Below are 56,748 nucleotides of genomic sequence, written 5' to 3' on the forward strand. Positions count from 1 at the left end.
CAGTCGTCAACAATCACCACCTCAACATCACCAAACGTCTGCCCCAACACCGACTGCACCGCAGCAGGCAACCGCTCGGCATCGTTATAGACGATGACAACTACGGATATCTCAGTCACAGAACACCATCTTCGAAGTAAAGGTCCGTCCATTCACGTCGAACGCACCGCGTATCGCAGGTCCGAGGCGGCAGGACGCGTTTCGCGGCGAGTCGGGGCCCGGCAGGATGCCGAAAGGGCGCTGCGCACGGACGTGTCAGGTCCGTGCGCAGGTCGACCGTCGCGCCGGACGCACTCGGCCAAAGGGTCAGAACAGCGGGTTGGAGATGGTCCAGCCTCCTCCGACCGGCACCGGAGCGCCGGGCGGGACCGTGCCCTGGGCGCGCCCGCCCTCGTACTGCCACCGCACGCCGTCGTGGTCCGCCGGGCGCTCCGGGGCAGCCGGCGCGGGACGCCCGTGACGGCGTGTGCGAGGCGTTCGCATCCCGGTCCCTCCCGTGAGAGCGCCGTCCGTCCCTCATGTCCGGAAGACGGACGGCATCAGCCTTTTTCCGGGACGATACCGCCAGTTGACCGATTGCTGCATACCGGATGAACGCTTGTGACGGAACGATCAGATAACGGGACCGTCTGTCACCGCTTGACGACGGAGTGCGTGCACGCACGCGGGTGACCGATACCAGCCGGAAGATCACAGGTCACCCGGCCACCCGCCGGAAGATCGGCTTTCGGCCGCTTCCGGTCTCGACGGGTGGTTACGGAATGCCGGTGTCCGCACTTACACTATTCCCTCTTGCACCTCGCCTGACCTGCGAAAACAATGCAAACGACCCGGGTGCGCCGGTTCCGGAGCGTGAGGGGGAAGCCCTGTGTTCTACCAGGTCCTCAAGTACGTGATTCTCGGGCCGCTGCTGAGGCTGCTTTTCCGGCCGCATGTGGAAGGGCTGGACAACGTACCGCCGGAAGGGGCGGCGATCATCGCGGGAAACCACCTTTCCTTCTCGGACCATTTCGTGATGCCGGTGATCGTGCCGAGGCGGGTCACCTTTCTGGCGAAGGCCGAATACTTCACCGGTCCCGGGGTGCGCGGCCGGCTGACCGCGGCGTTCTTCCGGGGGATCGGGCAGATTCCGGTGGACCGGTCCGGTGGCAAGGCCGCACAGGCCGCCCTGAAGTCCGGGCTGGCGGTATTGCGCAAAGGGCGGGTGCTGGGGATCTATCCGGAGGGGACGCGGTCGCACGACGGCCGGCTGTACAAGGGCCGTACGGGGGTGGCGGCGATGGCGATCAGGGCGCAGGTGCCGGTGGTGCCGTGCGCGATGATCGGCACGTTCGAGGCGCAGCCCACCGGGCGGCGGCTGCCGCGCGCCAAGCGGATCACGATCCGGTTCGGCAAGCCGCTGGAGTTCGGGCGGTTCGCCGGGCTGGACGGCGAGCACGCCGCACTGCGCGCCGTCACCGACGAGATCATGTACGAGATCCTGCGGCTCTCCGGGCAGGAGTACGTGGACATGTACGCGAACGAGGCGAAGGCGCAGCAGCAGGCGCCACGCGGTCTGGCCCGGCGTTTCCGCCCGGAGCGCGGTGTCAGGTCTTCGGATTGAGCTTCAGGCCGAAGTGGTCGAGGATGTCCGTCGCCTCGGTCCAGTAAAGGTAATTGCCTGCGTTGCCCTGATAAGGGCCCGACAGTGCCGAAACGATTCCGCGCGCCTGGCGTACGGAACCCTTCGGGGTGAACACCATGGAGCCGCTGTCACCGTGCGCGGCGGCCCACGGATTTCCGGGCAGCCGGGTTCCTTCGACGCCCCGGACCTTCCACCCGGTGTCCAGGGTGTAGGTGATGTCGTCGTGGGTGACCTTGATGCCGCAGACGGTTTCCCGCTTCATGAAGAAGGACGCGGCGCCGTTGTGGCAGACGAAGTCGCCATTGTGCGAGTAGGCGACGCTGGTGACGGGCCGGTAGCTGGTCGTCTCGCTCGTGTCGGCGTTGTTGTCGGCTCCGATGAGCTGTTCGGCGTCCCAGCCGGTCGCCATACCGTTCACCGTACCTGCGTAATTGCCTGTCAAGCCGTTGAGGCCGTCGTAGAACCTGCCGAACGCGGGCGTGGCCCCGGAACCGGTGTATATCTTGGCGCCGTTGCTGAAACAGTGCGCTGCCGTCACCATCACGGGTTTGTTGTCCTTCTTGCGTACGGCGGGCAATCCCGCCGAGCAGTACTGCCCGCCGTCGGTCAGTACGTCACCGGCGATGAACGGCGTACTGTCCTTCCATTTCACGTCGGCCCAGGTTCTGGCGGCGGAGGATATGCGCCGGCCCTGCTTGAAGACGAGGGGCACGTCGTGTGCCGGTGCGGCACTTCGTGCGCCCGGGGCCTCCCGTCGTGCCGTAGCGTCCGCCTCGGCTGCCACAGCGGGCTTGTCCACCGCTATTTCCAGGGAAGAGGCATCGGCCGCGACGGCCACGGTATGGATTTTGTACGGCAGTTCGCCCGCCTTCTCCTGCGCGAACAGCCGGTCGCGCGCCTCGTGCAGCGCCCGACGCGTATGTCCGGCCTTCACCGGGACGAGCTTTCCGGTGTCGACGTGGCGGTCCGCCGCCGATACGGCGGCGATGAATCTCGCGGCCCGGGAAAGGTCGGTCAGCTGGACTTCCACGGTGCCGTGGGGTGCGTCGATACGTACCCCGGCGTAGATGTCCGCCGCCCGGTCACCCGATCCGACGCGTTCGGCGGCGTCCGCCAAGGCGCGGAGCGGTGCGAGCAGTTTCTCCTGCTTCTCCGGAGCCATTGCCGCTATCTGGGCCTCGGTGTACTGCGGACGCGGCGTGGCCGTTCGCGCGTGGGCGCCGGGCGCCATCGTGGTGAGCAGCGCAAGTCCGGCCGCGCCCAGCCCTGCGGCGGTTTTTACGGGTCTTTTCACTGGCCCCCCAGTTCGTCGACATGACCGGCACACCGCACGGCCCGGCGTCAAGTGGTGTCAGGCCGGGCCGAAGCGGTCGCGTATGGCAGCGGGAGCATATAGCAGCGAAGAGAACGGACGTTCGGCTCATGGAGGCGAAAGCGAAACAGCCGCCCGGGCGGGGGCGGCTGTTCGACGTGCCGATTCCGGCGTCAGGCGCGGCGGATGACGATGTCGCCCATGCCGGTGCGGGCCCGTACCTCTACGGTCTCCTCGCCGGCTGCGGGGCCTTCCGCCGACCCGAGGTCGTTGTGCAGGTGGCCGAGTTGGGTGTGCGCTTCGAGCCAGACGGCGGTGGAGGGGCGGATGCCGACCTCCAGGTCGCCGGCCGCGGCCTGCAGGACGGTCCGGCCGCGGGCCACTTCGCCGATCCGGATGCCGCCGTTCGCCGACTTGGCGTCGACCCCGGCGTGCGCGACGCCGACGGAGACGCGGCCGTTGGCGGCGCTGACCCGCAGGTCGCCCACGACCTCGCCGACCGTGGTCGCGCCGTTGCCGTTCTTGATCGTGGCACCGCCGGTGATCTCACCGACGACGATCCGGCCCGCCGCGACGATGTCGGCGTCCCCGGCCACGTGGTCGACACTGACGTCCCCGTGGTCCGTACGCAGGTCCACCGTGGCCGCCGTGGCGATCTGAAGGTGACCGGCCGAGGTCTTGAGGCGACACTCGCCGAGTGGCCCTTCGCAGCGGAAGTTCCCCACCGGTGAGTTGCCCCGGATGTCCGAACCGGCCGGCAGTTCCACGCTCACGTCGACCGTGCCGCTCCTGCTGAACAGGGAGCGCTTACGCGGCCCCTTGACCAGCAGCCTGCCGCCCGAGCAGGTGACATCGGTCTGCCGCGCGGCCCGTACGTCCGCCTCGTCGGCATCGTCGGCCGGCCGCACCTCGACGAGCGTGTCCGTGCGCCGGCTCGCGCTGATCCGTACCGACGCGGCGTCGAAGTCGAGGGTGGCGACGATCGGTTCCGGCGTGTCGAAGTTCGGCATGGCTGTCCCGTCCTCATGGCGTGGAGTACATTCCCGCTGGTCAGGCGGGTCAAGGTGCAACAGGGGCCGGCTCGGCGGCCGGGGTGCCGGAGCCGGTCAGCGGACCCAGCCCGTATAGCCCTGCTGGCCTCCGTGCCGCCGGTGGCCGGACGGGCGGCCGCGCTCACCGGGTTCCAGCGCCGCGGCGACGGCCCGTACGAGCCAGGCGTTGACCGACAGTCCCTCCTGGCCCGCCGCATCCTCGACCCGGGCCTTGAGGTGGGCGGGCAGCCGGAAGTTGATACGGGCCGTGCTGCCGTCACCGCTGTCCGCGGGGACGGCGGGCGCGGGTGTCCATGCGCCGCCCGGTGCGCTGTCGCGCTCCTCCTGCTCGTACGGCTGGGGGGCCGGGGGCGGTGTCACCACGAACTCGGGGTCGAGTCCGCGCAGCCGTACGTCGACGGATCCCGGCGCGAGGTCGCGGGTGACGTCCCCCATGGCGGCGGACAGCGCGTTCAGCAGGGTGAGGCGGGCGGCCGATTCCAGTGGCGCGGTGAGCCGCTCGGCGAGGGCACGGGCTTCCTCTCCCCCCGCGTCCGCGGCCACCGCGAGTTCGTGCCGGAGGTTGTCGACGTAGGGCGTGAGATCCATGACGCCATCATGGCACACCGATGGCGCCATGGCGAGCCATGACGGGCGGTACACCGGCGCCACGAACTTCCACGACGGAACCTCCACACTCCGCCCCGCACCCCGCTGAGCTGCGAGGACGAAGCGCCGCTCCGAGTCGGGCCCGCACCGGAGAAATCCTACGCCTGGCCATCCGGCGATCGGCGAGGCCGACGAGACGTCGCACGTGACACACCAGGGGCGCCATTCCCGGCGCCACACCGAACGCCAGAAGAGGCCGCATTGGCGCCATCGTGGCGCCACATCGACACCCTCACCGCTCCCCAACCGTCCACGCACTGACACACCGCAAAAGACTACGGAGTCAACACAATCCGCCCGAAAACCTCGCCCGCGTCCATCTTCCGGTGCGCCGACACCGCCTGGCCGAGCGGCAGCCGTTCATGCACCACCGTCGCGAGCTCACCGCGGCTCGCCGCGGCGAACTGCTCGCGCCGTACGGCACGCTGCTCGTCTTCGGTGACGGTGTCGGCGCTGAACGTCGCGAAGGAGAGCGACTTGCGGAACGCCGCGATCAGCCTCGTACCGAAGTCCGCCGGCGGCGGCCCCGCGACGATGCCCACGGCCACCATGCGGCCGTTCGGAGCGAGCCGGTCGAGGAACGACGGCATGTCCGCGCCGGACACGACGTCGATGATGACGTCATAGCCCGTGGGAGCGTCCTCCCCTCCTGCGCCGGAGCGGTCCAGCACGTGGGTCGCGCCGAGCCGGCGCAGCCGTTCGCCGCGCTCGGCCGACGATGTCGTGACCGCCACCGCGGCAGCACCGCCCCGCGCCGCGAGCTGCACCGCCATGATGCCGATACTCCCTGCCGCGCCGCGCACCAGCACCGTCTCCCCGGGAGCGAACCGGGCCCGGGTCAGCGCGAAGTGGGCCACCACTCCGGACGTGCCGAGGGTCACCGCGTCGGCGGCGGACAGGCCCTCGGGCAGGGGAAGGATCGCGGTGGCCGACGCGAGGGCCTGTTCGACGTAGCCTCCGCCCGTGCCGGTGAACCCCCACACCCGCCGGCCGATCCAGGACGCGTCGACCCCGTCGCCGACCGCGGTCACGGTGCCCGCCACCTCGCTGCCCGGGACGTGGCCTTCCGTGAAGCCGTGGTCAGCCGGCGCTCCGCTGCGGATCACGATGTCGACGCCGCCGACGCCCGCCGCTTCGGTGGCGATCAGCACCTGTCCGGCGGCGGGTTCGGGGGCGGGGAGATCGACGACCGCCAGGCCTTCGGGGCCTCCGTACGTGCGGATCGAGACTGCCTTCATCGTGGTCTCCGTCCTCTCGGGCGCGCACCGGAGCCGGCGGGCCCGACGCCGCGGCCGCGCCCCGCAGAGCTGCGCATTCTTCTGCGTCCGGACGCTAACGGACGCCCCCGTCCACTTCGGTAAAGTGAGAGCGGTGACCGACTGTTTGCCTCACTCCCTGCGCGCGGACGCCAGGGACAACCGCGAGCGCATTCTCGGCGCGGCCCGCGCGCTGTTCTCCACCGAGGGCCTGAACGTGCCGATGCGGGAGATCGCGCGGCGCGCCGGGGTGGGGCCCGCCACCTTGTACCGCCGGTTCCCGACCAAGCAGGTGCTGATCGGCGAAGTCTTCGCGGCGCAGGCGCGCGCGTGCCGCGACCTCGTCGACGAGGGGTGCGCCGATCCTGATCCGTGGCGCGGCTTCTGTCTGGTGATCGAGCGGATCTGCGAACTGCACGCACGGGACCGGGGCTTCACCGAGGCCTTCATGTCAGCCTGGTGGAGCGCGTCGGACGTCGCCACGACCCGTGCCTACACGGTGCGGGCGGTTGCCGGGCTGGCCCGCCGCGCGCAGGAGGCCGGGGACCTGCGACCCGACTTCGTCCTGGACGACCTGATGCTCATGCTCATGGCGAACAAGGGGATCCATGCCGCCTCGGAGGCGGTCAGGGTCGCGGCCGCGCGGCGGTTCGCCGGTTACGTCATCGAGGCGTTCCGGTCCTCCGGCGAGCGCTCACCACTGCCGCCCGCCGCGCGGCCGGCGGCCTCGGGGCCCGAGGGCTCCTGACGGCGCGCCGCGAACGCACCGGGCCCCGCGCCCCGCGGGCTTCTCAGCCGCGGGTGCACGGGGCCCGGTGTGCCGGTGGTGGCTTACGCCTTGCTCGGCTCCGGGGTGGCGTGCGGCGCGCACGTCACGTCCTTGGCGTCGGTCTTCCCGGTCAGGAAGTAGGTGTCGACCCGGTTGTTGATGCAGGGGTTGACCAGGCCGGTCACACCGTGCGAGCCGGCGCCCTTCTCGATGATCAGGCGCGAGCCCTTGAGGCGCTTGTGCAGCTCGACGGCGCCGTCGAACGGAGTCGCCGCGTCGCGGGTGCTCTGCACGATCAGGACGCTGGGCAGGCCCTTGCCGGTCTGCACCTCGACGGGGGTCCGCTGCTTCTCCGGCCAGGTGGCGCAGGGCAGGTTCATCCAGGCGTTGGCCCAGGTCATGAACGGGGCCTTCTGGTGGATGCGGGTGTTGTCCCGGTCCCACTTGCGCCAGCTGGTGGGCCACTTGGCGTCGTTGCACTCGACGGCCGTGTAGACCGCGTTGCTGTTCTCGGAGGCGGCGTTGCCCTTGGTGTCGCTCAGGTCGGGGCCCGCGTTCTGGATCAGCGGCTTGGCGTCACCCGACAGGTACGCGCTCCATACCTGGGCGGTCGAGGCCCACGCGGAGTCGTAGTAGGGCGCGTTCTGGAAGAAGCTGGTCAGCTCGGCCGGGCCGACGACGCCACCGATCGGGTTCTTCTTGGCGGTGGCGCGCAGCTGTTCCCACTTCGCCTGGACCCTGGCCTCGGTGTTGCCGATGTGATAGACGGCGTCGTGCCGGGCGACCCACTTCTTCCAGTCGCTCCAGCGCGTCTCGAAGGCGAGGTCCTGGTCGAGGTTGGCCTGGTACCAGACCTTCTCGCGCGAGGGGTTGACGACGGAGTCGACGAGCATCCGGCGGACGTGGTCCGGGAAGAGCGTGGCGTACACGGCGCCGAGGTAGGTGCCGTAGGAGACGCCGAGGTAGTTGAGCTTCTTCTCGCCGAGGGCGGCGCGGATCACGTCCAGGTCACGGGCGGTGTTCGGCGTCGTCATGTGCGGCAGCAGGGCGCCGCTGCGCTCCTTGCAGCCGAGCGCGTACTCCTTGGCCAGCTTGCGCTGGGCGCGCTTGTCGGCCTCACTGTCCGGCACCGGGTCGGCCTTGGGGGCCTTGACGAACTCCTGCGGGTCGGCGCAGGAGATCGGGGCGGAGTGGCCGACGCCGCGCGGGTCGAAGCCGACGAAGTCGTACGCCTTCGCGGTCTTCGCCCACACCGCGTTCTTGCCGGTGACGCGGGTCGGGAACTTCATGCCCGAGCCGCCGGGGCCGCCGGGGTTGTAGATGAGGGAGCCCTGGCGCTCCTTCTTGCCGCCGGTGTTGCCGATACGGTCCACGGCGATCTTGATGGTGCGGCCGTCGGGCCTGGCGTAGTCGACCGGGACGGTCACATAGCCGCACTGGATGGGGGCCTTCAGGCCCCAGTCGGCAGGGCAGGCCTGCCAGTCGATGCCCTTCTTGGCCGCGCGGGCGGCGGCGACCTGCACGCCGCGGTCCTCGGCCGAGCCGCGGTGGTGCTGCTGGCCCGCGCTGGCGGGCGTGGCGGCTATCGCTCCGGCTATGAGCGTGCCGGTCACCAGGGTGCCGGCGGCGCCGAGCGCTGCTGTTCTTCTCACGTGGGGGTCCCCCTGCATAAAGCGCCGCGCGTGGCGGCGGTGATCACAGAGCTGCACGGGGGATCCTGTCTCCTGTCACCCCCCTCTGAACAGGGCTCCCTGCCTTTTCTTTACCAAACCGCAGGATTCGTTCAGCGATCTGCGGTACCGGCGGGCACACCATGGCGTACGACTCGGCGTTCGGTCCGGTATGCGGCTCGGCGTACGGATCATCCGGGTCGGGCGGTGTGTTCGGTTGGTGCGGGACGGGCGGGTTGCGCGGCTTGTCCCGGGTCCGTGGGCGAAGGGACGATGTGGTGCACGTCTGGTACGTGTCGTACGGCTCCAACATGCACGGCGCGCGGCTGCGCCACTACTTGGCGGGCGGGCGTCCGCCGGGCGGCATGCGGACGTGTCCGGGGTGCCGCGATCCCCGGCCGCCGGTCCGTTCCGCGCCGGTGGTGCTGCCCGGGAGCATGTACTTCGCGCTGGAGTCGCTGAACTGGACGGGCGGCGTGGCGTTCTACGACCCGGACGGGCCCGGCGAGGTGTGGGCCCGCGCCCATCTGGTGACCCGGGGCCAGTTCTCCGACATCGCGGCCCAGGAGATGCACCGGGTCCCGGCGGCGGACCTGGACCTGGCCGACGTGCTGGACCGGGGCCGGGCGCAGCTCGGGCCCGGCCGCTACGAGACGCTGGTGCATCCCGGCACGCTGGACGGGCTGCCGCTGCTGACGTTCACCGCGCCGTGGAGCGCGGGCGAGGTTCCGCGTACACAGCCGACCGACGCCTACCTTGCGCATCTGTCGTCGGGGCTGCGGGAGGCGGGCGGGTGGGACGACGAGGAGATCACGGAGTACCTGGAGCGGTGCCGGCGGGGCCTGACCGTACGTCCGGGGACGGGCAGGCGGCGGCGCGGGCTTCGGGACGCGGCGACGGCGCCGCGTGCCCTGGAGGTGGACCGCCCGGTGCCGGAGCCGGAGCCCAGGGACCCGCGATCACATTGGGTTCACGGCTCATAACACACCTCGCTCCGCGCGTCAGCAATCCTTACGGATTCTGAACACACCGAGCCGCGCTAACCGGACATTCGCTCGACGACCGAAAATATGGTCGCTCGGTGAACGTTTGGTGGGGATGTGGCAGGTCACCTCAGGGCAGGGTGGACCGGAGAGAACGGACGGTTTACGACAAAACCTTCGTACGGCGTCCGGAATGCGGATCAAGCTGTCCGGAAACCCTACGGTCGTTTTGACCCGCCCCCTCTTCATCACCAAATGTCAGCCATGTGACCACCTCACGAGCCTCCGGCAGCCGCGCCGGTGACGGGCTCCTCCGCCATCGCGACTTCCGGCTGCTGCTCGCCGGAGCCGCGGCCAGCCAGGCAGGCACCCAAGTGGCCCTCGTGGCCCTGCCCCTGGTTGCCGTGGTGGGGCTGGACGCCTCGGCCTTCGAAGTGGGCCTGCTCACCGCGGCCGAGACCGCCGCGTTCCTGCTCATCGGCCTGCCGGCGGGCGCCTGGGTGGACCGGGTCCGGCGGCTGCCGCTGCTGATCCGTACGGACGTGGTGCGCGCGGCGGCCATGGGCAGTGTGCCGCTCGCCGCGGCGTGCCACGCCCTGACGATGGCCCAGCTGTACGTGGTGGCTTTCGTCACCGGTGTCGCCACCGTGTTCTTCGACGTGGCCCACCAGAGCTACCTGCCGAGGGTATTGCCCGGGCCGCAGCTGGTGGCGGGCAACGGGGCGCTGGAGACGGCCCGTTCGGCCGCGCAGGTGGCCGGCCCCGGACTCGGCGGCGGTATCGTCCAGTTGCTCGGGCCGCCGGTGGCCGTGCTGGCCAACGCGGCCGGATACCTCGCCTCCGCCCTGTTCCTGCGCGGCATCCGCGTACGGGAGCCGGAGCCCGAGGTCACACCGGGTGTGTCGCTGTCGGCGCAGGTCAAGGAGGGCCTGGCCTTCGTGCTGCGGCATCCCGTCCTGCGCATGATCGCCGTGTCGACCGGAGTGGCGAACTTCTTCTCCGCGATGCTCGTCGCCGTACAGACCGTGTTCCTGACCCGGGAGCTGGGGCTGCCGCCCGGCGTGCTCGGGCTGATGCTGTCCGCCTCCGCCGTCGGCGGACTGGCCGGTGCGCTGTGCGCCGGGCCGGTCGCACGGCGGCTGGGGCAGGCCCGCATCATCTGGCTGGCACCCGTGGTCACCGGACCGTTCGCCCTGCTGTGGCCGCTGTCGGGCCACGGAGCCGCCGCCGGCTGGTTCGCGCTCGGTTCCGGCGCCGTGTTCTTCGGCGCCGTCGTCTACAACGTGGCCCAGGTGAGCTTCCGGCAACTGCTCTGCCCCGACGCCCTGTTGGGCCGGATGAACGCCACACTGCGGTTCATGGTCTGGGGGACCATGCCGCTCGGCGCGCTGGTCGGCGGCTCCGTCGCCGGGGCGGCCGGCCCGCGGGCCGCCGTATGGGTGTGCGCGGCCGGCTTCCTGCTCGTACCGCTTCCGCTGCTGCTGTCCCCCCTGCGGAAACTGCGGGATCTGCCGGCTCCCGGAGCGGAGCACGGAGCAGCGGCGCGCGGAGCCGGCTCCGGGGCGGCTTCCGAGGCAGTTGATGCGCCCGGAGCCGCCGGCTGACCCGCGCACCGTCGCGGACCCACGGCCGCTGAGCCGGAGCCCGTACCCGGACCGGCCGTGATCCACCGTGCGCGGCCACGTCCGCACGCCCTCGTACCGCTCATCCGTCTCATGCACCGCGTACGTCACATACGTCTCGCTCGCACGTCTTACACGTCTCGAAGGCAACGCCCCGTCCGCGGCGGCGCAAAGGAGGTCAATGTGGACCCCAGCACGACGGCCGGCATCAGTACCGGCACACCGGCCAAAACCGGCATCCGCCCCCACTTCGCCACCGGCAACGGCGCGCGGCCAGTCACCGCCGACATCACCGAGCAGTACCTCGCCCGCTATGAGAAGGCCGCCGCCGGTGTGGGTGACCCGGACGCGCTGCTGCCCGTCACCGGTGCGCAGCGGCGGTTCCTGCTCGCCCGGCGGCTGGCGCCCGGCGGACGGCCCGATGTCGTACCGCTGTTCTTCGCCTTCCCTCGCGGCACGATCGACCTGGAGCGACTGCGCGCCGCCGCCGGTCACCTGGCCGCCGCACACCCCGCGCTCCGTACACGGCCCGACGTCCTGCGCGGCGCGCCCGTACAGCGGCTCCGTGCACCCGAGGCGCAGGTGGACCGGGTGGCCCCGCGCCCCGGCGAGAGCGCGGCGGCGGCCCTGCGCCGGACGCTGCTGGCCTGGTCGCCCGAAGGCCCGCCGCTGCGGCTGTTCCTGGCGGACGCCCACGGCGTCGCCGGTGCCGAGGCCGGTGCCGGCATCCAGGCATCGGCCGACGGCGGCTCGGGCGCCGTGGAGATCCTCGCCCTGGCCCTGGACCACGCCGTGTGCGACGAGCAGTCGCTCGGCCGGATCTCCGCGGACCTCGAGGCCGCGTACGGGCAGCGCCTGGGCCCCGGCGACGTACCACGGGACCGCGCCGCCGCGGACGTGGCCGGGTACCGCGAGGCCGTACGCCTCCAACTGGACGCGGAGAAGCGGGCGTCGGGGCCGGCCGCGCTCGCGTACTGGGCGCGGAGGATCGCCCCGGCGCTCGCGGGGGGCGCGAGCGCCGCTCCCGGGCGGCGCGCGGCGCAGCAGGCGTCCGCACCGGCAGCACCGCGCCCCACCGGCGCGCTCCAGGCGCGCCTGCCGATCCGTACCGGCGACGGGCGGGCCACGGCCTTCCCCGTCCTGCTCGGGGCGTGCGGCAGTGTCGCGCGCGCCCTGGGCGCAGCACACACGCCCGGCCGCACGCCGCTGCTGGGTTACCCCTGGGGCGGCCGTCCCGCGGCGGCGCCGCCGGTCCTCGGCTGCTTCCTCAACACCGTCGTCCACCCGGCCGCCGCCTGCGGCCCGGACGACCTGACCACCACCTGGTGGGACGACCTCGACCATGCCGACACCCCGTTCGACGAAGTGGTCCGCGCGGCCCGGACGGCCGCCGACCCCTGGACGGGGCAACTGGACGGCCTGCTGACCTTCGAGGACCTGCACCGCCGGCCGCCGCTGCGGCTGGGCGGCGTCGCGGGCCGCGAGGTGCACGTCGACGGGCGGCCGCTCCAGGCGCCGTTCGCGGTCTCCGTCTCGTACGGAACCGACCTGCTCGTACGGATGGCCTGGGACCGGGACGCCTTCCCGGACGGCCTGGTCCACGACGCCTTCGCCGCCCTGACCGACGAGCTGTCCGGCGAACCGGCCGGAGGCGCGGCGGATCACCCGGCTGACAGCACAGCGCACCATTCGGCCGGAAGCACAGCCGGCCATCCGGCCGGAAGCACCACTCCCGGCGAAGGGCGCACGAGTACCGGCACCGCCACCCCGGTGGCCTGACCCGGACGCCGGCGGCCCGGCCCTCACCCAGGGCGACCACCGGCACCGCTCCCCGTACCGGCACCACCCCGGCCCCGCGTCCGACCGACAGCGGGCACCGGGCCGAGTTCACCCCTCATCCACCACCCGAAGGATGGACCATGTTCGGACTTTCACCGTCCCAGGACGTCGTCTGGCTGCACGAGCAGATGCTGCCGGGCAGCCGCGCCTACAACTTCACGGCCTCGATCGACCTCTGGGGCCGGCTCGACGAGGCGGCGCTGCGCGCCGCGCTCGGCGCCGCCCTCGAACGGCATGCCGGCCTGCGCCTCGAACTCGTCGAGCAGCCGGGCCAGGTGCCCGAACAGCGGGTGCGCGAGCGATGTGAGCCACGGGTGCGCACGGTGGATCTCTCCCGGGAGGCCGACCCGGAGGCAGCCTTCCAGGAGCTGCTGCGGGCCGAGGCCGTCACGCCGCTCGACACCTCCGAGGCGCCGCTGCTGCGCTGGTGCCTGGCCCGGCTGGGCGAACGGCACCACCGTGTCGTGCACGTCGAGCACCACCTCATCCACGACGGCCACTCCTTCGCGATCCTGCTGCGCGACGTGTTCACCGCGTACCGCGGGCAGGTGCTCGGCGAGCCGGTGGAGCTGCCCGCGGCACGCTCGTACGAGGACCACGCGCGCGCCGCGGCGGGCGCCGACCGGCAGGCGAGCCTGGCGCACTGGACGGCGGAGCTGTCGGACGCCACCTTCGACCTGCCGCTGCCCGGCCTCGCCCGGCCCGGTGCGCAGCGCCGCCACGCGGGCGGGCAGCTGCGCCAGGCCATCGGCGCCGACCTGGCCGAGCGGCTGCGGGAGAGCAGCCGCGCCCAGGGGCACACGCCGTTCTCCACGCTGCTGAGCCTCTTCGCGGAGCTGCTGCGACGGCACAGCGGCCGGACCGACATCGTTGTCGGCACCGCGGTGGGCAACCGTCCGGTGGGCTTCGAGGAGACCGTCGGCATGTTCGTCAACACCATCCCGCTGCGCCTGCGGCTGGACGGGGCCGCCGGAGCGCTGGAGACGGTGGACGAGGTCACCGACACCCTGATCCGGGCGCTGCCGCACCAGGAGGTGCCGGTGCAGGAGCTGACGCGGGCGCTCGGCCGGCACACCAGCGGCGCGGACAACCCGCTGTTCAGCGTGATGTTCAGCGCGCACGACGCGGCGCTGCCGGAGATCGAGGTGCCGGAGCTGGAGGTGGCGCTGTACGAGGGGTTCAACACCGGCACCACGCGCTTCGACCTGGATCTGGTGCTGATGCCGGACGACCGGCGGACGGTCGGCCCGCGGCAGGGCGCGGCGGGGATGACGCTGGTGTGGGACTACGACCGCGACCTGTTCGGCGAGGACGTGGTCCGGCTCCTGTCGGAACGTTTCCTCGACGTGCTGCGCGCCTACCTGGAGACGCCGGACGCACCGCTGGCCGCGCTGGGCGCCGAAGAGGCGACCGCACCGGCCGACGGCGAGGCACAGGCCGTGGACGCCCTCTCTGCCGTCCCCACCGACGAGGTGCTCGACCCGGTAGCCCGCCAGGACCCCGCCCGCCCCGCGCTCGTGGGCGGCGCGCAGAGCCTGTCGTACGGTCAGCTCGGTACCCGCGTCGACGACCTGGCGCGCCGGCTGCGCGCGGCCGGGGTGACGGAGGGCCGGCCGGTGGCCGCCGTCCTGCCGCGCGGCACGGACTCCGTCGTCGCGCTGCTCGCCTGTCTGCGCACCGGCACGGTGTACTGCCCCCTCTCCCCCAACGACCCGGCCGAGCGCCTGCGGACGCTGCTGGAGCGGCTGGACCCCGCGCTGGTGCTGGCCACCCGGGAGAGCGCGCTGTCCCTGCCTGCCGAAGGGCTGCCGGTGGCGCTGCTGGACGGCCCCGCTTTCCCCGAGGCGGCCCCGGGCCAGGACGCGGGACCGGACGCCTTCAAGGACGCCGCGTACGTGATCCACACCTCCGGCTCCACCGGCCTGCCCAAGCCGGTCGTGGTGAGCCGGCCGGCGCTGGCGCAGCACGCCCGCGCCACGGCCGTCCGGTACGGCCTGACGGAACAGGACCGGGTACTGCTGTTCGCCCAGCCGTCCTTCGACGTGGCGCTGGAGGAGGTGCTGCCGTCGCTGCTGGCCGGTGCCTGCCTGGTGCTGCCGCAGCGCGAGGTGCCCACCCCGGACGAGCTGACCGCGGTCCTGGCGGCCCGTCGCGTCACCGTCGCCAACCTGCCGACCAGCTACTTCCTCGCCGTACGGCAGGAGTTGGGCGAAGCGCTGCGGGACGGCCGCTGGGCGCCGCGCATGCTCGTCCTGGGCGGTGAGCGGCTGCCGGCCGGCGCGCTGCGCGAGCTGTCCGACGCCGTGGACGCCGCCGGGCCGTCGTCGGTCGCCGTGCTCAACGCGTACGGCGTGACCGAGGCGGCGATCACCAGCACCGTCCACGAGGTGACCCGGGAGGACCTGCGGGACGGCGCCGAGGTGCCGCTCGGCGCCGAGCTGCCGGGCACCCGGGTGCACGTGCTGGACGCCGGGCTGCGGCCGCTGCCCGCGGGCGCGGTCGGTGAACTGGCCGTCGCGGGCGCCGGGCTGGCCGACGGCTACCTCGGCAACCCGCAGGCCACCGCCGAGCGCTTCGTGACACCGGACGCCCTGGGCGGCGAGCGGGTGTACCGCACCGGCGACCTCGGATACCGGGACCTGACCGGCCGGCTGTACTTCCTGGGCCGCCGCGACAACCAGGTCAAGCTGCGCGGCTACCGCATCGAGCTGGAGGAGGTGGAGGCCGCGGCCTCCACCGAGCTGGGCGGCCGGTCGACCGCCGTCGTGCTCGACCCGGACGGTCCCGCCGGGCCGCGGCTGATCGGATTCCTGGAGACCCGCGCCGGGGACGGCGACGGCCCGGACGAGCAGGAACTGCACGCCGCGCTGTCCCGCCGGCTGCCCACCGCCCTCGTACCGGCCCGCTGGATACGGCTGGACGCCATGCCGACGCTGCCGGGCGGCAAGCCCGACCGGGCGGCCCTGGCCCGCCGGGTGACCGAGCTGCCGGAGGAGGCGGACGCGCGCGCCGCGTCCGAAGGCCCGGCCGAACCCGTTGACCCGCAGGTGGCGCTGCTCGCCGAGGGCTGGCGCGAGGTGCTGGGCCACGACGACTTCACCCCGGCGTCGCACTTCTTCCAGATCGGCGGCCACTCCCTGATGGCGGCGCAGCTCGCCGCCTGGCTGGAGCCCCGGCTCGGCAGCCGGCCGCCGCTGCGGCTGTTCTTCCAGAACCCGGTGCTGGCCGACCAGGCCCGTGCGGTGCGGGAGGTCGCGGCGTGAGCACCCACCCCTCGTCGGTCCTGGAGGCCGACCACCGGGAGCTGACCGCCTCCTTCGAGGCGTTCATCCGCAAGGAGCTGGTGCCGCTGGCGGCGGACCTGCCCGAGGACGCCGACCTGCCGCCGGCCGAGCTGCGCGACTACGTACGCCGCCGCTCAGCGGCCCTCGGTTTCTACGCGGGTGACTATCCGGAGGAACTGGGCGGCTCCGGTATGCCGTTCACCGCCGTGGTGCTGCTGCACCACGCGGCGGGCCGCAGCGGCTGCTCCCTCGCGCCGTACGCCCTCGCCGGCTCCGACGGCCCTAGCCCGCTGCTGCGGCACGGCACGCAGGAGCAGATCGAGCGCTATCTCAAGCCGCTGGTGCGCGGCGAGGCGGTGCGCTGCCTGGCGCTGACCGAACCGCACGCGGGCTCGGACGCCTTCCATCTGACCACCACCGCCGTACGCGACGAGGCGACCGGCGAGTGGGTCCTCAAGGGCCGCAAGACCTTCGTGAGCAACGCCGACCGGGCCGACTTCACCCTGGTCGTCGCGTCGGCCGAGGGTGAGCCGACCGCCTTCGTGGTGGAGGCGGGCAACCCGGGGCTGCGGATCGGGCAGCGCTACGACGGCATGTCGGGCGAACCGCTGTACGAGCTGCTCCTGGAGGACGCCCGGGTGCCGGGCGACGCCGTGATCGGCGGCCCGGACGGGGTCGGCTCGGCGCTCGGCAACGGCATGGACAGCCTGTCCCGGGGCCGGCTGGTGGTCGCCGCGATGTGCGACGGCATCGCCGAGTACGCGCTGGAGCAGGGCATCGCCTACGCCCGTGAGCGGCGGGCCTTCGGGGAGCGCATCGGCGCGTACCAGCACGTGCAGGAGCACCTGGTGACCAGCCGCGCGGAGATCGAGGCGGCCAAGCTGCTGACGCTGGCCTGCGCACGGCTGGTGGACAGTGGCACGGAGGCGCCGGAGAACGCCGCGCTGGCCAAGCTGACCTCGTCGGAGACGGCGGTACGGGTGGTGGACCGGGCCCTTCAGGTGCACGGCGCCACCGGGTGGGTGCGCGGGCATCCGCTGGAGTTCCTGTACCGCTATGTCCGGTCGATGACGATCATCGAGGGCACCTCGGAGATCCAGAAGGTGATCATCGCCCGGTCCATGGGTCTCGGCTGAGCCGTCCGCCCTCCGGGGCCCGGGGGCCGGACCACCGCCCCCCGGCCCTGCCCCATACGAATGCGTGAACTTGCGAACCGCAGAGGAATCATGAGTACTTCAGCGCACGAGCGTCCCGGCAGCAGTCCGCAGGACGACCGGCTCAGCATCGCGTACGGCACCACGGCGGACGGTCCTGACCGGTCCGACATCATCGCCCGGTACGAGCACTGGGTGCACAGCACCCCCGACGCGCCCGCCGTCGAGGACGGCGAACTGGCGTGGAGCTACGCCGAGGTGGACGCCCTGGCGCGCGTCGTGACCGAGTCGCTGCGCGGCCGGGTGTCGCCCGGTGACCTGGTCGGTGTGTGCCTCGACCGCTCTGCCGCGCTGGTCGCGGTGGCGGTCGGGCTGGCCCGGCTCGGCGCCGTCTACCTGCCGCTGGGTCCGCGGCCCGGCGAGAACCGGCTGGCGACGGTGACCGAGCGGCTGGGCGTGCCCTGCCTCGTCGGCGACCCCGCGCTGCTGCCCGCCGCGTACCGTACAGGGCGGGCCGTGGCCCTGCCGCTGCCCGCCGAGGGCGCCAACGCGGCCGGCAGCGTCGTGGCCGCGTTCCGCGCCGAGCCCGCCGCCACCGCGCCGGCCACGCCGCCGGGCACCTTCTACGCCGTCCTGACCTCGGGTTCGACGGGCACGCCCAAGGCCGTCGCGGTGGGCGGTGCGTCGCTCGGCTCGCTGCTGGACTGGTACCACGCGTACACCGGAGCCCGGCCCGGCGACCGGCACAGCCTGCTGATCGGCGTCTCCTTCGACCCGCACGTCAAGGAACTGTGGGCGGCGCTCACCTCCGGTGGCACGCTGAGCGTGCCGCCCGAGGAGGTGCGCTGGGACCCGGACGCCCTCACCGGCTGGTGGCGCCGCGCCGAGGTGTCCGTCGCCGTCCTGCCCACACCGCTCGCCGAGACCGTCCTCGAACGGCCCTGGCCCGAACTCCCCGCCCTGCGCCACCTGGTGGTGGGCGGCGACCGGCTGCGCCGCAGGCCCGCGCCGCAGGTCACGGCCCAGGTGCACAACGCGTACGGCCCCGCCGAGGCCACCGTCGTCACCACGGCGCACCACGTCGAGGCCGATGACTGCGACGCCACTCCCCCGCCGATCGGCACGCCCGTCGACGGCGCGGTCGTCTGCGTCACCGACGGGGCGGGCCGCGTGGTCCCGCGCGGCGAGGCCGGTGAACTGCGCGTCGGCGGCGCCGTACTGTCACTCGGGTACCTGGACGCGGACCTGACGGCGGCCCGCTTCGTGGCCCCGCCGGCCGGCGTCACCGGAACCGACCGCGTCTACCGCACCGGCGACCGGGTACGGATGCGGCCCGACGGGGTGCTGGACTTCCTCGGGCGGCTGGACGACCAGGTCAAGGTCAGTGGCGTACGCATCGAACTCGCCGAGGTGGAGGCCGCGTTCGAACACCACCCGGGCGTACGGCGGGCCGCGGTCGCCGTACGGTCCGCCGCCGGCGGGGCCACCCGGCTCGTCGCCTTCGTCCTGCCCGTCCCCGGCGCGCCGGCACCGGCCGCGGACGAGCTGATCCGCGAGGCCCGCGGCTGGCTGCCCGAACAGGCCGTACCGGCCGTCGTACGGTTCCTCGACAGCTTCCCGCTCGACGCCAACGGCAAGGTCGACCGGGCCGCGCTCCTGGCGGCCGAAGCGGCGCAGACCGACCAGGCCGCGGCCCCGGAGGGCGACGGCGCACCGCAGTCGCCGACCGAGGAACTGGTCCTGCGCCTCTGCCGCGACCTGCTCGGCAGCCAGACCCTCGGCACCGGCGACAGCTTCGCCGCGGCCGGCGGCAACTCCCTGGCCACCGCCCGGCTGCTCACCGGCATCGAGGAGCACTGCGGCGTACGCCTGCGGGCGCCCGAGGTGCTGCGGCAGCCCGACCTGCGGGCGCTGGCGGCCCTGGTGGACGCCCGGCGCGTCGCCGCCGATCCGGCGGGGGTGTGAGATGACCAGCCTCACGGCCGGCCTGCCCGGTCTCGTCGCGCAGCATGCCAGCACCACCCCCGACGCCCTCGCCGTGACCGACGGCGAAACCTTCTTGACGTACGCGGAACTCGCGGCCGCGGCCCGGGACTTCGCACGGGTACTGCGGGACCGCGGGGTGCGTCCCGGCGACGCCGTCGGCGTCCTGCTGCCGCACTCGGTGCCCACCGTGGTCACCCAGCTCGCCGTCTGGTGGGCGGGCGCCCACTACGTACCGCTGGACGCCGACTATCCGGCGCCGCGCATCGCGACCATGCTGGAGACGGCCGGAGCGGTGCTGACGGTCGGTGACAAGGACCTGACGGAGGCGGCGGGCATCCCCGGGGACCGGGCCCTGCCGCCACCGCCCGCCCGCGGGCCGGAGGGCGCCGGAGGCGGCGTGCCCGCTCCCGGCGAGGACGCCCACGCCCCGGACGCCGTCGCCTACGTCATGTTCACCTCCGGCTCGACCGGCCGGCCCAAGGGCGTGGCCGTCACCCACCAGGGCATCGCACGCCTGGCGCACCGGCCGGAGTACATGACGATCACGCCGCGCGACCGGGTGCTGTTCCACTCCCCCGTCACGTTCGACGCCTCCGCCTTCGAGGTGTGGGCCGCGCTGGCGAACGGCGCCGCGGTCGCGGTGTCCACCGCCGACCGGCTCTCCCCGACGGGCCTGGCGCGGGACGCGGAACGTCTCGGCGCCACCGTCACCGTGCTGACCACCGCGCTCTTCCACCACCTGGCCGCCCGGCGCTCGCCGCTCTTCGGCCTGCTGCGCGGCGTACTGGCCGGCGGCGAGGCGCTGTCCGCGCAGCACGCGCGCTCCGTGCTGCGCGCCCACCCCTGGCTGGAGCTGATCAACGGCTACGGGCCGACCGAGGCGACCACCTTCGCCACCGCGCACCGCGTGACGGACGCCGACTGCGACGGCCCGCCGCCCATCGGCCGCCCGATCGCCGGGACGACCGCGTACGTCATGGACGAACACGGCGAGCCGGTGGCGCCGGGCGTCCGCGGCGAACTGTGGCTCGGCGGCCCGCGGCTGGCGCTCGGCTACGTCGGGCAGCCGGACCGCACGGCGGAACGCTTCGTCGAACACCCGGCCGCCGGCCGGCTCTACCGCACCGGCGACGTGGTCTCGGCGCGCCCCGACGGCACGCTGGACTTCCACGGCCGGACCGACGACCAGGTCAAGGTCCGGGGCTTCCGGATCGAGCCGGGCGAGATCGAGCACGCGCTGCGCGAGCACGCCGGGGTCGCCGACGCGGCCGTGGTCGTCCAGCGGCCGGCGCCGGACGACGCGCGGCTGGTGGCCTTCGTCGTGCGGGAGGCCGGTGCGGCCGCGGACGCCGGAGCGCTGCGCACGCACCTGGAGGGCCGCCTGCCGGCCCACCTGGTGCCCAACGCCTGGGCGTTCGTGGACGCGCTCCCGATGACCGGTGTCGGCAAGGTGGACCGGCGGGCGCTGGTCGAGCGGCCGGTGGAGGGGGTCGGGTCCGGTCCCGTGAGGGAGCCCGGGACCGGTCCGGTGGATGGGTCCCCTGCCGCCGCCGGGCACCTCTCGCCCCTCCAGCAGGTCGTCGCCGACCTGTGGAGCCAGGCCCTCGGCATCCCCGTGGACGACCCCGAGGCGGACTTCATCGCGCTCGGCGGGCACTCGCTGCTGGCGCTGTGCGTCGTGGAGGATTTGCGCGAGGACCTCGGGGTGGAGCTCTCGCTCGCCGACTTCTTCGCCGCTCCCACGGTCGCCGCGCAGGCGGCCCATGTCGAGCAGGCTCTGCTGCACCTGCACGAGGACCCGGGCGCGCCCGGTGACGAGCCGGCCGCCCAGACCGCTTTGGAGGACCGACGATGACCACCGCTCCGGACACCGCCCGCGAGGCGGCGCTGCTGCGGATCGCCCGGCAGCGGCAGGCCGCCAAACGCGGGAACCCGGCCCGTACGGACGCCACCGGCGCAACCGGCCCCGCACCGCTCTCCGCGGCACAGCGCCGCATGTGGCTGATGGACCGTCTCGGCGGCAGCGGCGCCGCGTACCACGTACCGTTCGCCGCCCGGGTGCGCGGGCCGTTCGACGCGCGGGCCCTCGGCCGGGCGCTGACCGCTCTCGTACGCCGTCACGAGGTACTGCGTACGCGCTACGGGCAGCGCGACGGCGAGCCGTACCAGGAGGTGGCGGACGCGGCGACGGTGCCGGTCGAGGTGGTGCCTGCGGACGGTGACGTGGCGGAGCAGCTGCGGGCGGCCGCGGCGCGCCCCTTCGACCTGGCGAGCGGCCCGGTGCTGCGCGCGCTGGTCGTACGGCATGCCGCCGAGGACCACACCGTGCTGCTGACGCTGCACCACATCGCCATCGACGGCGGCTCACTGGCGGTCGTCGCGCGTGAGCTGGGCGCGCTGTACGGGGCTGCCCTGGACGGCGATGACGCACTGACCGGCGAGCTGCCCGGGACGCTCGCGAGCCCGGCGCCGCAGTACGCGGACTTCGCGCGCCGCGAGCACGCCGCCGCCGACGCCCTGGAGCACGGACTGGAGTACTGGCTCGGCCGCCTCGCGGGAGCCCGGCCCGTACCGCTGCCCGCCCCGGCCGCGGACTCCGGGGCCCCGGACCGGCGTGGACAGGCCGCGCTGCTCGCCGAACCGCTGCCGCCCGCCGTCCTCGAAGGGCTGCGCGCGGTGGGCCGGGAGCACCGGAGCACCCTGTTCACCGTCGTGCTGGCCGCCGCGTACGCCACCCTGCTGGAGGCGACGGGCCATCCGGACCTGGTGCTCGGCTGCGCCAGCAGCCACCGTGACCGGGCGGAGGTACGGGATCTGGTCGGCCTGTGCGTGAACACCCTGCCCGTCCGGGTCGACGCGCGGAGTACGGACGCCTTCGGTGAGCTGCTGGACCGGGTCCGGGACGCGCTGCTGGAGGCGCAGCAGCACCGGGACGTGCCGTTCGACCTGATCGTCGAGCGGCTGGGGGCGGCGGCCCGCGGGGCGGACGGCCATCCGCTGGTGGACGTCACGGCCGACGTACTCCGGGCGCCCGTCACCCTGGATCTGCCCGGTCTGGTGAGCAAACCGGTCGACATCGATCTGGGAACGGCCAAGTTCGGTCTCGGCTTCTATGTGGAGGAGGGCCGCAGCGCCGGCGAACCGCCGCGCTGCCTGGTGCAGTACGACCGGGCGCGGCTCGCCGAGGAGACGGCCCGGCAGCTGCTGCGCGGCTTCGCCGACCTGCTGGCGGCGGTGGCCGCCGACCCCGGTCGCCCGCTGACCCGGCCGCTGCCCGAGACCGCGGCCCAGGACGGCGCGGAAACGATCCATCCGGCAGAACAGTTCCTCCGGGACCGGCCGGAGGTCGCACAAGCGTTCCTGCTGGAGATCGACGGCCGGCCACCCCTCGCGTACGTCGTGCCGAGCCGCACCGGAACCCTCGAACCGGTGGGCCTGCGAGCCGCGTTGCGTACGAAGCTGGCGTCCGAGCTGGTACCGGCCGCGGTGACGGTTCTGGACGCGCTGCCGCGTACGGCCGACGGGACCGTGGACCGCGGCCGCCTGCCGGGCGCACCGGCGACCGCCACCACGACCGCCGCGCCCGCCGACGCCCTGGGAGCACGCGAGCAGGCCGTCCTGGAGGCGTTCACCGGACTGCTGGGCCGACGGCCCGCGCCGGACGACGACTTCTTCCTGCTCGGCGGACACTCGCTGCTGGCGGTGCAACTCGCCGACCAGCTGCGCGAACGGCTGGGGCTGCCGCTGACGGGCCTCGACGTGATGGAGCACCGCAGCCCCCGCGCCATCGCGGCCCTGCTCGACGGGCGGGACCAGGAACGCGCGGCGGCACGGGCCGCCGTCCAGGCGGCGGCCCGGCCCACGGCCACGGCTCCCCGCGGCTCCCGCCCCTCGGCGGCCCGCACCGGCACGGTGCTGGTCACCGGCGCCACCGGCGGCGTGGGCGCCTTCGTCCTGCGGGAACTGGCGGCGCGCGGCCGTCCCGTGAGGGCACTGGTACGGCCCGAGTCCGCACACCTCCTCGCCGCGGACGGGATCGAGGTGGCCGAAGGCGACCTCGGCGACCCGGACAGCCTGCGGGCGGCGGTCGCCGGCGCGGACGCGGTGATCCACGCCGCCTGCACCTTCACCTCCCCCGAGGTGGACCTGGCGGCGATGCGGGCCGCGCTGGACGGGTGGCGGCGGGGCACCTTCGTCTTCGTCAGCAGCGTGGACGCGTACGGACAGCCGCCGGTCAACGAGGTGACCGAGGACACCGCGCCGGCCGGTCCGTTCACCGCGTACGGCCGGGCCAAGCTCGACTGCGAACGGATGCTGCTGGACGCCGCCGGGACCGGCGGGCGGGGCGGGGCCAGTGCGGTCCGGGTGCCCATCGTGTGGGGGCCGCACGCCAGGCTGCGCGACCAGTTGCGCTGGGGCGCCACCGGCCAGTTCTTCCAGGCCGCGCGGAACGGCGAGCCGGTCGAACTGCCCGCACGCGACCGCGGCTGGTACGGCGCGCCCTGGGTGCACGGTGCCGCGCTGGCCCGCGCGCTGGTCAGCTGCGTGGAGCGGCCGTCCGGCGGCGTGGTGAACGCCGTCGGCGACCACGTCGACTGGCGGGACTTCGCCGCCGAACTGATCCGGCTGCTGGGCAGCTCCAGCGAGATCCACGCCACACACGCGGGTCCTGGCGGCCCGGCCCCGGCGGACGGCCGTCCGGAGCAGGCCAAGCCGGACTTCCTCCTGCACCACCGCCGCCGCTACCGTCCCGCCCGCGCGCTCGCCGAGGAACTGGCGGAGCGTCCGGGCGAGGACTGGCGGTCGGTGCTGGCCGCGATGCTGGAGGACTGAGGCCTGTGACGGGCTCTCCGGCATTTCGCGGATTGCCCGTCACCTGACGGCACCGATTCCGCGCATTCGCCGTCTTGCTGTACGCGGCGCCGCTCTCTCCCCCAAGAGCGGCGCCGCGTCGTCGTCACAGGCCGCGGTCGGCTCGCGAGAGCACCCATACGTAGTACCAGGGATCGTCACGCAGCTTGCGGCGGTCCGCCTCCGCTTGGAGGGCGGTCCACAGTCCGCTGGAGGCGGCCCCGCCGAGCACGGCGGCGACCGCCTGGAGCATCGAGGGGCCGTGCACGGCGAGGAGGCTGGCGAAGACCGTGGCGACGCTCGCTCCGGACGCCGCCACGGCACGGTTGCGGCGGACTTCCTTCATCCGGGCCCCCATGCCGGACATCTCCTCCCGGATGCTCTCGCCGATCCTCGTCAACTCGCTCTCGGACTGCACCGCGTTCAGGGCGGCGTCCAGTCCGTTCAGCTGCTGCCGCAGCCAGCTGCGGTGACGGCGGTAGGACCCGAACTCCTGCGCGGTGATGGCGCTGAAGACATCCAGCGGTACACCTGTGAGATACGGCAGCTCCAGGTTCTCGACCACTGGACGGACCACCCGGCAGAGCACGGCGGGGGTGTCGCTCTGCGCGACGACACGGCGCCCGTCCTGCAGGAAGTCCAGCAGACTCGGGACCCGCGTGTGCGCGGCGTCGGGGGCGGAGACAGTGCCGTCCGGATAGTGGTACTCCGTGCTCCGCGCCACGGAGTAGGAGGGCAGGTACCAAGCGGAGCCGGTGCGCAGCAGCGGTTCCGCCTTCAGCAGCCATCGGCCCAGGTAGTCCAGGTCCGGGCAGTGCATGTGCAGGGTTTCCGTGTCGATGGTGCCGCCGGTGTACTCGGCCGGGGGCCTCGGGTCGCGGCCGTCGTCGTAGGGGGAGTCCGCGGGATTCGGCCTCCCCCGGCTGTCCAGGGTGTGGATCAGGTGCCGGGTGCCCTGGCCGTGGTGCGACAGCAGGAGCGTGTCGGAGACGAGCACGGCCCGCTGGGTCAGCCGCTCGAATCCGGTCGGCCCGACGCCGACCCCGACGTGGAAGCGGCAGTCGGCGAACCGTTTCTCATCCACCAGACAACGCCGCCGCTCATGGAACAGATGCCGACCGTACGCCTGGGCCACCTGCTTCGGATCCCTGCGGTCCGCCGCCGGCAGCGCTTCGAAGAAGCTCCGCATCTGCTTGGCGACGACGGCGTTCTCGGCCGCCCCGGCCCCCCGCCACAGTCTCACGGGCGTCAGCATACGGGCGCGGGACGTAACACATTCCCGGAATGCGCAATCCGTGTCACGGGACCGCACCCGTCCCGCTACCCACCCGCCTCCAGGAGACGCCGTACCCGTAGCCCGTCCGGTGCGACAGCAGTCGTCAACGCGGCAGGACCGGCGAGCGGGCTGCGAACCCCCTGCCCCTCCCCCGGCCCCGTGCCCAGCAGCAGGACCTCGGCGGGCCGGTCGTCGTACGCCGGGTCCACGACGAGGAGTTGACCGGTGGCGCGGTTGCCGCCGAGGACCGCGGCGGTGTCCCAGCCGGGGGCTCCGGGCCCGTACGCCGTCTCCTGGTCGAGGAGCGTACGGCCCGCACGGCGGACCGTGAGGCGGCTGCTCAGCCGCCCGGTCCGCTCACCGCTGCGCCCCAGCACCTGCTCCTCGCGCAGTACGAGGCGCGCGGTCGGCGCGAGACGCACGGTCGTCGTCATCCGCAGGTCGCTGCCCTCGGCGGAGATCAGCGGTTCGGGCAGCCACTCCAGCCGGGCGCCTTCGCCGACGGTCAGCTCCACGTCGTACGTGGCGTGCCCGCCGGTACGCCCCGGCAGCGCGACGGTCGCCGCGGCCGCCGTGACGCACAGGTCGGCGCCGTCCTCCGCGGTGGCTTCGATGCACAGCCGGTCGCCGCCGAGCGGGGCGCTCATGGCGCCGACGACGCACACCCGGGCCTGCTTTCCGCAGGAACGGACGCGGCGCAGCGCGAGCGGGCCCTCGCCGTCCAGGACGGGCAGGCCGGTCACGCCGTCCGCGCCGGTCCGCGCGGTGATCCGGGCCGTGGCGCGCAGTCCGTGGGCCGTCGGGGCGGGGCCGTGCACACGTACCGGCTCGGGATCCCGGGGACGGGTCCGCTCGGGAGGCGCGAGGGTCATGCGGGGCCCGCGGTCCAGTCGGCGAGGCGCTCCCGTACCCAGTCGGAGACCGGCCGCACGCCGTTCTCGCTCTTGAGGGAGGTGAAGACGACGGGCAGTTCGCCGCGCTGGGCCTTGGCGTCGCGGGCCATGCCCTCCAGGTCGACGCCCACGTAGGGGGCCAGGTCGGTCTTGTTGACGACCAGGAGGTCGGCGGTGGTGACGCCGGGGCCGCCCTTGCGCGGGATGTCGTCGCCGCCCGCCACGTCGATGACGAAGATCTGCGCGTCCACCAGCCCCTTGGAGAACGTCGCGGTCAGATTGTCGCCGCCGGACTCGACCAGGATCAGATCCAGCGGGCCGACCGCGTCCTCCAGGTCCTCGACGGCTTCGAGGTTGGCGGAGATGTCGTCGCGGATGGCGGTGTGCGGGCAGGCCCCGGTCTCCACGGCGGTGATGCGTTCGGCGGGCAGCACCGCCTCACGCAGCAGGAACTCGGCGTCCTCGCGCGTGTAGATGTCGTTGGTCACGACCGCGAGGGACAGTTCCTCGCGCAGGGCGCGGCACAGGGCGGCGACGGTGGCGGTCTTGCCGGTGCCGACCGGTCCACCGAGCCCGATGCGCAGCGCGCGGCGGGTGCCGTCGGGGCGCTCGTGGGCGGCGGCGCTGTAGCTGTGGCGGTGCGGGAAGCGCTCGTCGAGGTCGTGATCGAGATGCATGGCTGCTCCGTGATCGGGTCGGGTGGTGGTGTTGGCGGCGGTGTGAACGCCGGTGTTCACGAGGCGAAGAGCCGTACCGGCCAGGCCGTGTGCTGCTCGGCGGTGATGTCCAGCAGTGGCGCCGACGCCGCCGGCAGCGCCCCGGTCCCCTCCGCAGGGACCCGGCGGGCCGCTTCGACGGCCTGCCCGGCGACCTGGTCCAGCGGCGCCGCCAAGCGGGCCAGCACGGCGGTCGCGTCGAAAGGGTCCAGGCTCAGCAGGCGTACGACGGCGGTGGCCGGGCCGCTGACGTTCTCGTATGCGGCGGCATAGGCCGCGTCCAGCGGCTCCAGCCCCGCCGACCGGGCCGCCAGCCCCAGCACGACGGGCTGGTGCGCACCGCGCGGCCGGGCCGCGGCCAGCGCGTCCAGCGCGGCGCAGGGCCAGGTGGCGCGGGCGGCGCGCATCATCTGCCGTCCGAGCCGGCGCGCCGTGAGCCGCAGCGCCGGTACGGGGGTACGGGCGTCGGCGGCCTCGTCCAGTTCCAGCGGGTCGCACCCGGCCGCAGCGGCGGCGGCCAGCCCGGCGGCGACCAGGCCCGCGGTGTGCAGCCGGCCGCGGCAGAACTCCTCCAGGCTCGCCGCGTCCCGGATCCGCCCCGCCTCGACGGCCGCCTCGGCGCCGCCGGAGTGGGCGTGCCCGCCCGCCGGGAACCGGCCGTCCGCCAGGACCAGGAGCGTCGCCCTGCTCATCCCCGTACCTCTTTCCCCGGCATCTCGTCCGTCTCCTGGCCGCTCAGAAGAGGAAGTAGCGCTGAGCCATCGGCAGTTCGGCGGCCGGAGCGGGCTCGACCACGTCGCCGTCGATGGTGACCGTGAAGGTGTCGGGGTCGACGTGGACACGGGGCAGCGCGTCGTTGTTGCGCATCTCCGCCTTGGTCACGCCGCGGGTGCTGCGGATGGCCCGGAAGGACTTGGCCAGTCCCAGCCGTTCCGGCAGCCCGTCCGCGACGGCCTGTTCGGAGACGAAGTTGACGGAGTTGCTGCCCGGCGCCCTGCCGAGGGCGCCGAACATCGGGCGGGGCAGGACCGGCTGCGGGGTGGGGATGGAGGCGTTGGCGTCACCCATCTGTGCGTACGCGATCTGGCCGCCCTTGATGACGAGCTGCGGCTTGACGCCGAAGAACGCCGGGTCCCACAGCACCAGGTCGGCCAGCTTGCCCTCCTCGACCGAGCCGACCTCGTGGTCGATGCCCTGGGCGACGGCCGGGTTGATGGTGTATTTGGCGACGTAGCGGCGGGCGCGGGCGTTGTCCGCGAGCAGGTCGCCGGGCAGGGCGCCGCGCCGCTTCTTCATCACGTGCGCGGTCTGCCAGGTACGCAGCACGACCTCGCCGATGCGGCCCATCGCCTGGGCGTCGGACGACATGATCGAGATGGCACCGAGGTCGTGCAGGATGTCCTCGGCCGCGATGGTGGAGGGCCGGATCCGGGATTCGGCGAACGCGAGGTCCTCCGGTACGGCCGGGTTGAGGTGGTGGCAGACCATCAGCATGTCGAGGTGCTCCTCGACGGTGTTGACGGTGTGCGGCCGTGTCGGGTTGGTGGAGGCGGGCAGCACGTTCGGCTCGGAGACCATGGCGATCATGTCGGGCGCGTGCCCGCCGCCGGCGCCCTCCACGTGGTACGCGTGGATGCCGCGGCCCGCGATGGCCGCCAGGGTGTCCTGGAGGAAGCCCGCCTCGTTCAGGGTGTCGGTGTGGATGGCCAGTTGCGCGCCGCTCTCCTCACAGACGCGCAGACAGGCGTCGAGCACGGCGGGGGTGGCCCCCCAGTCCTCGTGGATCTTGAAGCCCAGGACGCCCGCGCGCAGCTGGTCACGCATCGAGGCGGCGGACATGGTGTTGCCCTTGCCGAGCAGGCCGACGTTGACGGGCAGCCCGTCCATCGACTCGAACATCCGGGCCACGTGCCAGGCGCCGGGTGTGATGGTGGTGGCCTTGCTCCCCTCGGCCGGACCGGTGCCGCCGCCGACCAGGGTGGTCACACCGGAGGCGAGCGCCTCGTCCACCTGCTGGGGGCAGATGAAGTGCACATGGGTGTCGATGGCGCCGGCCGTCAGGATCTTGCCGTTGCCCGCGATGACCTCGGTCTCCGGGCCGATCACCAGATCCGGGTGGACGCCGTCCATGGTGTCGGGGTTGCCGGCCTTGCCCAGCGCGGCGATCCGGCCGTCCCGTATGCCGACGTCCGCCTTGATCACGCCCCAGTGGTCCAGGACGATCGCGCCGGTGACGACGGTGTCGGGCGCGCCCTCGGCGCGGGTGGCTCGGGACTGGCCCATCGACTCCCGGATCACCTTGCCGCCGCCGAAGACCGCCTCGTCACCGGCCCGGCCCGGGCCGCCCGCCCGGTCCTCGGTGATCTCGACGAGGAGGTCGGTGTCGGCCAGCCGTACCCGGTCGCCGGCGGTCGGGCCGTACAGGTCGGTGTAGGCGGCGCGGGTCAGGTCAGCCATCGAGGGAGCCTCCGGTCTCGCCGCGCAGGCCCGCGACGATCCGCTTGCCCCCGACGGGGACGAGTTCGACCTCGGTGGGGATGCCGGGCTCGAAGCGCACGGCGGAGCCGGCGGGGACGTTCAGCCGCCGGCCGTGCGCGGCCGCACGGTCGAAGTCGAGGCCCGGGTTGGCCTCGGCGAAGTGGTAGTGGGAGCCGACCTGTACGGGGCGGTCGGCGGCGTTCAGGACGGTCAGCCGGGTGACGGGGAGCCCGGGATTCAGGCGTACCGGCGTGTCGGCGTGCAGGATCTGGCCGGGAATCATGGTCGCTGCCCCCGCCCTCAGTTGATGGGCTCGTGGACGGTGACCAGCTTGGTGCCGTCGGGGAAGGTGGCCTCGACCTGTACGTCGTGGATCATCTCCGGGACGCCTTCCATGACCTCGTCACGGGTGAGCACCTTGCGCCCGGTCGACATCAGCTCGGCGACCGTACGGCCGTCCCGCGCGCCTTCGAGGATGTGGACGGTCAGCAGCGCGACGGCCTCCGGGTGATTGAGCCGTACCCCGCGGGAGCGCCGCTTCTCGGCCACGTCGGCCGCCACGTGGATCATCAGGCGTTCCTGCTCGTGCGGGGTCAGTTGCATACCTTCACCTCACCGTCTTCGAGCTGGGCGCATCCGCCCAGGTCACAGGTGGCGATACACCCGCAAAAGCAGATGTATCACACAGTAATTAAAGGAGGAGCAAACTGCTCTCCAGCTCCGCTCCATCAATAGCCCGTCGGCCGCAGGGTAGTTCCGCGCCGTTTCACCGGCGTTAACTCGACGGGTCGACAGCGGAACTTCACCGGCCGGGCGCGCCGGCGCCACCCGCGCGGTGCGGTGCGGCACTTCGGGCCGGGTGCCGCCGCGGCCCGCTGTACCACTTCGGACCGGTGCGCCCATTATGCGGACACCATGGTCCGGTATCCGCTCTTGACGCGGCACGCATCCCTCGTAATCCTCATGCTCACGTCAAACGCTGGGCACCACCCCCCACACCAGCATCGGAGCAACACCGTGACTCCCACCCCCACCCGAATACGCCGTGCCGCACCGGCCGTCGGCGCGGCAGCCGCCCTCGCCGCCGCACTACTGGGCCCCACCGCCGGTGCGCAGGCCACCGCCCCCGCGAAACCGGCCGCTCCGGACATCCCGGTCACCGCCGTCAAGGCCCACCTCGACCGGTTGCAGTCCATCGCGGACGCCAACGGCGGCAACCGCGCCCACGGCACCGCCGGATACCGGGCCTCCGTCGACTACCTCAAGGCCAAGCTGGACGCGGCCGGCTTCACCACCACCGTCCAGGAGTTCGCCCGTAACGGCACCACGGGCTACAACCTCCTCGCCGACTGGCCCGGCGGCGGCACGGAACGGACCCTGCTGACCGGCGCCCACCTCGACTCGGTCACCGAAGGCCCCGGCATCAACGACAACGGCTCCGCCTCCGCGGCCGTCCTGGAAGTGGCGCTCGCGGTGTCCAAGGCCCACCTCGAACCCGCCAAGCACCTGCGGTTCGCCTGGTGGGGCTCCGAGGAGTACGGGCTGGCCGGCTCCCGGCACTACGTGAACGCCCTGTCCGCCGACGACCGCGGAAAGCTCGACGCGTATCTGAACTTCGACATGATCGGCTCGCCCAACCCGGGCTACTTCGTGTACGACGACGACACGCGTCTGGAGAAGGTCTTCAAGGACCACTTCGCGGCGAAGAACATCGCCACCGAGATCGAGACGGAGGGCGACGGCCGCTCCGACCACGCGCCGTTCAAGGACGCCGGCGTCCCGGTGGGCGGCCTGTTCTCCGGAGCGGACCACATCAAGACCGCCGAGCAGGCGAAGCGGTGGGGCGGAACGGCGGGCAAGGCGTTCGACGCCTGCTACCACGCGTCCTGCGACACCTCGAAGAACATCGACGACACGGCGCTGGGCCACAACACCGCGGCGATCGCCGACGCGGTCTGGCAGCTCAGCTTCTGACGCCGGACCGCTCCGGCACGGCGCCCGGACACCGGGCAGCGGCGGTCCGCGCGCTGCCCGGTCAGTGCTCCCCGGCGCCCTGCCCGCCCGTGGCGCCGTGCCCGCCGGCCGCCCCGCGGCCGCCCGCCGTACCGCGGTGTTCCGCCGCGATGCCGAAGCGGCGCCACTCGCCGGGCGGGGCCGGGAACGGCCGTACCGAGGAGACCGTGCTGATCACCTGCTCCTCCGCCGCGGCCTCCTCCGCCTCCCGGTACGCCTCGAGACGCTCCAGGTCGGCGGCGGACACCAGCCCCACCAGCGGCTTGCCGTGGCGCGTGACGACCACCCGCTCACCGCCGTAGACGACGCGGTTGATCAGGTCCGCCAACTCCGCCCGGGCCTGCGTCACCGGAATCTCATAAGCCATGCTCCTAGCTTAGGTCGCGTCCACGACATCCCGGCCAGGGCCGCGACCGGCCGGATTCCGCGGGCTGCCCGGACGCGTGCCCCTCGGACGGGCTCCCACCCGAACCGCGCGTACGGCGCCGTGCGCACGCCGACGGCCCGGCAGCGCTGCCGGGCCGCGGGCGCCGGGGCGCTCAGGTGGTGGTGCGGTCGGCGGGTTCGCGGCTGCCGCACTTGGCCAGGCCGCGGCTGATCATGTATCCGACGGTCAGCAGGGTGACGTAGAGCCACGCCTGGTCGGCGGGGAAGACGTCCACATCGGTGGCGCCGCCGCCGACGATGGCGGAAGCGACCAGTACCGCCACGACGGCGGCGAGGTAGACGAAGAACTCGGTGCTCTTGAACGCGGGCTTGGTCTCCGCGCTCGTGTGCCGCTCGGTACGGGCGGCCTGGGAGCGGCCGGATTCCGGGTATCCGGCGGATGAAGCGGTAGCCATCGCGTCCTCCTGGACTCGGCAAGACCCGAGCAACTCGGGTCCGCCCGGCGGGTACCCGGGCGGACCAGGCCGGAACGGTGGTTTCCGTACGTGTGGATTCCGCAAGGGCTCCTTTGGCCAGGGGCGCGCGCGTCAGGTGTCGCCTCGTGCTGTCCGCCGGGACCGCGGGCGAGGACGCGTGGGACGGCAGAGGAGGTCCGGCACGCGGTGCGCCGGGCCGGCGCCGGAGCGCGCGGGGGACTTCGGCCGGAACGTTGCACCGCCGGCGCGCCACCGCGCGAACGGGGCCCGGCCGGGCGTCAGCAGGACGGCTGCCGGGGCGGCCAGTTGACGCTCGCCGTGCCCAGCTCGTGGTAGAGCGGGAAGATCACGGACAGTCCGGCGCGGAGGAAGACGCGCAGCGGCGACCCGCTCAGGCCCACCAGGCGGACGCTGCCGCCCTGCGCGAGGGCCTGCCGCCGTACGTAGATCAGGGCTCCCAGCCCGCCCACGTCACAGCGTTCCAGGCCGCCGAGGTCGAGTATCAGATGGTCGCGGCGCAGCGCTATCTGGCCCTTGGCCTTCATGCGCAGCACGACCTGTGAATCGTCGTTGAGCTGGCCGGCGACGACGAGCACGGCGCCGGTGCCGACGACCCGGGTGACGATCACACGCAGCGGGACGCTCTCCGTGTCGCCCACTCTCCCGCTCCCTTCGCCCCGCCCCCACCACACGGGTATATGACCCCGACGGCGCCCATGCACTCCTTCGGTACGCATTGGGGAGACGACAGCCGGAGCGCACCGCACCGGTCCGCTCGTCGACCGCTCCGGCGGCTGCCGGATCAGAGGGCGGTCGTGCCGCTCGCGCGCCTCCAGTGCTCGTCTGCGCCTTGCAGCGCGCGCTGCCAGTACTCGTCCGTACAGTGCAGGGCGCGCTGCCGGTCACCCACGGGCGAGCTGTGTGACGGCGTCGTACAGGGGCCGGTTGCGGCAGGCGTGCACGAAGACGCTCCACAGTGCGCGTTCACTGCCCGCCGCTTCCACCGCGTCCCGGCGCGCGACGGCCTGCACGTGCGCAGCAGCGAAGTTGCGCAGGGCGGCGAGGTCGCTCCCGGGAAGCGGCCACGGCGCGCCCAGCAGGGCGGTGCGATACAGGCTGTGCAGCACGGTGGCGGTGTCCCGGCAGGCGGCGGCATCGACCGTGGTCACCCGTACCGTCTCCGGGCCGCTGTACTGGACGAGTCGCTGGAAGGCCAGGAGGAGCAGCGCTTCCCGGAGCGCGTGGCGGTCGTCGGCGATTCCGGGCAACAGGGGCGCGAGGCGGCACGAGTCGGGCATCGGATGTCCTTCGCAGTGGTCACAGGCGTACAGCGGCCATTGCGCTCCGGAGGCGGACGCGCCCCTGAAGGCGCGAGCGAACGGGCAGTCAGCCCGTCGCGTCCGCAATGGCCCTGACGCCTCATGAGGTTTTCGCTGTCAGCGAGCGTCCGGCACTTCACCCACCAGAGGCATTGCCTTCCTCCAGCGGACCGTGCTCCTATCTAGCCATACGTACGTCCTGTACATTTTTTACAGACGCTCAGGGAAGAGGAGCTCCCCATGAACGGCCCCCAGGCCCGGTACGTCCTCCCGGAGTTCACCGAACGCACCACCTACGGGGCCCGCACCATGGACCCGTACTCCAAGCTGCTCAGCGAGCGGATCATCTTCCTCGGCACCCCGGTCGACGACACCACGGCCAACGACGTGATCGCCCAGCTCATGCACCTGGACCACGACGCGCCCGACCGGGACATCTCGCTCTACATCAACTCCCCCGGCGGCTCGTTCACCGCGATGTCCGCGATCTACGACACGATGCAGTTCGTGGGCTGCGACATCGAGACGGTCTGCCTGGGCCAGGCCGCCTCGGCGGCGGCGGTGCTGCTGGCGGCCGGCACACCCGGCAAGCGCCTCGCCCTGCCGGGCGCCCGCGTCCTCATCCACCAGCCCTCGTTCAGCGAGCCGGTCCAGGGACAGGCCGACGATCTCCGGATCCAGGCGGACGAACTGCTGCGCACCCGCGCATTCCTGGAGGAACTGCTCGTACGGCACACCGGCCAGACCGCCGAGCGGATCTCCGAAGACCTCGAACGCGACAAGGTCTTCGACTCCGAGGCCGCCGTGGCGTACGGCCTCATCGACGGGCTCACCCGCAGCCGCAAGCAGCGCCCCGCCGCGACCGGCGCGAGGTGAGCCCGGGATGCTGCCACCCGAACTGCCGCCACTGCCCGCGCTGACGCGCGCCGAGGCCGAGGTCATCGACAGCTACCTCGCGGTCCTGGACCTGCTGGGCCGCATCAACCCGGCCCGGGGCACGGACACGTACGGCGGGCTGCGCGCCGCACAGGCCCTGGTCGGCAAGTCCACCGCCCTGCGGGACGCGTTGGCGCTGATGCACGACCGCGGCGAGAGCGAACTGCACGCGGGGACGCTGGCGCAGGCCCTGCGCGTACTGGACGGTGAGCGCCGCGCGCGGCTGATCGCCGTACCTCCGCCACACAGTTGACCCGATACGGCAGACCGCGCCTCCTCCCGACGGGAGAGGGCCGCGTCACGAGCGCGCGACCACCACGACGCCGCCACGGCGGCCGGGAGGGCGTCCGGACGGGGGTCGGACGCCCTCCCCTCACCCCTCTGGCACACAAGAACCCACCCGCCCCGCGCGGCACACCCCAGACGGAGGGTGACAGAGGCGGCCAGGAGGTGCTACAGCATCGCAAGGACCCACCCGTATGCCGACACGAAGCCCGATCGGGCTCGCCCCAACGGCGTAGCCGGAAGGCCGCGTGCCGCGCCACACGGCTTGCGCGACGTATGTACGTCTCGACCGGAACATCACGTTCCGGGGCTGGTGCGCGGGTCCTCACCCGTCGCGGATTCCCCACGGAACGCCGGCCGTCCACCCGAACGGCGCAGACGTGACCAAACTCACATACAACCGTTTCTGCTCGGAATCCGGGCGCGAGGTGCGCAACGATCGCTTCGACGACAAGCCCCCGCCACAGCGGTGGGGCGGTCCGGACGGACGCCCAATCCTGCCGCCGTACCGGATGTCTGGTCGATGCGCCTGGACCGGCAGGAGCGGAGGACCCGAGCACGACGGGACCGCCGGCCACCACGGCCGGACGGCCCCTTGGGGTGAAGTCGTTACGGCGACCGGGCATCTTCGCCTGCCCGAACCCGACAGGTACTCCTTCGCAGGCGGCTGACGAAGGGTTGCGCATGACCGCGCGTACCACCACTTCCCCCCTGCTGGCGCGAGCCGGAGTGATCTCCTTCATCGCCCTCGCCACAGCCGGCGGAACACTGGTCGTACCAGGAGCCACCGAGGACGCCCAAGCCGCGTCGACCTCGGCCTCAGCACTGCGGATCGCCGCCTCCAAGAAGGGGGCGCCCTACAAGTACGGAGCCAGCGGGCCCTACCGTTTCGACTGCTCAGGACTGACGCTGTACTCGTTCAAACGCGCCGGGAAGCGGCTGCCCCGTACCGCGGCGGCCCAGTACAACCGCACCCGGCACCTGTCCGCGTCCTCGCGCCGCCTCGGCGACCTGGTCTTCTTCCACTCCCGCCGCGGCATCTACCACGTGGGCATCTACGCGGGGAACGGCAAGATCTGGCACGCGCCCAAACCCGGCTCCGTGGTGCGCCTGGAACGCATCTGGTCGCGCAGCGTTTCGTACGGGCGGGTGCGCTGACCGCCCGGTCCGCCGGTGTGGTGATCCGCCGATCGCGCCGGTCCTCCCGTGCGTACGCGGGTGCGGACTCCCGCACCCGCGCGCGTCCGAGGAGTGATCAACGCATCGGCGGATACCCGCACGCAATGGCCCCCATCACCGACGACGACCGGAATGAACTGCCCGGACACTCCGAACTGCCGGGAATCACCGATGCACCCGAGCCGCACCAGTCACCCGGTTCCGCCCACCACACCGCGTGCGCGGACCGCAACGAGACGCCTCTGGAGCGTTACGACCGCAACTTCGGCGAACTGCTCCAGGAACTGCGCGTCCTGCAGACCGGCGTGCAGATCCTGTTCGCCTTCCTGCTGACGCTGGCGTTCACCCCGCGCTTCGTGTCCCTGGACACCACGCAACGCGGTTTCTACGTGGGCACGTTGCTGCTGGCCGTACTGGCGACGCTGCTGCTCACCGCGCCTGCCGCGGTGCACCGGGTGCTGTTCCGGCGGCGCGCGAAGGGGCTGATCGTGGAGGTTTCCGCGCGGCTGACCGCGGCCGGTATGGCGGTGCTCGCGCTGGCGCTGGCCGGTGCCGTACTGCTGGTCGTCGACGTCGTACTGGGGCGCGGGGCGGGAGTGGTGGCGGGCTCGGTGACGCTGGTGACGTGCGCCGGGCTGTGGGCGCTGCTGCCCCGCGTACTGGGGTATCTGAACGGGCACATCAAGCCGTCCGCGCGCGACTCGTCGTCCTGAGCGCCCGGCACCGTGCGTGCGGTCTTCCCGGGGCCCGCACGGGGCATCGTGCCGTCGAAATCTTTTGTGACCTGGTCGTCCTTGCTTTGGCGACGGTGAACCGATGGAGTCTCCTTAGCACGTGAGGAGACCCATGCACGGACACCTGCCCCAGCACACGCACACCAGGACCGACTCGTGAACCTGCGCGGACTTCTGCGCCGCCGCTCCCCCGCCACCCCCTGCCCGGCCTGCGGCAGCACGGACGTGCTGTGGGAGGACGAGGGGGTCTACGGCGCCGGTGAACTGTTGTGGTGGTGCGCCTCCTGCCTGCATCAGTGGCATCCGGGGGACCTTGGTACCGGGACAGGCGGGGGTTCGGTGGCTCCTGCGGGACCGGCCGTTGCCGGGGGGCCGGCGGTTCCTGGGGACCGGGCAGACTCCGGGGGCTCGGCCACTCCCGTACTGCCTGCGGCTTCCGTGCCTGTGGGCCCGGTGGCCCCCGCGAGCCCCGTGGCCCCTACGGGCGCCCCGGCCGCCCCGGTGGGCGCACCCGGTCCGGCCACCGTCGCCGAACGCGTCATGTACGCCGCCGGGCTGACGCCTCTGGTCCCCTGTCCCGGCGCGTACGAGCCGTGGCCGTGCCGCTGTTCCCGCTGCGGCCGCGAGACCAGTCCCACCTACCGGCAGGTACGGGACAGTGGTGCGGGCTGCGCGTGCAGTACGGGCCGCCGCCGCAAGCCGCGCTTCCTCACCAAGCCCTGAGCGGGCCTCCCGGAGCCCGGAATCCTGCCGCTGACGTGGCCTGCCCTGTCCGAACCGCCTCCTTCCGGGACCGCCCTTTCCGCGACCGGCCCTTCGAGAACCGCTTCGCCCGAACGACCCGCTACGGCAGGAACAGCTTCCACGGCAGGCTGATCCAGACGGTCTTGCCCCCGGACGCGGTGGGCTCGACCGTCACCTGCCCGCCGGACTCGGCGGTGAGGAAACGGATGATCACCATGCCCCGCCCGTTGTCCTGCTGCACGGCGGCCGGCAGCCGTTTCGGCCAGCGCGGATGGTCGTCGGTGACGCCGATCCGCAGCCGTTCGTCGCGGTCCAGCCGGACGTCGACGGTGAACGCCGGTGACCGGCCGAATGTGTGCTGCACGGCGTTGGTGGCGAGTTCGGAGACGATCAGCCGTACGGTGTCGGCCGTCTCCGTCCCGTCCGGAAGGCCCCATTCGGCCAGTACGCCCGTGACGTACCTGCGGGCCTCCGCGACCGATGCCGGTGCGCTGGGCAGAGTGAGTGAGGATTCCTGATGGTCTGCCATCGCGACGCCGTCCCTTTCCCACCCGAGGCTCTACTCCGGCCCGCCGCCGAAGGAAGCCGCCATCGCATCCGGCCTCCCGGGCCCTTTCCGGCCCCTTCGGCTCCGGCCTCGGACTGCTGCTGTGCGTCAGCCTGCCACTCATGCTGCGGCTGTGGCGCGTCATCCACCAAGAAGTGCATATATCTGTCGCCCGAAGCGGTGAACTCTGCTACGCGAGAACGTATTTGCGCGGCACACTGACGGACCGGAACCGGCCATCAGGGGACGGGCGCACCCGCGGCGCACCCCGTGGAAGGAAAGGGAGGACGGGTATGCGGTACGGGCCCGCGGTGCGCCGCCGCAAGCTCGGAGCGGAATTACGGCGCCAGCGGACGCTGGCCGGATTCACCAGCGGTGAGGCGGCCCGCCTGGTCGGATGGCACCAGTCCAAGGTCAGCCGCATCGAGACCGGGCGCAGCGGCGTCCGGCCGGCCGATGTGGAACTGCTGCTGGACGCGTACGGCGTGCGCGACGCGGAACTGCGCGCGCTGCTGGCGGCGCTGTGCGGTGACGGCCCGCAGGGCGGCGGCAGTGGGCGGCACGGCTGGTGGCACACGTACCGCGACCTGCTGCCGCCGGAGTACCGGGACTTCATCAGCCTGGAGTACGAGGCGTCCCGGGCGCGCACACTGGAGACGACGGTGGTGCCGGGGCTGCTGCAGACGCCGGACTACGCGCGGGCGGTGACCCGCGCCACGCTGTCGGACCTGCCGTCGAAGCAGGTCGAGGAACTGGTGGAGGTGCGTATCGCCCGCCAGGAGGTGCTGCGGGGCGAGCGGCCGCTGGAGTTGTGCGCGGTGCTGGACGAAGCGGTGCTCCGCCGGGAGGTCGGTCGGCCCGGCGTCATGGCGGCGCAGTTGCGGCACATTCTGGACGTGGGGCAATTGCCGCATGTGCGACTACAGGTGCTGCCCTTCGCTTCCGGTGTGCACATCGGCATCACCGGTCCTTTCGTTATCTTCTCATTTCCGCTCACTTCTGACTTGGATGTGGTTGTTCTCGACCATTTGACGAGTAGCCTCTACTTGGAGCAGAAGACAGACCTCAGGGCGTACAGCGATGCGTTCGACACGCTGCGGGGGCGCGCCCTCTCATGCGAGAAGTCAGCGCAATTCATCGCCCGGATCGCCGCCGCCTCGTGGGCCGGCGCCGGCACCTGAGGAGGCATCCATGTCACTCCTGCCTGGGCACGATCCCGTCCGCGCCGCGCTGCACGGTGCGCGGTGGCGGCGCAGCAGCCGCAGCACCGGCATGAACAACTGCGTCGAGACGGCGCGCATCAGCTCCGGCCTGCTCGCGGTGCGCGACTCGAAGAACACCGCGGGACCGGCCCTGCTGTTCACCACATCGGCCTGGCAGTCCTTCGTCGACGGGCTGACCGACAGCCGTTTCGCGAAGGTCGGATGAGCCGTCCGGACCGGATGATCCGGACAGGCCGGACGATCCGTACGGCCGTACAGCGGCAGGGCGTACGGAACTTCTCCGGCACCCGGCCCTAACAGGCGCCCGGCGCCGTCCGTACAACGGTCCGTACCGCTTCCCTCGCCTGCCGGGGAGTCAGGTCCGCGCGGGCGGTCAGGCGCAGCCGAGAGACTCCGTCCGGTACGGACGGCGGCCGGAAGCAGCCGACCACGAGGCCCGCGTCCCGGCAGTCCGCTGCCCACCGGACGGCCTGCTCCGGCGAGGGCGCCCGTACGGAGACCACCGCGGCGTCCGGACGGACGACCGCCAGCCCGGCGGCGCTGAGCCGCTGGTGCAGGTCCGCGGCCACCGCGCGGACCCGGCCGGCGCGTTCCGGCTCGCGGCGCAGCAGGCGCAGCGCCGTACGGGCGCCGCCGGCGGCGGCGGGGGCGAGGCCGGTGTCGAAGATGAACGTCCGCGCGGTGTTGACCAGGTGCTCGATGACCCGGGCCGGGCCCAGGACCGCGCCTCCCTGACTGCCGAGCGACTTCGACAGGGTGGCGGTGACGACCACGTCCGGGTCCCCGGCGAGCCCGGCCGCGTGCACCGCGCCGCGCCCGCCGTCGCCGAGGACGCCCAGGCCGTGCGCGTCATCCACGAGCAGGGCCGCACGGTGCGCACGGCAGGCGTCGGCGAGGGACCGCAGGGGCGCGGCGTCACCGTCCACGGAGAAGACGGCGTCGGTGACGGCGAGCGCCGGACCACCGTGGCCGTCCAGCGACTTGCGTACCGCGTCCGGGTCGGCGTGCGGCACCACGACGGTCCTGGCGCGGGCGAGCCGGCAGCCGTCGATGAGCGACGCGTGGTTGCCCGCGTCCGAGACGATCAGGCCGCCGGGGCCGCCGAGCGCGGTGACGGCGGCGAGGTTGGCCGCGTAACCGGAGGAGAACACCAGGGCGGCCTCGAAGCCGCAGAACTCGGCGAGTTCGGCCTCCAGCCGGGCGTGCAGCTCGGTGCTGCCGGAGACCAGCCGGGACCCGGTGGCGCCGGCGCCCCAGCGGTGCGCGGCCTGCGCGGCGCCGCGGGTGACCTCGGGGTGCCGGGCCAGGCCGAGGTAGTCGTTGCTCGCCAGGTCCAGCAGCGTCGATTCGACCGGCCGCGGCCGCAGCGTACGGACGAGTCCCGCCCGGCGGCGCTGTTCGCGGGCCGTATCGATCCAGCCGAAAGCGGCCGCCCGCGCGTTGGCGCCCGGCCCGGTGCCGCGGCCGGGGGCGGGCGCCCCGTCGGGCCCCTCGGGAGGCGGCGCCGGCACGTCGCGGAGCAGGGGCGGCGCGGGGTCGTCCTGATGCATCGGCTTCCTTCGCGTTTGTGGGCTGTCGATAGACGTTAGCGGTCGTTACACCGTCCTACGGTGTGGCCATGCACACACCCCGGATCGGCGCCCTTGTCGGGTTCCTCCATGGTCGCGGGCCGTGGGCGTACGCCAGGATCATCGCCATGGATCTGCTGACAACGCTGGTGGACAAGGGGCTGCGGCGCGTATCGCCGACCCGCGAAGAGGCGCTCGCCGTGCTGGCGACGTCCGACGACGACCTGCTCGACGTGGTGGCCGCGGCCGGAAAGGTGCGCCGCCGGTGGTTCGGACGGCGGGTGAAACTGAACTATCTGGTCAACCTGAAGTCGGGTCTGTGCCCCGAGGACTGCTCGTACTGTTCCCAGCGGCTCGGCTCCAAGGCCGAGATCCTCAAGTACACCTGGCTCAAGCCGGAGGAGGCGTCCAAGGCGGCCGCGGCCGGGGTGGCCGGCGGCGCCAAGCGGGTCTGCATCGTGGCCAGCGGCCGCGGGCCGACGGACCGGGACGTGGACCGGGTGTCGCAGACCATCGCCGCCATCAAGGAGCAGAACGAGGGCGTCGAGGTGTGCGCGTGCCTCGGCCTGCTCTCGGACGGCCAGGCGGCCCGGCTGCGGGCCGCGGGCGCGGACGCCTACAACCACAACCTCAACACGTCCGAAGCCACCTACGGGGACATCACCACCACCCACACCTACGCCGACCGGGTCGAAACGGTCCAACAGGCGCAGGCGGCGGGCCTGTCCGCCTGCTCGGGCCTGATCGCGGGCATGGGCGAGAGCGACGCGGATCTGGTCGACGTGGTCTTCGCGCTGCGCGCACTGGACCCCGACTCGGTGCCGGTCAACTTCCTGATCCCCTTCGAGGGTACCCCGCTGGCCAAGGAGTGGAACCTCACGCCCCAGCGTGCGCTGCGCATCCTGGCGATGGTCCGCTTCGTCTGCCCGGACGTGGAGGTACGGCTGGCCGGCGGGCGCGAGGTGCATCTGCGCTCGCTGCAGCCGCTCGCCCTGCACCTGGCCAACTCCATCTTCCTCGGTGACTACCTGACCAGCGAGGGCCAGGCGGGCAAGGACGACCTGGCGATGATCGCGGACGCCGGCTTCGAGGTGGAGGGCACGGACACCACCACCCTGCCGGAGCACCGCGCCGACGCGCTCGCGGGCGGCGGCTGCGGTGGCCACGGGGGTGGCGGCTGCGGGCCGTGCGGGGACGGCGACGCGGCGGCGGAACCGGCCGTACGGGCGGGAACGGACGCCGGAGAGGATGCCGGAGTGGACGCTGGAGCGGTTACCGCGGGGGGCACGGCAGTTGCCGCCCCCGAGACCGCTGCCCCCGCCACTGCCGCCGCCCCGGCAGGCGAGGCCCGTACGGACCTGGTCTCCGTACGCCGTCGTGGCGCGGGTACGGAGCTGCCGCCGAATGCCTGAGGCCGCGCAGCTCTCCGTCCCCGAACTGCTGGCCCTCGACCGGCAGCACGTCTGGCATCCGTACGGCCCGATGCCCGGCCGGGCCGAGCCGCTGGTCGTCGCGTCGGCCTCCGGCGTACGACTGCGGCTGTCCGAACCTGTCGAAGGCCGGGCCGAGTTGGTGGACGGGATGTCCTCCTGGTGGTCGGCGGTGCACGGATACAACCACCCTGTGCTCAACGAAGCCGCCCGCGGCCAGCTGGACCGGATGAGCCATGTGATGTTCGGCGGGCTCACGCACGAGCCCGCCGTACGGCTCGCCGCCCGGCTGGCGGACATCACCCCGAGCGGGCTGGAGCACGTCTTCCTCGCGGACTCCGGATCGGTGTCGGTCGAGGTCGCCGTCAAAATGTGCCTCCAGTACTGGCGCTCGGTCGGACAGCCGCGCAAACAGCGGCTGATGACCTGGCGCGGCGGCTACCACGGCGACACCTGGCAGCCGATGTCGGTGTGCGACCCGGACGGCGGTATGCACGAGCTGTGGCAAGGCGCCCTGCCCCGGCAGCTCTTCGCGGACGCGCCGCCTCCTGGGTTCGACGCCCCGCCGGACCCGGCGTACGAGGCGCACCTGCGCGAGCTGGTCGCGCGGCACGCCGACGAACTGGCGGCGGTCGTCGTCGAGCCCGTGGTCCAGGGGGCGGGCGGCATGGTCTTCCACTCCCCCGGCTACCTGCGGGTGCTCCGCGAGGCGTGCGACGAGCACGGGGTCCTGCTGGTCTTCGACGAGATCGCCACCGGCTTCGGCCGTACGGGAGCGCTGTTCGCCGCCGACCACGCGGGCGTCACACCGGATGTGATGTGCGTCGGCAAGGCCCTGACCGGCGGGTATCTCACCATGGCGGCGACGTTGTGCACGCCTGCCGTGGCGGACGGGATCTCCCGCGGCGACGTGCCGGTGCTCGCGCACGGGCCGACCTTCATGGGCAACCCGCTGGCCGCCGCGGTCGCCAACGCCTCGCTGGACCTGCTGCTCTCCCAGGACTGGGCGCGCGAGGTCAAACGGATCGGGTCCGGACTGCGGGACGGCCTCGCCGACGTCGCCGCCCTGGAAGGCGTACGGGACGTACGGGTCCTCGGCGCCATCGGCGTCGTCCAGCTCGACCGCCAGGTGGACATGGCGGCCGCCACGCGGGCGGCCGTACGGGAGGGCGTGTGGCTGCGCCCGTTCCGCGACCTCGTGTACGCGATGCCGCCGTACATCACCGGGGACGAGGACGTGGCACGTATCTGCGCGGCGATGCGCGCGGTGGCGCGCGAGGCCTGAGACGCCGGACAGGCCGCACCAGGCCCTGCCCTGGGGGCTGCGGACACCGGGCCCCCAGGGCGACAACCATGCTCGACGACAGGAGAACCAACGTGTCGGTGCTGTTCGTGACCGGAACGTGCACGGAGATCGGCAAGACCGTGACCACGGCGGCCCTCGCCGCGACGGCGCTCGCCCAGGGCAGTTCCGTCGCGGTCCTCAAACCCGCGCAGACCGGGGTCACCACCCATGAACCGGGTGACACGGCGGAAGTCGTACGGCTCGCGGGGCCTCAGGTCACCACCGCCGAACTGGCGCGCTATCCCGAGCCGCTGGCACCGGAGACGGCCGCACGCCGCGCCGGCCTGCCGCCCGTACGCCCCGGGGACATCGCGGAGACGGCCGCCAAACTGGCGGCCTCGCACGACCTCGTCCTCGTCGAGGGCGCGGGCGGCCTGCTCGTACGGTTCGACGAGCAGGGCGCGACCCTCGCCGACGCGGCACGCCTGGCCGGGGCCCCCGTACTGGTCGTGGCCCAGGCCGGCCTGGGCACGCTCAACGCGGTGGCGCTCACCGCACTGGCCCTGCGCACGTACGGGATCGACAGCCCTGGCGTGGTGGTGGGCAGCTGGCCCGCGTCCCCCGGCCTCGCCGCCCGCTGCAACCTGGACGACCTTCCGCAGGCGGCCGGCGCGCCGCTGCTGGGACGCGTCCCGGAAGGCGCCGGCAGCCTGCCCCCGGAGGCCTTCCGCGCGCAGGCTCCGGGGTGGCTGGCGCCCGCCCTCGGCGGCACCGCCACGCTTTGACAGTGGTGTCCCGGCGCGGCACGACGGACACTCGAACCGGCGAACGTCGTACGGCGAAGGGATCCAGCCATGCCACAGCGCACGAGGGCCCAGCGAGGAGTCGTGCACCATCCGGTCTTCGCCCGGTGGTACGCGCACGTCGCGGACCACCGCACGGGCCTCACGGCCCTGCGGCGCGACATGCTGGCCGGCCTCTCGGGCCGGGTGATCGAGATCGGCGCCGGTACGGGAGCGAACTTCGCCCATTACCCCCGGACCGTCGCGGAGGTGGTGGCCGTCGAACCCGAACGCACCCTGCGGCGACGGGCCCTGACCGAGGCGGCACGCGCCGGCATACCGGTGGACGTCGTACCGGCCACGGCGGAAGCACTGCCGGTCAAGAGTGAAGCCTTCGATGCCGCGGTCGTGTCGCTGGTGCTCTGCTCGGTACGTGACGTCCAGCGCTCGCTGTCGGAACTGCGGCGGGTGCTGCGGCCGGACGGCGAACTCCGCTTCTTCGAACACGGACGCTCCCTGCGCCACGGCCCCGCCACCGTACAGCGGGCCCTGGACCGCACGGTATGGCCCCACCTGATGGGCAACTGCCACCTCTCCCGCACCCCCTTGGCCGAACTCCAGACCGCCGGCTTCACCATCACCACCTACCGCCGCAGCCACATCCTGGGCCCCGGCCCCGCCCTCCCGTGGACGGTGATGGGCGTGGCACGGCGGGCGGAGGAGGACCAGCTCACTGACCGGTCCTGAGGGGCTGTGAGCTCGTACAGGCGCCGGTGCCCCAGGCGTACGGGGCGCCGCTCCAGCCACCCGGCCCGACGCTCGTATCAACCCGTGGTCGTACCAGGACCAGCCCTGGGGCTGACGCGCCGTGGCTGCGCACGGGCCTACCGTCATCGCGTGATCAGACTTCCTCGTGCGGCCAGAGCCGTCGCCTCGTCGCTGGTGCTCAGCCTCCCACTGCCGCTCGCGACGGCAGCGGGCACGTGCTGGGCCGCGTCCCCGTCCGTCCCGTCGGCCGCCACGCCACCCGTCGGTACGGATACGACGGCCGCCGCGCGGATACGCCTGCCCGCGCCCACCGGGCCGTACGCGGTCGGCCGGTCCACGCTGCCGCTCACCGACCACAGCCGCCGTGACCCCTGGGTGCCCACGGCGAAGGCCCGCGAGCTGATGGTCGGCCTTTACTACCCGGCCCGCCGCGGTACGGGCACACCCGCGCGGTACGCCACCACCGAGGAGAGCCGGCACCTCGTCAAGGCGCAGGGCTGGGAGGACGCGGTCGCTCCCGAGACCCTGAGCAGCACGGCCGTACACAGCCGCGCGGACGCCCGCCCCGCGGCCGGCACGTATCCGCTGCTGATCGTCTCGCCCGGCTTCGGCGCACCCCGCTACAGCCTGACCGGCCTCGCGGAGGACCTGGCCTCCCGCGGCCATGTCGTCGCGACGGTCGACCACGCCTACGAGAGCGTCGGCACCGTCTTCCCCGGCGGGCGGATACTGACCTGCGCCGCCTGCGAGAAGGTGTACGGCACCGAGGCCGGCGTCCGGCTGGCGGCCGTCGGCCGGGGCCGGGACGTCTCGTTCGTCCTGGACCGGCTCACCGGAAGCCGGTCCGCCTGGCGTCACTCCCGCCTGATCGACAAGAGGCGCATCGGCATGGCCGGCCACTCGCTCGGCGGCGCGAGCGCCGTGTCCGCCATGGCGCGCGACAGCCGCATACGGGCGGGCGTCAACATGGACGGGGCGTTCCAGGACCCCGTTCCGGCCGGTGGTCTCGGCTCCCGCCCCTTCCTCATGCTCGGCACCGACAACGGGGTGCACCGGCCCGGCGGCCGGGACCGGACCTGGGACCTGGCCTGGAGCCGGCTGGACGGGTGGAAGCGCTGGCTGACCGTCGCCGGTTCCGACCATCTCAGTTTCACCGACGCTCCTGTCCTGGTCGGGCAGTTCGGCCAGCAGGCCGCGGGCCCCGCGGCTGTTTCGGACACGCAACCCCCGCTGTCCGGCCGGCGCTCGGTCGCCCTCACCCGCGCCTATGTAGGGGCGTTCTTCGACCAGCACCTGCGGCACATACCCCAGCCCCTCCTTCAGGGCCCCACGCCGGACAACCCGGAGGTGACGTTCCACAACCCGGCTACGGTGCCGTCGGCCACCCGCTGAGCGTCAGGGCCGCGCACCGGGCCGGGAGCGGGCCCGCGGGGGATGTCCGGACGACGGAAGCTGCCCTACTGTCGTGGGCCATGCGGGAGTTGCCGCCCCGTGAGGCACGGGGCCGACGTCGGGAGGCTGACGTGTCCACACCGGTCTCGGGTGAGGCGAAGGGCACCGCACCGGGCGGCGAGGCGGCCGCGCGGGCGGAGTCGCTGGTCAAGACGTACGGGACGGGCGAGGCCCAGGTCGTGGCGCTGGACGGTGTGGACGTGTCGATCGGGCGGGGACGGTTCACGGCGGTGATGGGCCCGTCCGGTTCGGGGAAGTCCACGCTGATGCACTGCCTGGCGGGCCTGGACACGGTGTCCGCCGGGCGGGTGTGGCTGGGCGGCCGGGAGATCACCGGCCTGGACGACCGGCAGCTGACCCGGCTGCGCAGGGACCACGTCGGCTTCGTGTTCCAGTCGTTCAACCTGCTGCCCACCCTGACGGCCGAGGAGAACATCACGCTGCCCCTGGACATCGCCGGCCGCGAGCCGGACCGCGAGTGGCTGCGCAAGGTGATCGACACGCTCCGGCTCGGCGACCGCCTGCGGCACCGGCCCTCCCAGCTCTCCGGCGGGCAGCAGCAACGGGTGGCGTGCGCCCGGGCCCTGGCCGCCCGCCCCGCGCTGATCTTCGCGGACGAGCCGACCGGCAATCTCGACTCCCGCTCGGGTCTGGAGGTGCTCCAGTTCCTGCGGGAGGCGGTGGACGACCTCGGGCAGACGGTCGTGATGGTGACCCACGACCCGAACGCGGCGGCCCACGCCGACCTCGCGCTCTATCTGGCGGACGGCCGGATCGTGGACGAGATGACGCGGCCCACTGCGGAATCCGTACTGGCGCGGATGCAGGTCTTCGCGGCGGGCCCGGGCCCGGCCGCACCCCCGCCCGCACCCGCCGGGCCCGACGACAGCCAGCACGCCGGCCCCGGCCGCCGTCCCGGTCCCGGCCACCGTCCCGGCCCGCGACGGAACGGCTGAGCCGTGTTACGGGCCACGCTCCGGAGCTTCTTCGCCCACAAGGGGCGGCTGCTGCTCTCCGCCCTCGCCGTGGTGCTCTCGGTGGCGTTCGTGGTGGGCAGCCTGATCTTCTCGGACACCTCGAGCGCCACGTTCGACCGGCTCTTCGCCTCGACCGCTTCGGACGTACAGGTCGCACCGCGGCAGGACTTCGACGCGCCGGGCGGCATCGGTTCGGCCGAGACCCCGACCGTGCCGGCCACCCTGCGGGACCGGGTCGCCGGCGTGCCGGGGGTGGCGGACGCGCAGCTCGACGTGCAGGTGGCGCGGGTCACCGTCACCGACGCCCGCGACCGGCCGGTGGGGCCGACGCGGAACGCGCCGTCCATCGCCACCAACTGGGCTCCGGGCGAGCGCAGTCCGGTGCGGGTGACCGGCGGCCGGCCGCCGCGCGGTCCGGGTGAGGCGATGATCGACCAGGACACCGCGGACCGGGCAGGCGTACGGATCGGTGACACGCTGCGCGTCATCGCCCGGCCGGGCACCTTCCCCGTACGCGTCGTCGGCATCGCCGCCTTCACCACCACCAACCCGGGCTCCGCCCTGGTCTTTCTGGAGACCGGGGCCGCCCAGCGCGGCCTGCTGGGCAGTACGGACAAGGCGACCGGGGTGTCCGTGGACGCCGCGCCCGGCGTGGCGGACAGCGTGCTCAAGAGCCGGATCGGCGCCGCGCTGGGTGCCGAGGCCGCCGCGTACGACGTCCGGACGCGGGCCGAGCAGAAGAAGACGCAGGCCGAGCAGTTGGGCGACTTCCTCAGCGTCCTGAAGTACATGATGGTGGGCTTCGCGGGCGTCGCCGTCCTCGTGGGGGTCTTCCTGATCGTCAACACCTTCTCGATGCTCATCGCGCAGCGCACCCGGGAGCTGGGCCTGCTGCGGGCGCTCGGCGCGGACCGCCGTCAGGTGCGCCGGTCGGTGCTGCTGGAGGCGCTGCTGCTGGGCGTCTTCGGTGCCACGGCCGGGCTCGCGGCGGGCGTCGGGCTCGCGGTGCTGCTGGTCGTGGCGATGGGCTGGTTCGGGCTGCGGCTGGACACCGCCGACCTGGTGCTGAACTGGCCGGCCGTGGTCGTCGCGTACGTCGTCGGTGTGGGCGTGACCTTCGTCGCCGCGCTGCTTCCCGCGTTGCGGGCGGGCCGGGTCTCCCCCATGGCCGCCCTCGCCGACGTGGAACTGCCCGGCGCCGGACGGCCGTTGCGCCTGCGCGCCGCCGCCGGATCACTGGTGGGGGCGGCGGGTGCGGCCGCGCTGGCAGGCTGCGTGCTGAGTGACCGTACGGCGGTCGCCGGGTCGCTGCTGGCGCTCGGTGTCCTGCTGACGCTGGCAGCCGGGGTGATCGCGGGGCCGCTGCTGGTACGTCCGGTGATCCGGCTGCTCGGGCGGGGTTTGGAGCCGGCGTTCGGCGCGGTGGGCCGGATGAGCCGCCGCAACGCGCTGCGCAATCCCCGCCGTACGGGCGCGACGGCGGCAGCGCTGATGGTCGGGCTGGCGCTGGTGGCCGGGCTGTCGGTGGCCGGCGCGTCGGCGGCCGCTTCGGTCGCCCGGCAGATCGACCGGACGCTGGGCGCCGACTTCGTCGTACAGAACGCGTCGTTCCTCCCGTTCTCCGAGGAGATCACCGACCGGGTGCGCGCCACCCCGGGGACCGGCACGGTCGTACGCCAGCGGATCGTCCCGCTGAAGCTGAAGCTGCCGGGCGGCCGGTCGGTCACGACGGTGGCCGGGGCCTTCGACCGGGACTTCGACGCCGTGGCGAAGGTGACGTACGCGGCGGGGAACACCGCGGCGGCGCTGGCGCCCGGGCGGGTCGCCGTCCAGGAGAAGTTCGCGCGGGAGCACGGCCTGCGGGTGGGCAGCCGGCTGGACGCGGTACTGGCGTCCGGGAAGCCCGCCCGCTTCACGGTCGGCGCGCTGGCGGCGGACCCCGGTTCCGGGCCCGGTGCCCAGGGCGGTGTCTTCATGGGGATGGCCACTCTGGAGACGTACGTGCCGGGCGGGCAGAACTCCGTGCTGTACGTGAACGCTGCGGACGGCACCGATCCGGAGCGGCTGCGGGCCGCCCTGGAGCGGACGCTCACGCCGTTCCCGCAGGTCCAAGTGCATGACCAGGCCGATTACAAGGAGTTGGTCAGCGGCCAGATCCAGGGGCTGCTCAACCTGTTGTACGGGCTGCTGGGGCTGGCCATCGTCATCGCGGTGCTCGGTGTGGTCAACACACTGGCTCTGGCCGTCGTGGAGCGCACCCGGGAAATCGGGCTGCTGCGTGCCGTCGGCCTGTCCAGGAGGCAGCTGCGCCGGATGATCCGGCTGGAGTCGGTGGTGATCGCCCTGTTCGGCGCGGTGCTCGGGCTCGGTCTCGGGCTGGTCTGGGGCGCCGGCGCGCAGCGGGTGCTGGCGCTGGAGGGCCTGACGGTGTTCGCGGTGCCGTGGCTCACGGTGGCCGCGGTGGTGGTCGGGTCCGTCCTGGTCGGGCTGCTGGCGGCACTGCTGCCCGCGCTGCGCGCGTCCCGGCTCGACGTCCTGGCCGCCATAGCCCACGAGTGACCGGTGCGCCCGTTCACCCTTCGGTTCTCGTCCGCGTCACTCCGCCCGCCAACAGGTTCGACCACATCCGAACCTCCATGACACTCACCATCGGTCCGCACCACGCGACCACCGCACGCGCCGGCCCACCGCCGCGCGCACGCATCCCAAGGGGGCCCCATGCCACGTCCGTTCCGCTTCGGCGTCAACATGCTCACCATCGAATCGGGGCCCACCTGGCGGGAGAAGTGCCGCCGGGCCGAGGCTCTGGGGTACGACGTGGTGCTCGTACCGGACCACCTGGGGTGGCCCGCGCCGTTTCCCGCGCTGGTCGCCGCCGCCGAAGTCACCGAGCGCCCACGGCTCGGCACCTTCGTCCTCAACGCCGGCTTCTGGAACCCGGCCCTGCTCGCCCGCGAGGTGGCCACCACCGACCTGCTCACCGACGGCCGGCTCGAACTGGGCCTGGGCACCGGGTACGTACGCGCCGAGCACGACAAGGCAGGCCTGCCCTGGGGCACTCCCGGCGAACGGGTGGACCACCTCACGCGTACGGTCGAGGAACTGGACCGCCTCCTGGGCGACCCGGAACACGGGCCGAAGGCGGCCCAGCAGCCCCGGCCGCCGCTGCTGATCGGCGGCAACGGCCCCCGCATGCTGCGCCTCGCCGCCCGGCACGCCGACATCGCGGCCTTCACCGGCGGCCGGGCCGCCCCCGGCAAACCGGAGGGCACCCTGGAGCTCCTGCCACCGGACGCCCTCGACACCACTCTGGCCGTCTACCACAAGGCCGCCGCGGACCGCCCGGCACCGGCCGAGCTGAACATTCTGGTCCAGCAGGTCCGGGTCACCGACGACCGGCGCGCCGTCGCGCGCGAGATCGCCGGGCACAACATCGGCGTCGACGAGGAACAGGCCCTGGACGTACCGACGTTCCTGTTCGGCACGGTTTCGCAGATGGCCGAGCAGCTCCGCGAGCACCGCGAGCGCTACGGCTTCTCGTACATCACCGTCCTGAACCCCTCCATGGAGGCGTTCGCGCCGGTCATCGAGGAGTTGAAGGGCAGCCAGGGTGTCCGACGGGGCAGGGCCGGGGCCTGGCGCGCCCGGACCGCACGCGTCAGGGAGTGACGCTCTCGGTCCGTACGGGAGCGATGTCCCACAGTCCGAAAGCCACTGGCAGCACGGAGCCGTTCCGTGCTTGGCTCACGCACATGATCGATCTGCAGCTGCGCACAGCCGTACCGGACGACGCCGAGACCGTACTCGCCTTCTGGCGGGAGGCGGCGGAGGGCACCTCCATCACGGACGACGTGGACGGGGTGGCCCGCCTGATCGACCGGGACCCACAGGCCCTGATCCTCGCGGAGTCCGGCGGGGCGCTGGTCGGCTCCGTCATCGCCGGGTACGACGGCTGGCGGTGTTCGCTGTACCGGCTCGCGGTGCTGCCCTCGCACCGCCGGCAGGGCGTCGCGACCGCGCTGCTCGAAGCGGCCGAGCGGCGCTTCCTGGCCGTGCGGGGCAGGCGCGGGGACGCCATGGTCCTGGAATCGAACGAACGGGCCCAGCGGGCGTGGTCGGCCGCCGGCTACCGGCGCGAGGAACAGTGGCGACGGTGGGTGAAGCCGCTCACCCGTGCCTGACCCGGCCCGCCCTTTCCCCCGCACCACACGGTCCGCCACCTGCTTTGCTCATCCTTTACCATGGATCCTTCCCCGTCTCCCAACGAAAGGAGTGAGCGTCCAGCCATGGGCGAGCCTCCCAGTTGTCATCCCGTCCGCGCCCGAGGCGCGAACCTCCCGGTCCTGTTCGATCATGGGACGGAGGTGACCCGATGACCGAGCTGCTCCTCCTGGCCGTGGCCCTGCTCCTGACCCTGGCCTGCGGCGTCTTCGTCGCGGCCGAGTTCTCGCTGACGACCGTCGAACGCAGCGACCTCGAACGCGCCGCGGAGCGCGGCGAGCGCGGCGCGGACAGCGCCCTCAAAGCCGTCCGCAGCCTGACGTTCCAGCTGTCCGGCGCACAGCTCGGCATCACCGTGACCGGCCTGGTCATCGGCATGCTCGCCAAGCCGTCGATCGCCGCCCTGCTGACCGGACCGCTCGGCTCCCTCGGCCTGCCGCCCTCCGCCGGTGACTCGGTGGCCCTGGTCCTCGGTACGGCCCTCTCCACGGTCGTCCTGATGGTCATCGGCGAGCTGGTGCCCAAGAACTGGGCCATCTCCAGCCCGCTGCCCGTCGCCCGCCGGGTCGCCACCGCGCAGCGCGGCTTCAGCGCCTCCTTCAGGCCCCTCATCGGGCACCTGAACAACACCGCGAACCGGATGATCCGCCGGATGGGCATGGAACCCGCCGAGGAACTGGCCTCCGCCCGCGGCCCGCAGGAACTGGTCGCGCTGGCCCGGCACTCCGCCAAAGAAGGCGCCCTGGAACCGGACACCGCCGAGCTGTTCGTCCGTACCCTCGCCCTCGCCGACCTGACCGCGGAGAACGTGATGACGCCGCGCGTGCAGGTCACCGCCCTGGACGTGCAGTCCACGGCGGAGGACGTGGCCGCCGCGACGCGCGCCACCGGCCTGTCCCGCTTCCCTGTCTACCGCGGCAGCCTGGACTCCGTGGTCGGCGTCGCGCACATCAAGGACGTGCTGGCGGTCCCCGCCGAGCGCCGCTCCCGCCATCCGGTCGCCGAGCTGCTGCGCGAGCCGCTGCTCGTACCGGAGACGCTGACCGTCGACAGGCTCCTGGACCGGCTGTCCGGCCGGCAGACGATGGCCGTGGTCATCGACGAGTACGGCGGTACGGCGGGCGTCGCCACCCTGGAGGACATCGTCGAGGAGGTCGTCGGCGAGGTACGCGACGAGCACGACCCGCTGGAGACGCCCGACCTGGCCCCGGCGGGCGAGGACGCGGACGGCCGCGCCCGCTACGAGGCGGACGGCGCCGTCCGCACCGACCAGCTGGAACAGATCGGCCTGAAGCTGCCGGAGGGCCCGTACGAGACCCTGGCCGGGCTGATCGCCACCGAACTGGGCCGGATCCCGGCCGCCGGGGACAGCCTGGAGGCCGCGGGCTGGCGGATGGACGTCCTGGACGCCTCCGGTCACCGCGCGGCGCTGGTACTGCTGCACGCGCCGCTGCCGGACAGCGCCGACGACGAGACGGGGGAGGAGACCCGATGACCGCGCTCCAGTTGTTCATCGGCCTGCTCACGCTGGTCGTCAACGCGTTCTTCGTGGGCGCCGAGTTCGCGATGATCTCGGTGCGCCGCAGCCAGATCGAGCCGTACGCCGAGGACGGTGACCGCCGTGCGGTCCGGGTCCTGTGGGGGCTCCAGCACGTCTCCGCCGTGATGGCGGCCGCGCAGCTGGGCATCACCCTGTGCACCCTGGTGCTCGGCGCCGTCGCCGAGCCCGCCATCGCCCATCTCCTGGAGCCGGCCTTCGACGCGGTCGGCGTGCCGGACGCGCTCGTGCACCCCATCTCCTTCGTCCTCGCGCTGGCCGTGGCGACATACCTGCACATGCTCTTCGGCGAGATGGTGCCGAAGAACGTGGCGCTGGCCGAGCCGGTGCGTACGGCGCTGCTGCTGGGACCGCCGCTGGTCGCGCTGGCCCGCGCACTGCGGCCGGTGATCTTCGCGATCAACGCGTTCGCCAACGCGCTGCTGCGGCTGCTGCGGGTAGAGGCCAAGGACGAGGTGGCCGCGACGTTCTCGGACGACCAGCTCGCGAAGATGGTCGAGGACTCGCAGGCCGCCGGGCTGCTGGACGACCGGGCGAAGGAGCGCCTGCGGGACGCCCTGGAACTGGGCCGCCGCCCGGTCGCCGACGTGGTGGTGCCGGTGGAGAAGGTCGTCACGGCCCGGCTGGGCATCACTCCGGAGGGCGTGGAGGAACTGGCCGCGACATCCGGTTTCTCGCGCTTCCCGGTCGTCGACAGCACCCGGCGCATCCTGGGGTACCTGCACGTCAAGGACGCGCTGGACGCCTCGCCGCGGGACCTGCCGTTCCCGCTCTCCGCACTGCGGCCCATCGCCCGCGTACGGGCCGGGACACCGCTCGACGACGTGCTGTCGGCGATGCGGGCCTCCCGTACGCACCTGGCGGCGGTCATCGGCGAGGACGGCCGCCTGGCGGGCCTGGTCACCATGGAGGACGTACTGCGGGAGCTGGTGCTCCAGCAGCAGCCCAAGAAAGCCGCACCGGCCGGGGGCGCGTCCCGGCGGTAGGATTCCTCCGCCATGGAGATCAATGCCACCTACACCAGTTTCGTCGCGGTGGGCGACAGCTTCACCGAGGGCATGTCCGACATACTGCCGGACGGCTCGTACCGCGGCTGGGCGGACCTGCTGGCCGCCCGGCTCGCGGCCCGCACCCCCGGCTTCCGCTACGCCAACCTCGCGGTCCGCGGCAAGCTGATCGGGCAGATCCTCGACGAGCAGACCAATCCGGCGGCCGCGATGGGCGCGGACCTGGTCACACTGGTGGGCGGGCTGAACGACGTACTGCGGCCCAAGTGCGACGTGGACCGGGTCTGCGCCCTCCTGGAGGAGGCCGCCGGACGGCTGGCCAAAGACTGCGGACAGCTCGTCCTGATGCGCAGCCCCGGGCGGCAGGGCCCGGTCCTGGAACGGTTCCGGCCCCGCATGGAACAGCTCTTCGCCCACATCGACGCGCTGGCCGCCCAGCACGACGCCATCGTGGTGGACCTCTTCTCCTCCCGCGCGCTGGCCGACCCCCGGATGTGGGCGGAGGACCGGCTCCACCTGAACAAGGCCGGACACCAACGGGTGGCCGAGGCCGTCTGGCAGGCGCTCGGCCTCCCCGCCGAATCCGACTGGGACGCGCCACTGCCCGCCTTCGTCCCGCCGGGCTGGACGGCCCGGCGCACCTCGGACGTCCGCTTCGCGCGGCAGCACCTCGTCCCGTGGATCGGCCGACGCCTGACCGGCCGCTCCAGCGGGGACGGCCGCGCGCCGAAGCGTCCGGAGCTGGTGCCGTACGAGGGCTGAGCCGTTTCTGACGGCTCTTGCCGTCAGGGTGGACCAAGCTGTGGGCTGGGCAGGCGTCCGTATGCCTCACGGTCCAAGGCGGGTGGCCTGCCGTCGTCGCTGCCTCGACGCAGTCGATGACGGAGCTGGTCCGCCGGGGCCGGAATGACGGTGCGGATGCCACGTCGGCGCAGGTGGACACGGATCGCGCGTGACGAGTACGCCTTGCCGGCCAGGACCATGTCCGGCTGGTTCGGGGCCGTCCGCGGCGCCGGGGGACACACAGACGGGCCATGACACCCACTGCGTCCCGGTCCGAAACGTGACGGCGATCGCATCGATCACCTCACGGTGGTCTCGCCACCGGCCACTCCGCTGCGGCGTCCGGTCCGGGAGTCACGGCGCGATCCGCGCCCACTGCGCGTCCGTCGACGACACACCCGGACCAGCGAGCGGCTGATCCAAACGGAAACCGCCTGGGCCGTTTCGCTCGGGTCACCAGCGCGCCTCCAGCCCCCGACCGCGCCGGCCCCGCCGTCTTCCTCCTCAGCCCTTTCCCGTCTTTTCCGGCAAAGCCTGATCGAGGAGGACTTCCGCCGCCGCCCGCGCGTGTCGGCCGTAGTCCGCTTCGTCCAGCACCATGGCACGGCTGGCCGCCCCGTCCGCGAGGGTGGCCAGTTGCTCGGCGAGTGGGAGGGGGTCGCGGCAGCCCAGCTCCGTCACCACCGCGACGATCAGTTGCACCATGCGCAGCTTCTGCTCCCGGGCGTAGGAGTGCACCGCGCTCTGCGGATCGGGGAACTCCGCGGCGGCATCGATGAACGGACACCCGCGCACCGGAGCCGCGTCCGCCACCGGCTGGTCGAACAACCTGCGGATCCGGTCACGCGGAGGGATGTCCTCGCGGGTCAGCACGCCTTCCAGGGTGGCCCCCGACAGTACGAGGCCCTGCAAGTGGGCGATGACCAGATCGTTCTTGGTGCGAAAGTGCGCGTAGAGCGTCCGCTTTGACACCGGCGCTTCCTCGGCGACCTGTTCCATGCCGGTCGCGCTGATGCCCTGGGTCGCGAACAGTCGGGCGGCGGCAGCCAGAATGCGCTCCCGCCCGCCGCGCCCTCGCCGCCGGGATGCCGTGGCCGTCGTACTCACGGTCGTGTTCATGAAATAAGTATACGCGCTCGTTTACTTAAGGTCGGCGTGCCACGCTAAGGTGACCTCCACATGTAAACGGCACCGTTTACATCAATTCTGCCGTCATCAAGGAGTCCCATGAGCAGGTTCGTCCCCACCGAGCTGAGCAGCTGCGCGGAGAAGCTGATACGCGGCCGACACGCGACCCGCGCGTTCCGTCCGGAACCCGTACCCGAGGACACGATGCGCAGCGTCTTCTCGCTGGCCGGCACCGCGCCGTCCAACTCCAACGCACAACCGTGGCAGGTGGAGGTGGTGAGCGGCGCGGCACGTCAGCGCCTGGCCGGTGCCCTGCAGACGGCCCACGCCGAACGGCGCACCTCGGTGGACTTCCCGTATTCCGAGGGGATGTACGCGCAGGTGCACCGGACACGTCGGGCGGCGTTCGGCGCCGAACTGTACGGGGCGCTGGGCATCGGCCCCGACGATCACGCGGCGCGTGCGGCCTACGACACGGAAAGCCTGCGCTTCTACGGCGCGCCACACGCGGCCTTCCTCTTCGTCCACGGTGA

At 72.9% G+C, this 56,748-nt stretch carries 51 protein-coding genes, 1 pseudogene and 1 riboswitch (1 of these 53 only partly in view); of the genes and pseudogenes, 31 read left to right on the top strand and 21 right to left on the bottom strand.

Annotated features, from left to right (window positions below; all coding sequences use genetic code 11):
• A partial coding sequence (locus ACZ4Z1_RS27290; protein WP_468489460.1) for a glycosyltransferase occupies positions 1–152 on the bottom strand: 152 nt, incomplete at its 3' end.
• 716 nt (positions 153–868) lie between these two features.
• Here ACZ4Z1_RS27290 and ACZ4Z1_RS27295 point away from each other — a divergent pair.
• Entirely contained in the window at positions 869–1,603 is a 735-nt protein-coding gene (locus ACZ4Z1_RS27295) for a lysophospholipid acyltransferase family protein (RefSeq protein ID WP_468489271.1), read from the top strand.
• Here ACZ4Z1_RS27295 and ACZ4Z1_RS27300 read toward each other — a convergent pair.
• From ACZ4Z1_RS27300 to ACZ4Z1_RS27315, 4 genes are all read right to left on the bottom strand, one after another.
• Entirely contained in the window at positions 1,587–2,918 is a 1,332-nt protein-coding gene (locus ACZ4Z1_RS27300; RefSeq protein ID WP_468489272.1) for a chymotrypsin family serine protease, read from the bottom strand. The two genes, ACZ4Z1_RS27295 and ACZ4Z1_RS27300, sit on opposite strands and share 17 nt — an antisense overlap.
• Before the next feature lie 191 nt (positions 2,919–3,109).
• Positions 3,110–3,946 carry a DUF4097 family beta strand repeat-containing protein gene (locus ACZ4Z1_RS27305; RefSeq protein ID WP_468489273.1) on the bottom strand — a complete coding sequence of 279 codons (837 nt, stop codon included), beginning with the start codon at positions 3,944–3,946 and terminating at the stop codon, positions 3,110–3,112.
• A 96-nt stretch (positions 3,947–4,042) separates the two neighbouring features.
• A complete protein-coding gene (locus ACZ4Z1_RS27310; RefSeq protein ID WP_468489274.1) occupies positions 4,043–4,576 on the bottom strand; it encodes a hypothetical protein in 534 nt (177 codons plus the stop codon).
• A 335-nt stretch (positions 4,577–4,911) separates the two neighbouring features.
• Entirely contained in the window at positions 4,912–5,874 is a 963-nt protein-coding gene (locus ACZ4Z1_RS27315; protein ID WP_468489275.1) for a zinc-dependent alcohol dehydrogenase family protein, read from the bottom strand.
• A gap of 133 nt (positions 5,875–6,007) precedes the next feature.
• Here ACZ4Z1_RS27315 and ACZ4Z1_RS27320 point away from each other — a divergent pair, with 133 nt between their 5' ends.
• On the top strand, positions 6,008–6,640 hold the full coding sequence (locus tag ACZ4Z1_RS27320) for a TetR/AcrR family transcriptional regulator (protein WP_468489276.1): 633 nt from the start codon (positions 6,008–6,010) through the stop codon (positions 6,638–6,640).
• A gap of 83 nt (positions 6,641–6,723) precedes the next feature.
• On the opposite strand, the gene ACZ4Z1_RS27325 is transcribed toward ACZ4Z1_RS27320, so the two are convergent.
• Positions 6,724–8,313, bottom strand: coding sequence for an alpha/beta hydrolase (locus tag ACZ4Z1_RS27325; protein WP_468489277.1), 1,590 nt, complete (start codon positions 8,311–8,313; stop codon positions 6,724–6,726).
• 296 nt (positions 8,314–8,609) lie between these two features.
• Between ACZ4Z1_RS27325 and ACZ4Z1_RS27330 the strand changes: the two genes are divergently transcribed.
• From ACZ4Z1_RS27330 to ACZ4Z1_RS27365, 8 genes are all read left to right on the top strand, one after another.
• Positions 8,610–9,314: a histone deacetylase gene (locus ACZ4Z1_RS27330; RefSeq protein ID WP_468489278.1), complete on the top strand. Its 705-nt coding sequence runs from the start codon at positions 8,610–8,612 to the stop codon at positions 9,312–9,314.
• Positions 9,315–9,580: 266 nt separating this feature from the next.
• Entirely contained in the window at positions 9,581–10,918 is a 1,338-nt protein-coding gene (locus ACZ4Z1_RS27335; RefSeq protein ID WP_468489279.1) for an MFS transporter, read from the top strand.
• A 201-nt stretch (positions 10,919–11,119) separates the two neighbouring features.
• The gene (locus tag ACZ4Z1_RS27340; RefSeq protein WP_468489280.1) at positions 11,120–12,715 is read left to right on the top strand and encodes a non-ribosomal peptide synthetase; all 1,596 of its coding nucleotides are present in this window, start codon (positions 11,120–11,122) and stop codon (positions 12,713–12,715) included.
• Between the two features lie 140 nt (positions 12,716–12,855).
• On the top strand, positions 12,856–16,038 hold the full coding sequence (locus tag ACZ4Z1_RS27345) for a non-ribosomal peptide synthetase (protein ID WP_468489281.1): 3,183 nt from the start codon (positions 12,856–12,858) through the stop codon (positions 16,036–16,038).
• Positions 16,035–17,195 carry an acyl-CoA dehydrogenase family protein gene (locus ACZ4Z1_RS27350; protein ID WP_468489282.1) on the top strand — a complete coding sequence of 387 codons (1,161 nt, stop codon included), beginning with the start codon at positions 16,035–16,037 and terminating at the stop codon, positions 17,193–17,195. The genes ACZ4Z1_RS27345 and ACZ4Z1_RS27350 overlap by 4 nt, the downstream gene beginning before the upstream one ends.
• Before the next feature lie 90 nt (positions 17,196–17,285).
• The gene (locus ACZ4Z1_RS27355) at positions 17,286–19,178 is read left to right on the top strand and encodes a non-ribosomal peptide synthetase (RefSeq protein WP_468489283.1); all 1,893 of its coding nucleotides are present in this window, start codon (positions 17,286–17,288) and stop codon (positions 19,176–19,178) included.
• Between the two features lies 1 nt (position 19,179).
• Entirely contained in the window at positions 19,180–21,054 is a 1,875-nt protein-coding gene (locus tag ACZ4Z1_RS27360; RefSeq protein WP_468489284.1) for a non-ribosomal peptide synthetase, read from the top strand.
• Positions 21,051–24,032, top strand: coding sequence for a condensation domain-containing protein (locus ACZ4Z1_RS27365; protein ID WP_468489285.1), 2,982 nt, complete (start codon positions 21,051–21,053; stop codon positions 24,030–24,032). Before ACZ4Z1_RS27360 ends, ACZ4Z1_RS27365 begins: the two co-directional genes overlap by 4 nt.
• A 124-nt stretch (positions 24,033–24,156) precedes the next feature.
• Here the strand turns inward: ACZ4Z1_RS27365 and ACZ4Z1_RS27370 are convergent, their stop codons facing one another.
• The 7 genes from ACZ4Z1_RS27370 to ACZ4Z1_RS27400 form a co-directional block, all read right to left on the bottom strand.
• Positions 24,157–25,293 carry a hypothetical protein gene (locus ACZ4Z1_RS27370; RefSeq protein ID WP_468489286.1) on the bottom strand — a complete coding sequence of 379 codons (1,137 nt, stop codon included), beginning with the start codon at positions 25,291–25,293 and terminating at the stop codon, positions 24,157–24,159.
• Positions 25,294–25,370: 77 nt separating this feature from the next.
• Positions 25,371–26,198, bottom strand: a complete 828-nt coding sequence (locus ACZ4Z1_RS27375; RefSeq protein WP_468489287.1) for an urease accessory protein UreD — start codon at positions 26,196–26,198, stop codon at positions 25,371–25,373.
• Positions 26,195–26,896: an urease accessory protein UreG gene (gene ureG, locus ACZ4Z1_RS27380; protein WP_468489288.1), complete on the bottom strand. Its 702-nt coding sequence runs from the start codon at positions 26,894–26,896 to the stop codon at positions 26,195–26,197. Before ureG ends, ACZ4Z1_RS27375 begins: the two co-directional genes overlap by 4 nt.
• A 56-nt stretch (positions 26,897–26,952) precedes the next feature.
• Entirely contained in the window at positions 26,953–27,627 is a 675-nt protein-coding gene (locus ACZ4Z1_RS27385; RefSeq protein WP_468489289.1) for an urease accessory protein UreF, read from the bottom strand.
• A gap of 43 nt (positions 27,628–27,670) precedes the next feature.
• Positions 27,671–29,392, bottom strand: a complete 1,722-nt coding sequence (locus ACZ4Z1_RS27390) for an urease subunit alpha (protein ID WP_468489290.1) — start codon at positions 29,390–29,392, stop codon at positions 27,671–27,673.
• Complete coding sequence (locus ACZ4Z1_RS27395; protein ID WP_468489291.1) at positions 29,385–29,696, bottom strand: urease subunit beta; 312 nt, start codon at positions 29,694–29,696, stop codon at positions 29,385–29,387. Before ACZ4Z1_RS27395 ends, ACZ4Z1_RS27390 begins: the two co-directional genes overlap by 8 nt.
• Before the next feature lie 17 nt (positions 29,697–29,713).
• Complete coding sequence (locus ACZ4Z1_RS27400) at positions 29,714–30,016, bottom strand: urease subunit gamma (RefSeq protein ID WP_360129066.1); 303 nt, start codon at positions 30,014–30,016, stop codon at positions 29,714–29,716.
• Positions 30,017–30,430: 414 nt separating this feature from the next.
• On the opposite strand from ACZ4Z1_RS27400, the gene ACZ4Z1_RS27405 reads away from it, so the two are divergent.
• Entirely contained in the window at positions 30,431–31,387 is a 957-nt protein-coding gene (locus ACZ4Z1_RS27405) for a M28 family metallopeptidase (protein ID WP_468489292.1), read from the top strand.
• Positions 31,388–31,448: 61 nt separating this feature from the next.
• Here ACZ4Z1_RS27405 and ACZ4Z1_RS27410 read toward each other — a convergent pair whose 3' ends face one another.
• The 4 genes from ACZ4Z1_RS27410 to ACZ4Z1_RS27425 form a co-directional block, all read right to left on the bottom strand.
• Positions 31,449–31,793, bottom strand: a complete 345-nt coding sequence (locus ACZ4Z1_RS27410; RefSeq protein ID WP_468489293.1) for a type II toxin-antitoxin system Phd/YefM family antitoxin — start codon at positions 31,791–31,793, stop codon at positions 31,449–31,451.
• 172 nt (positions 31,794–31,965) lie between these two features.
• On the bottom strand, positions 31,966–32,268 hold the full coding sequence (locus ACZ4Z1_RS27415; RefSeq protein WP_468489294.1) for a hypothetical protein: 303 nt from the start codon (positions 32,266–32,268) through the stop codon (positions 31,966–31,968).
• A gap of 299 nt (positions 32,269–32,567) precedes the next feature.
• Positions 32,568–32,948 carry an STAS domain-containing protein gene (locus tag ACZ4Z1_RS27420; RefSeq protein ID WP_468489295.1) on the bottom strand — a complete coding sequence of 127 codons (381 nt, stop codon included), beginning with the start codon at positions 32,946–32,948 and terminating at the stop codon, positions 32,568–32,570.
• Positions 32,949–33,191: 243 nt separating this feature from the next.
• Positions 33,192–33,587 carry a hypothetical protein gene (locus ACZ4Z1_RS27425; protein WP_468489296.1) on the bottom strand — a complete coding sequence of 132 codons (396 nt, stop codon included), beginning with the start codon at positions 33,585–33,587 and terminating at the stop codon, positions 33,192–33,194.
• 261 nt (positions 33,588–33,848) lie between these two features.
• Between ACZ4Z1_RS27425 and ACZ4Z1_RS27430 the strand changes: the two genes are divergently transcribed.
• The 5 genes from ACZ4Z1_RS27430 to ACZ4Z1_RS27450 all read left to right on the top strand — a co-directional run bounded on the left by ACZ4Z1_RS27430 (position 33,849) and on the right by ACZ4Z1_RS27450 (position 37,465).
• Entirely contained in the window at positions 33,849–34,484 is a 636-nt protein-coding gene (locus ACZ4Z1_RS27430) for an ATP-dependent Clp protease proteolytic subunit (protein ID WP_468489297.1), read from the top strand.
• 7 nt (positions 34,485–34,491) lie between these two features.
• Entirely contained in the window at positions 34,492–34,797 is a 306-nt protein-coding gene (locus ACZ4Z1_RS27435) for a hypothetical protein (RefSeq protein ID WP_468489298.1), read from the top strand.
• A 548-nt stretch (positions 34,798–35,345) separates the two neighbouring features.
• A riboswitch (cyclic di-AMP (ydaO/yuaA leader) is annotated at positions 35,346–35,510 on the top strand.
• Between the two features lie 3 nt (positions 35,511–35,513).
• On the top strand, positions 35,514–35,987 hold the full coding sequence (locus ACZ4Z1_RS27440; protein ID WP_468489299.1) for a C40 family peptidase: 474 nt from the start codon (positions 35,514–35,516) through the stop codon (positions 35,985–35,987).
• Between the two features lie 125 nt (positions 35,988–36,112).
• A complete protein-coding gene (locus tag ACZ4Z1_RS27445; RefSeq protein ID WP_468489300.1) occupies positions 36,113–36,721 on the top strand; it encodes a DUF6328 family protein in 609 nt (202 codons plus the stop codon).
• Positions 36,722–37,195: 474 nt separating this feature from the next.
• Complete coding sequence (locus ACZ4Z1_RS27450; protein WP_468489301.1) at positions 37,196–37,465, top strand: hypothetical protein; 270 nt, start codon at positions 37,196–37,198, stop codon at positions 37,463–37,465.
• Between the two features lie 121 nt (positions 37,466–37,586).
• Here the strand turns inward: ACZ4Z1_RS27450 and ACZ4Z1_RS27455 are convergent, their stop codons facing one another.
• A complete protein-coding gene (locus tag ACZ4Z1_RS27455; protein WP_468489302.1) occupies positions 37,587–38,015 on the bottom strand; it encodes an ATP-binding protein in 429 nt (142 codons plus the stop codon).
• 311 nt (positions 38,016–38,326) lie between these two features.
• On the opposite strand from ACZ4Z1_RS27455, the gene ACZ4Z1_RS27460 reads away from it, so the two are divergent.
• Both ACZ4Z1_RS27460 and ACZ4Z1_RS27465 read left to right on the top strand, forming a co-directional pair.
• A complete protein-coding gene (locus ACZ4Z1_RS27460; protein ID WP_468489303.1) occupies positions 38,327–39,214 on the top strand; it encodes a helix-turn-helix domain-containing protein in 888 nt (295 codons plus the stop codon).
• A 10-nt stretch (positions 39,215–39,224) separates the two neighbouring features.
• Positions 39,225–39,461 carry a DUF397 domain-containing protein gene (locus ACZ4Z1_RS27465; protein ID WP_468489304.1) on the top strand — a complete coding sequence of 79 codons (237 nt, stop codon included), beginning with the start codon at positions 39,225–39,227 and terminating at the stop codon, positions 39,459–39,461.
• Positions 39,462–39,549: 88 nt separating this feature from the next.
• Here the strand turns inward: ACZ4Z1_RS27465 and ACZ4Z1_RS27470 are convergent, their stop codons facing one another.
• Positions 39,550–40,806 carry an 8-amino-7-oxononanoate synthase gene (locus ACZ4Z1_RS27470; RefSeq protein WP_468489305.1) on the bottom strand — a complete coding sequence of 419 codons (1,257 nt, stop codon included), beginning with the start codon at positions 40,804–40,806 and terminating at the stop codon, positions 39,550–39,552.
• 146 nt (positions 40,807–40,952) lie between these two features.
• Here ACZ4Z1_RS27470 and bioB point away from each other — a divergent pair, with 146 nt between their 5' ends.
• From bioB to ACZ4Z1_RS27530, 12 genes are all read left to right on the top strand, one after another.
• Positions 40,953–42,236, top strand: coding sequence for a biotin synthase BioB (gene bioB, locus ACZ4Z1_RS27475; protein WP_468489306.1), 1,284 nt, complete (start codon positions 40,953–40,955; stop codon positions 42,234–42,236).
• Complete coding sequence (locus ACZ4Z1_RS27480; protein WP_468489307.1) at positions 42,229–43,539, top strand: adenosylmethionine--8-amino-7-oxononanoate transaminase; 1,311 nt, start codon at positions 42,229–42,231, stop codon at positions 43,537–43,539. The genes bioB and ACZ4Z1_RS27480 overlap by 8 nt, the downstream gene beginning before the upstream one ends.
• A gap of 92 nt (positions 43,540–43,631) precedes the next feature.
• Positions 43,632–44,324, top strand: a complete 693-nt coding sequence (bioD, locus tag ACZ4Z1_RS27485; protein ID WP_468489461.1) for a dethiobiotin synthase — start codon at positions 43,632–43,634, stop codon at positions 44,322–44,324.
• A 69-nt stretch (positions 44,325–44,393) separates the two neighbouring features.
• Positions 44,394–45,068, top strand: coding sequence for a class I SAM-dependent methyltransferase (locus ACZ4Z1_RS27490; protein WP_468489308.1), 675 nt, complete (start codon positions 44,394–44,396; stop codon positions 45,066–45,068).
• 150 nt (positions 45,069–45,218) lie between these two features.
• Positions 45,219–46,481, top strand: coding sequence for an alpha/beta hydrolase family protein (locus ACZ4Z1_RS27495; protein WP_468489309.1), 1,263 nt, complete (start codon positions 45,219–45,221; stop codon positions 46,479–46,481).
• 131 nt (positions 46,482–46,612) lie between these two features.
• Complete coding sequence (locus tag ACZ4Z1_RS27500; RefSeq protein ID WP_468489310.1) at positions 46,613–47,497, top strand: ABC transporter ATP-binding protein; 885 nt, start codon at positions 46,613–46,615, stop codon at positions 47,495–47,497.
• Between the two features lie 3 nt (positions 47,498–47,500).
• Entirely contained in the window at positions 47,501–50,077 is a 2,577-nt protein-coding gene (locus ACZ4Z1_RS27505; RefSeq protein WP_468489311.1) for an ABC transporter permease, read from the top strand.
• 159 nt (positions 50,078–50,236) lie between these two features.
• The gene (locus ACZ4Z1_RS27510) at positions 50,237–51,187 is read left to right on the top strand and encodes an LLM class F420-dependent oxidoreductase (RefSeq protein ID WP_468489312.1); all 951 of its coding nucleotides are present in this window, start codon (positions 50,237–50,239) and stop codon (positions 51,185–51,187) included.
• Between the two features lie 83 nt (positions 51,188–51,270).
• Positions 51,271–51,699, top strand: a complete 429-nt coding sequence (locus ACZ4Z1_RS27515) for a GNAT family N-acetyltransferase (RefSeq protein ID WP_468489313.1) — start codon at positions 51,271–51,273, stop codon at positions 51,697–51,699.
• A 191-nt stretch (positions 51,700–51,890) separates the two neighbouring features.
• Positions 51,891–53,234: a hemolysin family protein gene (locus ACZ4Z1_RS27520; RefSeq protein WP_468489314.1), complete on the top strand. Its 1,344-nt coding sequence runs from the start codon at positions 51,891–51,893 to the stop codon at positions 53,232–53,234.
• Complete coding sequence (locus tag ACZ4Z1_RS27525) at positions 53,231–54,283, top strand: hemolysin family protein (RefSeq protein ID WP_468489315.1); 1,053 nt, start codon at positions 53,231–53,233, stop codon at positions 54,281–54,283. The genes ACZ4Z1_RS27520 and ACZ4Z1_RS27525 overlap by 4 nt, the downstream gene beginning before the upstream one ends.
• 12 nt (positions 54,284–54,295) lie before the next feature.
• Positions 54,296–55,066 (top strand): SGNH/GDSL hydrolase family protein, encoded by a 771-nt coding sequence (locus tag ACZ4Z1_RS27530; protein ID WP_468489316.1) that lies wholly within the window; start codon positions 54,296–54,298, stop codon positions 55,064–55,066.
• Between the two features lie 59 nt (positions 55,067–55,125).
• On the opposite strand, the pseudogene ACZ4Z1_RS27535 reads toward ACZ4Z1_RS27530, so the two are convergent.
• Positions 55,126–55,343, bottom strand: a pseudogene (locus ACZ4Z1_RS27535) (IS5/IS1182 family transposase); the annotation flags it as partial.
• A gap of 248 nt (positions 55,344–55,591) precedes the next feature.
• Complete coding sequence (locus ACZ4Z1_RS27540) at positions 55,592–56,206, bottom strand: TetR/AcrR family transcriptional regulator (protein ID WP_468489317.1); 615 nt, start codon at positions 56,204–56,206, stop codon at positions 55,592–55,594.
• Positions 56,207–56,314: 108 nt separating this feature from the next.
• Here ACZ4Z1_RS27540 and ACZ4Z1_RS27545 point away from each other — a divergent pair, with 108 nt between their 5' ends.
• Positions 56,315–56,748, top strand: partial view of a nitroreductase gene (locus ACZ4Z1_RS27545; protein WP_468489318.1) — the 5' portion only. Its footprint extends 256 nt past the window's final position; the window shows 434 of its 690 coding nt (coding positions 1–434); it begins with the start codon at positions 56,315–56,317; its stop codon lies beyond the right edge, outside the window.

The sequence above is a fragment of the Streptomyces sp. NPDC030165 genome (genome assembly GCF_055573595.1).

Bases quoted from the DNA above. Each gene is read 5' to 3' on its own strand.
- ACZ4Z1_RS27305 (WP_468489273.1), bottom strand. From the start codon at position 3,946: ATGCCGAACTTCGACACGCCGGAACCGATCGTCGCCACCCTCGACTTC.
- ACZ4Z1_RS27310 (WP_468489274.1), bottom strand. From the start codon at position 4,576: ATGGATCTCACGCCCTACGTCGACAACCTCCGGCACGAACTCGCGGTG.
- ACZ4Z1_RS27315 (WP_468489275.1), bottom strand. From the start codon at position 5,874: ATGAAGGCAGTCTCGATCCGCACGTACGGAGGCCCCGAAGGCCTGGCG.
- ACZ4Z1_RS27345 (WP_468489281.1), top strand. From the start codon at position 12,856: ATGTTCGGACTTTCACCGTCCCAGGACGTCGTCTGGCTGCACGAGCAG.
- ACZ4Z1_RS27355 (WP_468489283.1), top strand. From the start codon at position 17,286: ATGAGTACTTCAGCGCACGAGCGTCCCGGCAGCAGTCCGCAGGACGAC.
- ACZ4Z1_RS27360 (WP_468489284.1), top strand. From the start codon at position 19,180: ATGACCAGCCTCACGGCCGGCCTGCCCGGTCTCGTCGCGCAGCATGCC.
- ACZ4Z1_RS27365 (WP_468489285.1), top strand. From the start codon at position 21,051: ATGACCACCGCTCCGGACACCGCCCGCGAGGCGGCGCTGCTGCGGATC.
- ACZ4Z1_RS27375 (WP_468489287.1), bottom strand. From the start codon at position 26,198: ATGACCCTCGCGCCTCCCGAGCGGACCCGTCCCCGGGATCCCGAGCCG.
- ureG (WP_468489288.1), bottom strand. From the start codon at position 26,896: ATGCATCTCGATCACGACCTCGACGAGCGCTTCCCGCACCGCCACAGC.
- ACZ4Z1_RS27385 (WP_468489289.1), bottom strand. From the start codon at position 27,627: ATGAGCAGGGCGACGCTCCTGGTCCTGGCGGACGGCCGGTTCCCGGCG.
- ACZ4Z1_RS27390 (WP_468489290.1), bottom strand. From the start codon at position 29,392: ATGGCTGACCTGACCCGCGCCGCCTACACCGACCTGTACGGCCCGACC.
- ACZ4Z1_RS27395 (WP_468489291.1), bottom strand. From the start codon at position 29,696: ATGATTCCCGGCCAGATCCTGCACGCCGACACGCCGGTACGCCTGAAT.
- ACZ4Z1_RS27400 (WP_360129066.1), bottom strand. From the start codon at position 30,016: ATGCAACTGACCCCGCACGAGCAGGAACGCCTGATGATCCACGTGGCG.
- ACZ4Z1_RS27410 (WP_468489293.1), bottom strand. From the start codon at position 31,793: ATGGCTTATGAGATTCCGGTGACGCAGGCCCGGGCGGAGTTGGCGGAC.
- ACZ4Z1_RS27415 (WP_468489294.1), bottom strand. From the start codon at position 32,268: ATGGCTACCGCTTCATCCGCCGGATACCCGGAATCCGGCCGCTCCCAG.
- ACZ4Z1_RS27425 (WP_468489296.1), bottom strand. From the start codon at position 33,587: ATGCCCGACTCGTGCCGCCTCGCGCCCCTGTTGCCCGGAATCGCCGAC.
- ACZ4Z1_RS27430 (WP_468489297.1), top strand. From the start codon at position 33,849: ATGAACGGCCCCCAGGCCCGGTACGTCCTCCCGGAGTTCACCGAACGC.
- ACZ4Z1_RS27435 (WP_468489298.1), top strand. From the start codon at position 34,492: ATGCTGCCACCCGAACTGCCGCCACTGCCCGCGCTGACGCGCGCCGAG.
- ACZ4Z1_RS27440 (WP_468489299.1), top strand. From the start codon at position 35,514: ATGACCGCGCGTACCACCACTTCCCCCCTGCTGGCGCGAGCCGGAGTG.
- ACZ4Z1_RS27445 (WP_468489300.1), top strand. From the start codon at position 36,113: ATGGCCCCCATCACCGACGACGACCGGAATGAACTGCCCGGACACTCC.
- ACZ4Z1_RS27455 (WP_468489302.1), bottom strand. From the start codon at position 38,015: ATGGCAGACCATCAGGAATCCTCACTCACTCTGCCCAGCGCACCGGCA.
- ACZ4Z1_RS27460 (WP_468489303.1), top strand. From the start codon at position 38,327: ATGCGGTACGGGCCCGCGGTGCGCCGCCGCAAGCTCGGAGCGGAATTA.
- ACZ4Z1_RS27465 (WP_468489304.1), top strand. From the start codon at position 39,225: ATGTCACTCCTGCCTGGGCACGATCCCGTCCGCGCCGCGCTGCACGGT.
- ACZ4Z1_RS27470 (WP_468489305.1), bottom strand. From the start codon at position 40,806: ATGCATCAGGACGACCCCGCGCCGCCCCTGCTCCGCGACGTGCCGGCG.
- bioB (WP_468489306.1), top strand. From the start codon at position 40,953: ATGGATCTGCTGACAACGCTGGTGGACAAGGGGCTGCGGCGCGTATCG.
- ACZ4Z1_RS27480 (WP_468489307.1), top strand. From the start codon at position 42,229: ATGCCTGAGGCCGCGCAGCTCTCCGTCCCCGAACTGCTGGCCCTCGAC.
- ACZ4Z1_RS27490 (WP_468489308.1), top strand. From the start codon at position 44,394: ATGCCACAGCGCACGAGGGCCCAGCGAGGAGTCGTGCACCATCCGGTC.
- ACZ4Z1_RS27510 (WP_468489312.1), top strand. From the start codon at position 50,237: ATGCCACGTCCGTTCCGCTTCGGCGTCAACATGCTCACCATCGAATCG.
- ACZ4Z1_RS27515 (WP_468489313.1), top strand. From the start codon at position 51,271: ATGATCGATCTGCAGCTGCGCACAGCCGTACCGGACGACGCCGAGACC.
- ACZ4Z1_RS27520 (WP_468489314.1), top strand. From the start codon at position 51,891: ATGACCGAGCTGCTCCTCCTGGCCGTGGCCCTGCTCCTGACCCTGGCC.
- ACZ4Z1_RS27525 (WP_468489315.1), top strand. From the start codon at position 53,231: ATGACCGCGCTCCAGTTGTTCATCGGCCTGCTCACGCTGGTCGTCAAC.
- ACZ4Z1_RS27530 (WP_468489316.1), top strand. From the start codon at position 54,296: ATGGAGATCAATGCCACCTACACCAGTTTCGTCGCGGTGGGCGACAGC.
- ACZ4Z1_RS27540 (WP_468489317.1), bottom strand. From the start codon at position 56,206: ATGAACACGACCGTGAGTACGACGGCCACGGCATCCCGGCGGCGAGGG.